Here is a 55,571-nt window from a genome sequence, read left to right as displayed (position 1 = left end):
CCAGCCCCGCCATCCGCGCCCACTCGGTATTTTTCGGATCGGTCGCCGCCAGCCCGGCCAGGCGCGCATGGCTCTGCCGCATCCGTGCCAGCACCGCTTCGCTGCTGTCGGTGCGCGCCAGGATGGCAAGCTCCTCCATCTCGATCCCCGCCGCTTCGGCCTGCCAGCCGAGGTTTTTCTCGTCGCTCCGGGCCAGATCGGCCATCAGCACCCGGGCGGCCCGGTAATCGCCCAGCGCCGCCTGGTCCTGCCCCTGCGCCAGCCGGTTGGCGGCGCGGTGCTGGAGCGCCCAGGCTTCGCTCCTTGCCCACAAGGGCTCGCCGGGCGCCGCCGCCCGCAGTTGCCGGACGATCGCCATTTCCTGCCCATACAGCGCATCGGCGGCGTCGCGGTCGCCCAGCCCTTCCCTGGACCTGCCAAGCCAGGAATAGCTGTCCGCCAGTTCCTCGAGCAGGGTCCGGGAACCGGGCTGGCGCTCGAGGGCGCGCCGTTTCAAGGCGATCGACTGCGCGAACTCGCGCGCCGCAGTGGCTGGGTCGCCGCGCGACGCCGCCAGCGAGCCGAGATTGTTATGCGCGTAGGACTGCTCGATCCACCATTCCACATTGTCCGGCTCGAGCCGGTGCAGGCCGTCGCTGAACCTGAGGTAGTCCTGCCAATGCGCGGCAGCCTTGTCGACGTCGCCCCGGTCCAGGGCCAGCTTGCCCAGCCAGTAAGCGTTCACGCCGAGGTTCTTGAGCACCTCGATGTTGTCTGGCGCTTTGGCCTGCTGCGCCGTCAGGATGCCCTGGGCCGCGTCCAACGCCTGCGCCGCCCCCGGCGAGTCGCCGCGCGCCCGCCGTACTTCGGCGATGACTTGCAGGGCCTGGGCGCGCTGCGCCAGCGCCGTCATGCCCAGGTCGTCGCGGTCGCGCGCGCCCAGGTAGCCGAGCGCCTTGCTGCTCACGCTGTCGAGCAGGTCGAGCCGTCCGAGGGGGCGCAGCTTGTCGGCGAAGTCGCCCAGCATATAGCCCATCAGCCCCTCGGCTTCGATGCGGCGCTGTTCGGCGAGCTTGCGCGAGACCGTGGCGCTGATGCCGAGCGCCAGCGCCAGCAGCGCCAGCGTCACGATCGTGCCCAGTGCCAGCAGGCGCAGGCGTTCGCCGCGGCGCGCGCGGCGCTGCGACAGGCGGATCAGCTCCGTCTGGTCTTCGGTGAGGGCGAGCTGGCCGGACTTCTGCAGCGCCAGCGCGCCATCCAGCTGCCGGCCGCGCGGCAGCAGCAGCTCGGCGCTGCGCCCTTCGCGCACCCAGCGCGCGGTCTGGTTGGCCAGGCGCGCATGCTCCAGCAGAGCGCCCTTGTGGGCCTCGATCCATTCGCGGATGCGCGGCCAGCGCCGCAGGATCGCTTCGTGGGCGATGCCGAAACCGGGCGCGTCGCCCAGCAGTTCGCTGACGAACAGGCGCGACTCGACCAGCGCCTCGACCACCTGGCGCTCGGGCTCCCCGCGCAGCGCCGACCACGGCGCGCGGCGGCCGGTGACCGTCTCCTCGTTGGCGGCGATCACGACCACCAGCGACATGACGCGCTCCAGCGCCGCCTTCTGCGCCGCGCTGAAACGCGCGACCACCTGCTCGGCGCGCTGGGCGATCGCGCCTTCGACCCCGCCGAGCTGGCGGAAGGCGTCGAAATGCAGTTCGCCGCTGTCGCCGCGCAGCGCATACAGCTCCTGCAGGCAGTACTGCAGCAGCGGCAAGGCGTCCGGGCTGGCGGCGGCGCTTTCGCACAGCACGTCGTCGAGCCGGGCGCCGGTCTGCGTATCGACGCCGAACGACAGCCCGGCCGCGGCCACCGGCAGCCGGATAATCTGGGCGATCTCGGCGCTGGTCGGCGGGGTCAGGTCGAAGTGCGCACCGTTCGGCTTGCCGTCCATCAGCAGCGGGTAGCGCGCAATCTGCGGATAAAAATCGTTGCGGCAGCCGATCACCACCAGCGCCGCTTCGCTGCGGGCCAGGTCGCCGATCAGCTGGAACAAGGCCTCGCGTTCCGCTTCGGGACAGCGCCCGGGCGCGAACAGTGCCTCGAAATGGTCGATGAAGATGCCAAAGCGGAGCGGACCGGCGCCTGCCTGCGCGCCGGCCTGGGCCGTCACCGCTGCGGCCCGCATCCGGCCCAGCACTTCTTCACGGTCCTGCGCCAGGCGCCCGGCCAGCGACACGGCGCTGTCGCCGGCGAACAGGTCGGCATCGCCGCTGTGCAGGTCGAGCATGGTGCTGGCGAGCGCGGCGAACAGGCTTTGTTCGCCCTGCTCCGCCAGGTCGAAGGTGGTGGTGGACAGCAAGGCGGGCCGCTCGCCGCGCAGCGCCGGCGCCATCGCCGGGAACAGGCCGGCCCGCACCAGCGAGGACTTGCCGGAGCCGCTTGGACCGAGCACCAGCTGCAGCGCCATCCGCGCGTCGACCTGGGCGTCGACCGCCGCCAGCAGGCGCCGGGTGGCCTCGTCGCGGCCGAAAAAAACCTGGGCGTGTTCTTCGTCGAAGGCGTGCAGGCCGCGGAAGGGCGTGCGGTCGGCCCACTTGCTTGCCTCGGCCGGCGCCGGTTCGGCGAAGCTGACCGGGGCCAGCGTGCGGTAGCCGCGCTTGCGCACCGTTTCGATATAGGAGGGGGCGGTGGCGGTATCGCCGAGCAGGCGCCGCAGCTGGGCGAGGATCTTGTGGACCGGGTTGTCGCCGTAGACGTCGGTGCGCCAGCATTGCGCCAGCAGCTCGTCGGCGCTGACGATCTTGCCGGCCGCCCGGCACAGCACCACCAGCACTTCCATGGCGCGCGGCTCCATCTGCTTGCGCTCGCCCGACTGATGGATGCTGTTGGTCGAGGGGTCGACCAACCACTCGCCAAACAGGAATTGTTGTGCGTCCATCGTCGCGTGCCAGTTGCTCTAGAGCTATTAGTGATCTACGGCATCATAACATTGGCAATGCGAAAAAGATAATCCTTCCGCCGGGCTTCAGGCGGATCGGCCGGAGATCAAGCTGAGCTGCCCATCCCTGCCCAGCTGGTAGCGGTCGAAATCGCGGGCCAGGAACAACTGGCCGCCGTACACCGCGCGCGCTTCGTTTTCGATGTCGCGCATCGACGGCGCCCCCTCCCCTTCCTGGTAGCGCGGGCTGAAGTGGGTCAGCACCAGGTTCGGCACGCCGGCCTCGCCGGCCGCCAGCGCCGTCATGCGCGCCGAGCTGTGCTGCGGGCCCGGTCCCACCTTCTGCAGCACATCCTCGGTGTAGGTCGCTTCGTGGATCAGCACCTCGGCGTCGCGCGCTTCGTCGACCAGCAACGCCGGGCTGTCGTTATCGCCGCCAACGATGATCTTGCGCGGCTTGCGGCCGGGCTGCAGCCAGTCTTCCGGCTGCAGCACCCGGCCATCGTCCAGCACCACGGGTCTTCCGCGCTGCAGTTCGCCCCAGGCTTCGCCGCGCGGCACCCCGCCCGCCGCCAGCCTGGCCGTGTCCAGCCTGCGCTCGACCGCTTTCTCGGTGAAGCTGTAGGCCCAGCAGGGTATGCGGTGCGACAGCTTTGTCGCCCGCACCGCCAGGTCGGGCAACACGTCGGCGTCCGCCAGGTTTTCCACGTCGACGAAGTCGAGCGCGAACGGCAGGCCCAGTTCCGTGGTCGCCATCACGCCTTCCAGGAAGGGCCGCAGCGGCGCCGGTCCCACCAAAGTCAGCGGCGCGGTGCGGTTCATCATGCCGGCGCTGGCCAGCAGGCCGGGCAAGCCGTAGCAGTGGTCCCCGTGCATGTGGGTGATGAAGACCGCGTGCAGGTCATGCAGCGACCAGGGTGCGCGCAGGATGCGGTGCTGGGTGCCCTCGCCGCAATCGATCAGCGACCAGTGGCGCGCCGCGCGCGCCGCGCCCAGCGAACGCAGCGCCAGCGCGGTGACGTTGCGGGACTTGCTCGGGGTGCCCGACGAGGTGCCGAGGAACTGGAATTCCATGCTGTCTCCGTGATATGAACCCGGGCTTATTATCGGCCATGCGGCCGGCTTCGCTCTTCCCGCAGCCGGTTTGGCGCCGCGAAAAGCCCGTTTCGTCGCTTGCGGCTTGCCTGCACCGCCCGCCATGGCGACAATCGTGGCCATACCAACAAGAAGGACATGCGATGACATCCCTCTCTCCCGCACTCGGCCAGGGCCACGCGCCGCGGCGCCGCCTGCTCGCCTTCGCGGCCGAACTGGGCCTGACCCTGATCGTCAGCGCCTGGGCGGCGGTCCTGATGACGCTGGCGGCCGGCCGTCCGGGCCAGCTGCTCAACGAACTGGTGGTCTCGATCTGCATCGGCCTGGTCGCGCTGCTGGTCGTCGACGTCGCGCGGCGGCTGTTCTGGCGCGACCACGGCCTGCAGCGTCGCTGGCGGATTCCGTTGGTGCTGCTGCTGGTGGCGGCGGCGCCGTTCGCGCATTACGTCGGCCTGCGCATGGGCAGTGCCATCCTCGGCCTCGACGCGCCCGACTTCGCGCATTACCTGACCATTCCGCGCCTGAGCATGATCCTGTTCACGATGCTCGCCATCTTCGGCCTGCTCGCGGTCTTCGTCAGCCGCGAGCGCATGGACCGCATCAAGCTCGAACACAGCGAAGCCCGGGCCCGCGCCGAAGCCGTCGAGCGCCAGGCCCTGCAGGCCCAACTGCGCCTGCTGCAGGCGCAGATCGAGCCGCACATGCTGTTCAATACCCTGGCCAACCTGCAGGGCCTGATCGCCATCGATCCGCAGCAGGCCGGCCGCATGCTGGACCAGCTGATCCAGTACCTGCGCGCCACCCTGAGCGTGTCGCGCATGGAAACCACCACGCTGGCCCAGGAATTCGCCGCGCTCGACGCCTACCTCGGCCTGATGGCGGTGCGCATGGGCGCGCGCCTGGCCTACGCCTGCCGCCTGCCGGACACGCTGCGCGCGGCGCGCCTGCCGACCATGCTGCTGCAACCCATCGTCGAAAACGCCATCGTGCACGGCCTGGAGCCGAAGGTCGACGGCGGCATGGTGACGATCGAAGCCGCCGTCCGTGGCGAGCAGCTGGAGATCGTCGTGCGCGACACGGGACTCGGCTTGCAGGATGCCAATCCGCGCCAGGGCGGCGGCGTCGGCCTGGCCACCACCCGCGAACGCCTGCAGGTGCTGTACGGCGAACGCGCCGGCCTCGAACTGCTGCCCTCCCCGCCGCAAGGCACCCTGGCCCGACTCACTTTACCGCTGGAGTTCGCATGAACGCATCCACCACCGTCCGCGCCCTCATCGCCGAGGACGAACCGATCCTGGCCGCGATCCTCGCCCAGTCCCTGCAGCGCCTGTGGCCGGGCCTGGAAATTCTTGCCACCGCACCGAACGGCCTGGCGGCGGTCGAGCAGGCCCTGGCGCTGCGTCCTGACCTCCTCTTCCTCGACATCAAGATGCCCGGCCAGACCGGGCTGGAAGCGGCCGAGGAACTGGCCGAGCGCTGGGACGGCGGCCAGCCCTTCCCCGAAATCGTGTTCGTGACCGCCTACGACGACTATGCGCTGAAGGCCTTCGAGCAGGCCGCCGCCGACTACGTGCTGAAACCGGTCGGCGACGAGCGTTTGCGCCGCACCGTGGAGCGCCTGCGCGCGCGCCTGGAGGCGCGCAAGGACAGCGGCGGCGGATTGGAACAGCTGGTCGCGCAGATGCGCGCGCTGCTGCCGCAAGCCTCCGCGCCGGAGCGCCTGACGACGATCCGCGCCGCGGTCGGCAACCTGGTGCGCATGATCCCGGTGCGGGACGTGGTCTACTTCCAGGCGCTGGACAAGTACGTCAACGTCGCCACCGCCGACAGCGAAGCCTGATCCGGCTGCCGCTGAAGGAGCTGATGGCGCAGCTGGACCCGGCGCAGTTCGCCCAGGTCAGCCGCAGCAGCATCGTCAATCTGCGGCACGTGGCCAGCGCCAGCCGCGACGAGACCGGCAAGCTGACGCTGGCGCTGCATGGGCGGGCGGACCGCCTGAAGGTCAGCCCGCTGTTCGCCCACCTGTTCAGGCAGATGTGAAGATGGACGCGGCGGCGCTGCCGATCACGATGAGTGCGCCGGCGCCGGCCATCAGCCTGCCGTCGCGGTGGTTGCGGCTGCGGAATTCCTGCCATGCCACGACCAGCAGGCAGACGCCGATGGCGGCGATGCCGTAAGCGATATTTTCCATGTCATGCTCTCCTTGCACTGGTAATCATCAACAGGTCGCTCGCAGTCTTGCCGATCAGGTCGCGGGCGCGCGCCTGCCAGCACCATTCGTCGACCAGCCAGCGCTGGCAGCCCGACAGGATCACGACATCGGCCCCGACCGCGTTCACGTAGTTGGTGACGGACAGCCCGGTCGGACGCGGCAGCAGGGCCAGCGACAGCCTGGCGCTGGCCGTCCCCAGTTCGTCGACGGTTCTGGCGTAGGCCCGCCTGATCTCGCTTTCCATCTGCTCGCGGCAGGCATCGATGGCGTCGTCCCTGACGCCGGCGGCGCGCATGTGGCCCTGGCCCGGCACGTTATAGGCATGCACGATGGTGATCCGCGCCCCGGGCAGCAGGCGCGTGGCCAGCTTCAGGGTCTGCAGCGATTCGTCCGAAAAGTCGCTGGCGAAGACGGCGTGCGCATACGGCCGCCGCGGCTCCTGGCGCACCAGCAGCATCGGCCGCATGGCGTAGCGCGACAGGTCGCGCAGCAGATTGAAGTTGTACAGCGTCGGCCACCACGGGTGGGCCTGCCAGCCCATCACGATGGCGGCCGGGTCGGCCTCGCTGGCGCGCCGCAGCGACAGCTCATACAGGCGCCCGAATTCGAAGGTGGCGGAACAGCGCATGCCGTAGCGGATCAGCGCCGTCGCCGATGCCGTCTTGACGTCGTTCATGCAGCGCGCCAGCGTGACATGCCGGCCGCGGCTGCCGTCGTGCGGCGCCGGCGCGGCCATGCCTTCGGGCTCGTCGCCCGGAATCACGGACAGGATTTCCATGGCCTGGCTGTTCAAGGCCGGCGCCAGCATCGCCGCCCGCTGCGCGGCATGCCCGACCGGGTTCGGGAACATGGAGGTGATCATGATCGGTTTCGACATCTCAGCTCTCCTCGGTCAGGCGTTCGAGGGCCCGGCGCCGGCCGGACAGGCGGACCTCGTCGCCGCTGCCGACCAGCAGGTCGCATGGCGGGCGGCTGATCATCCTGAGGGCCGGCCCACCCAGCGCCGGCCAGCCGCGCGTCTGGCGGAAGGGCCGGCCGATCACGGCCAGGTCCGCGCTCTCGTCGCGCACGACGTCCTCGACGACCCGATGCGGCAGGCCGTACTCGACCGCGTACGACATCGACGAGCCGCCGCGGCCGGCGAAGCTGTCGACCAGCGCCCGCATGTACTTGCAGGCGGTGGCGCGCGCCCGTTCGCGGTACAGCTTGATCAGGCGCGGCTGCAGCTCCAGTTCGCGCATCAGGCGCTCGTCGGGCAAGAGATAGGCGTGCAGGAAAACGAAGTGGGCGGAAGGCGCCAGCAGCAGCGCCAGGTTCGCCGCCGAGATCGACTCCGGCGAAAAATCGGTGGCCACCACCACTTTCCGGTATGGCCTCGGGGATGCCGGCTTCGCCAGCAGCACCGGCAGGCGGCTGCGCTGCATGACCTTGACGGCGCAGGAAGGCGCCAGCCATTCGAGCAGGAAGTGCCGCTGGTCGGCGGCGAACACCAGCAGGTCCGCCCTGTTCGCGGCGGCGCTGCGCAGCACGGCCTCGGCGTCGGTGCCGCGGTACGGCACGCGCGACGCTTCGACCGCGATCCGGTCGATGGCGCGCGGCACCAGGTCGAGCGCGAGCTGGCCGGCGCGCTGCACCAGGCGGCACGGCTGCTTCCCGCGGTCGGCGACCAGCAGGATTCTTTGTATGTGTGGAGCGTTCATGCGATTGCCCTCCCGGCCAGCGCGACGCTGGCCGATGTCAACGAAATGGGAAACACGGCGCGCCAGGGCGCACCGGAACGTCAAGCAATTCGTGTGAGGATGCTCGGAAGACGCTGGACGGCCATGCGTCCAGGTCTCCCGAGCTCAGGAGAGGCAGGCGATATCTCGCGTGGACATTTGCACGAGACGGGCGTGATGCACGCAACGTCCGCGGGACAAGTGGCACTGAGTGAATTTGGTGGAAACAGCGGTGACCATGCGCAACTCTTCCTTATTCAGCGGCATAGTGTTCCATGAACATGGTCGAGTATATATGAGCTGCGGGTTTCGTCAACCGGGTCAAGGCCGGCGCAGCGGCTCGATCGCCCGGGCCACCGTCGCTGCGGACATCTGCCCGAGGCGGCGCTCGACCAGCGCGCCTTTCGCGTCGAAGAACAGGGTGGTCGGCATGCCCGGCGAGTTGGTCGCCTTGGCCAGGCGGCCGGTGCGGTCGAGCAGGACGTTCTCCAGCTGCAGGCCCTGCGCTTGCAAGTAGGCGCGGATATCGCCGACCGTTTCGCCCTGGTTGACGAAGACGAAGCAGACGTCCCTGTGTGACCGCTGCGCCCGCGCGAGCTCGGGCATTTCGCGCCGGCATGGCGGACACCAGGTGGCCCACAGGTTCACGACCAGGGGCTGGCCCGCCAACGCCGCCATTGGCACGTCACGGCCGTCGAGGTCGGTCAGAACCAGTTGCGGCAGGCTTTGCCGGTCCGGCTTGACCAGTGCCAGCGCGACGGAACCTGCGCCCCATGCAAGCCAGGCGGTGAGCACGCCCACCAGCAGCGCCCTGCCCGCGCGGCGATCGCGCCAGGCCAGCCAGGCGCCCAGCGCCAGCGCCGCCGCGATGCCTGCCAGGGGCGTGAAACCGCCATCGCGCAGGTCCAGCATGCGCAGCGGCTCCTCCATGTAGAAGGCCCGGTAGCGGAAGACGAACACGGCCCGCGCGGCCAGCACGGCCGCTGCGGCGAGCAGCCACAAGCGGCGTTCGATCTGGACGCCGGTGCGTGCAGCGATGCGATTCGCGATCGCGAAGCCGAGCAGGATGGCGGCGAGCGCGGCCAGGGGCGCGGCCGGGAGAGTGAATGGGCCAAGGGTGAGATCGGTCATGGCGGTATTGTGCACGGAAAACACGAAGGCAGGCTGGTGCGTGGGCAGCTGGACGCGAACTGCATCCGTTTCGTGTGACGTGCCGGACAGGATCGGGCAACAAAAAACCCGCTGTCTCGAATGAGAACAGCGGGTTTTTTGATGTCCCTGAACACGCAGGGACAGTGTTCTGGCGGAGGCGGTGGGATTCGAACCCACGATACAGGTTTAAGCCCGTATGCTTCCTTAGCAGGGAAGTGCCTTCGGCCACTCGGCCACGCCTCCAGTCAGCTCTTAACAGTGTTGCTCGTTGTCGCTGAGTGCAAGCATCTTAATGGCCACGCCCCATTTCGTCAAGGAAGCGCAACCAAAAATATGCGATAAAGTTAAGATTTCTCCAGATCAAACGCTTTATGCAGGGCGCGTACGGCCAGCTCCATGTATTTTTCGTCGATCAGGACCGAAATCTTGATCTCGGAAGTCGAGATCATCATGATGTTGATGCCCTCTTCCGCCAGCGTGCGGAACATCTGCGAAGCGACGCCGACGTGGCTGCGCATGCCGACGCCGACCGCCGACACCTTCGACACCTTGGCGTCGCCGACCAGGCGGGTGAAGCCCAGCTCTTCCTTCTGCGATTCCAGAACAGCCAGCGCGCGCTGGTAATCGTTGCGCGACACGGTGAACGTGAAGTCGGTTTTACCGTCGACCGACACGTTCTGTATGATCATGTCGACTTCGATGTTGGCGTCCGATACCGGGCCCAGGATGTGGAAGGCCACGCCCGGCTTGTCCGGCACGCCCAGGACGGTGATTTTGGCTTCATCGCGGTGGAAGGCGATGCCCGAGATGACGGCTTGTTCCATATTGTTCTCTTCCTCAAACGAAATCAGGGTGCCCGAGTTGGCTTCTTCCTCGAGCGGCATCAGGGGGTCGGTCAGCGAGGACAGCACGCGCGTCGGGACGCGGTAGTTGCCCGCGAATTCGACCGAGCGGGTCTGCAGGACCTTGGAGCCCAGCGAGGCCAGTTCCAGCATCTCCTCGAAGGTGATTTTCGACAGGCGGCGCGCTTCGTCCACCACGCGCGGGTCGGTCGTGTAGACGCCGTCGACGTCGGTGTAGATCAGGCATTCGTCGGCCTTCATCGCGGCCGCGATCGCCACCGCCGAGGTGTCCGAGCCGCCGCGACCCAGGGTCGAGATATTGCCTTCTTCGTCCACGCCCTGGAAGCCGGTGATGATCACGATCTTGCCGGCGTCGAGGTCGGCGCGCACGCGCGAGTCGTCGATCGACTGGATGCGGGCCTTGGTGAAGGCCGAGTCGGTGCGGATGCCGACCTGCCAGCCGGTGTAGGACACGGCGTCCTTGCCGCGCGCCAGCAGCGCCATCGCCAGCAGGCCGACGGAAACCTGTTCACCGGTCGAGGCGATCATGTCCAGTTCGCGCGGGTCCGGCTGCGCCATGATCTCTTTTGCCAGGCCGATCAGACGGTTGGTTTCGCCCGACATCGCCGACGGGACAACGACGATCTGGTGGCCGGCATCATGCCATTTGGCGACGCGGGCCGCGACGTTCTTGATGCGTTCCGTCGATCCCATCGACGTCCCGCCGTATTTGTGGACTATTAAGGCCATGTGGTGAAGGTTTCCGCTTGTAAAAAATAGAAGGGGTCTTTAACTCTACATGCTGCGGTGCAGAATCACAAGATGTGGGGAGGTGAAAGCTATACCTAATAGGAATATGGTAATGCGAAAAGGGCATATTATGCGCTTTTCGCATCTCAGACCCGCATCTCAGGTCGATTCCCAGCGCAGGCGAATCCGCCCTGCCCCTTCCAATCCTTCAGATACAAAGCGGCAATCCATGCCCAGCCCGGCCGCGAACAGCAGGTCGAAGCCGCTGCTGACGATGGGCAGGCGCGAACGCTCCCATGCCGGCACGTCGTGCGCCTGGAACAGCTGCTTGAGGCCGCGGGTCGGCCGGTTCGGCGCCAGCTTGAGGCGCTCGCCGCCCTTGCGGAAGTCGATTTCCACCTTGGCCGACCGCAACCAGGCCGGGTCCAGCCCGAGCGGAGCGGGATCGAAATGCAGCACCCCGCCGTAGTCCGGGAAGGCGATGCTAAGCTCGCCAGCCCAGGTAAAGGCCTGGGCATGCTTGACGATGATGCCTTCGTCGTCGGGGTCGCGCAGGCCGGCCAGGTCCGGCAGCTTGGGCACCAGCAGCAGGCGCTCGCGGTAGCGGCGCACGTCGACGTCCGGGTGCGCGACCAGCGGCTGCGCATCTTCGCGCGCGCTGGTGAGCTGGGCCACCATCTGCTCCAGCCAGGCCGTGGACGGCATGCCGAAGCCGCGTTGCGCGAACCAGTAGCGCAGCAGGTTGTTGATGCGGTCCGCGCTCAGGGCGCGCAGGCACGGCAGCTTGATCGCCTCGCCGTCCAGGCAGGCGGCCAGGTCCTGCGCCGCCAGCTCGTCGAGCAGGCGCTGGCTCGACGCCGCGTGCGCGCTGCTGCGCGCGATGCGGCGCTGGAAGCCGGGAAAGGCCTGGGCCAGCGCCGGCATCACCGTGTGGCGCAGCGCGTTGCGGGTGTAGCGCGGATCGCTGTTCGATTCATCCTCGACCCAGGCGATCTGCTGCGCCGCCGCATAGGCTTCGAGTTCGGCACGCGCAACGGCCAGCAGCGGGCGCGCCATCACGATACGGTCGTCGCCGAGCAGGGTCGGCGCGCGGTTGGCGGCGTCCATGCCGGACAGGCCGGCCGGGCCGGAGCCGCGCAGCAGTTGCAGCAGCACGGTTTCGGCCTGGTCGTCGAGGTGGTGGGCGGTCAGCAGCAGCTCGACGCCGTGCGCGCGGCACATGTCGCCCAGCGCGGCGTAGCGCTGCTTGCGCGCCGCCGCTTCCACGCCGCTTTTGCCCTTCTCGACCGTGACTTCGCGGTGATCGAAGACGACACCGAGCTCGGCGCATGCCGCGGCACAATGCGCATGCCAGGCGTCGGCGTTCGGGCTCAGGCCGTGATGCACGTGGAAGGCGAACAGCGGCAGGCCGGCTACCTTGGCAGCCTCGTGCGCCAGGTGCAACAGCACCATGGAATCGAGTCCGCCGCTGAGGGCGACCGCTATGCTGGACGGGGAATATTCGGTGCGCAGGCCATGAAAAGCCTGCGTGAAAGGACCGGCGGCAGGGGCCGGTCCGGATGAACGACGACTCACTCTTCGCGCGGGGTGGTTTCCTTGAATTTGCCGTAGGCCATCAGCTTCGCGTGACGGGCTTCGAGCAGATCCTTGGTCTTCATGCCCTGGAACTGGCGCAGGGTGTCGGCCAGCGCGCGCTTCAGGCCCTGGGCCATGGCGGCCGGGTCGCGGTGGGCGCCGCCCAGCGGTTCGCTGACGATCTTGTCGATCAGGCCGATGGCCTTCAGGCGATGCGCGGTCAGGCCCAGTGCGTCGGCGGCTTCGGCCGCGCGCTCCGAGGTCTTCCACAGGATCGAAGCGCAGCCTTCCGGCGAGATCACCGAATAGGTCGCGTACTGCAGCATCAGCACGGCGTCGCCGACGGCGATCGCCAGCGCGCCGCCCGAACCGCCTTCGCCGATGATGGTGGCGATCAGCGGCACTTTCAGCTCGGCCATGACGTACAGGTTATGGCCGATCGCTTCGGACTGGCCGCGCTCTTCGGCGTCGATGCCCGGGAAGGCGCCCGGGGTGTCGACGAAGGTGAAGATCGGCAGGTTGAACTTCTCGGCCAGCTTCATCAGGCGCATCGCCTTGCGATAGCCTTCCGGCTTGGGCATGCCGAAGTTGCGCATCGCACGCTCTTTGGTGTCGCGGCCCTTCTGGTGGCCGATCACCATGCAGGACTGGCCGTTGAAACGGGCCAGGCCGCCGATGATGGACTGGTCGTCCGCGAAAGTGCGGTCGCCGTGCAGTTCGTGGAAGTCGGTGAAGATCGCGTTCACATAGTCCATCGTGTACGGACGCTGCGGGTGGCGCGCGATCTGGGAAACCTGCCAGGGGGTCAGCTTGGCGTAGATGTCTTTCGTCAGTTGCTGGCTCTTTTTGGCCAGGCGGTCGATCTCTTCCGAGATGTCGACAGCCGAATCGTCCTGCACGAAGCGAAGCTCTTCAATTTTGGAATCGAGCTCGGCGATCGGCTGCTCAAAACTGAGGAAAGTTGTTTTACTCATCGTAACTCCGATTATTCTTGTGGCCCCGCGCCAGCCAGGGCGCGGCAGCAAACGCGCATTTTAACCCGGATTCGGGTCCAAACTGCGCCATAAGTACCAAGTGGCAACTGTTCGCCAGGGCTCCCAGTTGGCGGCGACCTCGCGCGCATCGCTGCGCGACACGGGTTCGCCCGAGAAATAGTTCTGGCTGATGCCCTGGATCAGGCCGGCATCGTCGAGCGGCAGCACATTTGGCCTGAGCAGATTAAATATCAAAAACATCTCTGCTGTCCAGCGGGTGATGCCGCGGATCTGGACCAGTTCGGCGATCACCGCCTCGTCGTCCATCTCCGACCACTGGTCGGCGTGGACGCGCTTGGCCTTGAAATGGTCGGCCAGGTCGAGGATGTATTCGGTCTTGCGTTTCGACAGGCCGCAGGCGGACAGTTCGGCGGCGCCGGCCTTGATCACCTGCGAAGGCGTCATCTTCGGGCACAGTTCGCGCAATTTGCCCCAGGCGGCTTCGGCCGCCTTGACCGTGACCTGCTGGCCGACGATCGAGCGCGCGAGGGTCGTGAACGGGTCCGGATGGCCGCGCAGGTGCATGTCCCCGAACTGCGGGATCAGCTTGTTCATGATGCGGTCCCGCCGCATGAGCTCGGCCTTTGCCTCCGCCCAGTAGGGAGGAAGATCAGGCAATGCCGGTGCCGCGCCCATGAGGTCCTTGGAAAGTGCCATGCCGGATAGCTTCGCTCAGGCGCGGCGCCAGTTGGTCGTGCCGTCGGGCTTGTCTTCGAGCACGATGCCGGCTGCCGTGAGTTCGGCGCGGATCGCGTCGGCTTCGGCGAAGTTGCGCGCCTTCTTGGCGGCGGCGCGGCGGGCGATGGCGTCGTTGATGCCGGCCTCGTCCATGCCGCCCTCGCCCGGCGTACCTGCCTGCAGGAATTGCTGCGGCGAGCGCTCGAGCAGGCCCAGCACGGCGGCCAGGGCCTTCAGCTGGCGCGCGGTGTCCGGCGATTTGGTCCGGTTGACTTCGGTCGCCAGGTCGAACAGCTCGGCCACCGCCAGCGGGGTGTTGAAGTCGTCGTCCATCGTTTCGCGGAAACGGACCGCGTGCGCCTCGTCCCAGTCGACTGCCGGCGTGCCGCTGCCCAGGTCGACGTCGGCCAGGGCCGTGTACAGGCGGGTCAGCGCGCCCTTGGCATCGTCGATGTGGGCATCCGAGTAATTCAGCGGGCTGCGGTAATGGGCGCGCAGGATGAAGAAGCGCACCACTTCGGCATCGTACTGCTTTAGGACGTCGCGGATCGTGAAGAAATTGCCCAGCGATTTGGACATCTTCTCGTTATCGACGCGCACGAAACCGTTGTGGATCCAGTAGTTCGCCATCGGCGGGCCGAAGGCGCCTTCCGATTGCGCAATCTCGTTCTCGTGGTGCGGGAATTGCAGGTCGGCGCCGCCGCCGTGGATGTCGAAGTGCTCGCCCAGCAGCGCGCAGGACATGGCCGAGCATTCGATGTGCCAGCCCGGACGGCCGATGCCCCATTTCGAATCCCACTTCGCTTCCGCCGGCTCGTTTTCCTTGCCGGCTTTCCACAGCACGAAGTCGAGCGGATCGCGCTTGCCGGTATTCACGTCGACGCGCTCGCCGGCGCGCAGGTCGTCCAGCGACTTGCCGGACAGCTTGCCGTAGCCTTCGAAGCCGCGCACGGCGTAGTTCACGTCGCCGTCCTCGCCCTGGTAGGCCAGGCCCTTCTGTTCCAGCTTCTCGATGATAGCGAGCATGTGCGGCACGTGGTCGGTGGCGCGCGGCGCGAAGTCGGGCGGCAGGATGCCGAGGGCGGCCGTGTCCTCGTCCATCGCCTTGATGAAGCGGGTGGTCAGCTGGGACATGGTCTCGCCGTTCTCGACCGCGCGCTTGATGATCTTGTCGTCGATGTCGGTGATGTTGCGGACGTACTTGACCTCGTAACCCGAGGCCTTGAACCAGCGGTAGATGACGTCGAAAGCCATCATCATCCTTGCGTGACCGACGTGGCAGTAATCGTAGACCGTCATCCCGCACACATACATGTTGATCTTGCCGGGCTGGAGGGGAACGAATACCTGCTTGTCACGCGCGAGCGTGTTGTAGATCTTTAATTGGCTCATCGGATGGTGTTCTGGATGGTTGGAGCTTGACGCTCGGACGCAGCGCTGCGGGGCAGCGTGCCGGGAGTGTGACACCCGTCGCGACCGTCAGGACTGTGACACTGTGCTACTTTGATAAAATCAACAGTCCGTCGCAAAGTATAGCATTGATAAAATCCTGACTGGCCGCATATGCCACAGGTTTATTTTTCTGCAAAACTCTTGACACGACTTTGCGTTTGCCCACAGAGAGGAAGCCACGATGCACACCATGAAACCGTCCCGTCCCCGCCTGCTGACCCGCGCCTTCGCCACCGCCGCGGTCGCGACAGGTGCCCTGCTGCTCTCGGCGGCGGCCTGGGCGGCCGACCCGCAGGTCTCGCTGAAAACCACGATGGGCGAGATCGTGCTCGAACTGGACCAGGAAAAAGCGCCGGTCACGGTCGCGAATTTCCTGCAGTACGTGAAGTCGGGCTTCTACAAGGGCACCATCTTCCACCGCGTGATCGACGGCTTCATGATCCAGGGCGGCGGCATGGACGCACAATTGAAAGGCCGCAAAACCCGTCCGCCGATCAAGAACGAAGGCAATAACGGCCTGTCCAATGCCGCGTACACGGTCGCGATGGCGCGCGAGGACAATCCGGATTCCGCCACTTCGCAGTTCTTCATCAACGTGGCCGACAATTTCGGCCTGGACGCCATCAACCGCGTGGATGCCGGCTACACCGTATTCGGCAAGGTCGTGAAGGGCCAGGAAGTGGTCGACAAGATCAAGGGCGTACTGGTCGACGACGTCAAGGGCATGCAGAACGTGCCGGTCACGCCAGTCGTGATCCAGTCCGCGACGATCGTCAAAGCGAAGTAAAATACCGAACTCTTAACAATAAGGCACAGGACAAACCATGACCACCGTACTCATGACCACCAACAAGGGCAACATCAAGATCGAACTCGACGACGAAAAAGCGCCGAAGACGGTTGCCAACTTCGTTGAATACGTCAACAAGGGTCACTTCAGCAACACGATCTTCCACCGCGTGATCAAGGACTTCATGATCCAGGGCGGCGGTTTCGAGCCGAACATGTCGCAGAAGCCGACCGACAAGACCGTCGAGAACGAAGCCAAGAACGGCCTGAAGAACGACAAGTACACCATCGCGATGGCCCGTACCATGGCCCCGCACTCGGCCTCGGCCCAGTTCTTCATCAACACCAAGAACAACGACTTCCTGAACTACCCGGGCCAGGACGGCTGGGGCTATGCCGTGTTCGGCAAGGTCGTCGAAGGCCAGGACGTGGTCGACCAGATCAACACCGTCAAGACCGGCCGTTCGGGCATGCACTCGGACGTGCCGACCGAAGCCGTGATCATCGAAAAGGCAGAGATCGTCTAATTAACAAGGTGCGCGTGGGACCGTCCACCGAGAAAAACCGATGAACAGTCCCGCGCGCACGCTTGCGCTCTTCATTTCCGACCTGCACCTGCAGGAATCGCACCCGCGCACGGCCGAAGCCTTTTTCCGCTTCCTGGCCGAGCGCGCCCCCAAGGCCGACGCGCTCTACCTGCTCGGCGACATCTTCGAATACTGGGCCGGCGACGACGACCTCGACACGCCTTTCCACCAGCGCATCGCCGGCGCCCTGCGCGCCCTCGCCGATGGCGGCGTCGCCGTGTACTGGATGGCCGGCAACCGCGACTTCCTGGTCGGCCAGGATTTTGCCCGCGCCGCCGGCTTGCGCATCCTGCCCGACCCTAGTGTGGTCAGCATAGCCGGCCAGCAGATCGCCCTCGTGCACGGCGACGCCCAGTGCACCGACGACACCAAGTACATGGCCTTCCGCGCCCAGGTGCGCGAGCCGGCCTGGCAGCAGCAGTTCCTGGCCATGCCGCTGGCCCAGCGCAAGGCGATCATCGCCGGCCTGCGCGAAGGCAGCCGCCAGGCGCATGGCGAAAAGTCCTATGAAATCATGGACGTGACCTCAAGCGCGGTCGCCGCACTGCACGAGGCCACGCAAGCCGCCACCATCATCCACGGCCACACCCACCGCCCCGCGCTGCATCTGGACGAACAGAGCGGCCGCCGCCGCTACGTGCTGCCGGACTGGGAACTCGACGCCGAGCCGGTGCGCGGCGGCTGGATCGCCATCGCCGACGACGGCAGCATCACCCCCCATGGCCTCGACGGCCAGCCCGCCTGAAGCACACCTGCCAGAATTCCCAGCTTGCATGAAGGGCAACAGCGTCCTTACACTGGGCCTTTCAAAATAAGAACCGCCAAGCTCTGTGTTGACAGGCACCGAACCGGTGTTATACTTCACTACAACACCACTTCAATACAACGCTGAAGTAGTGCCCCATCAACGAGGAGGCAGGCATGGAAGGACAGCGCCGCACCGCACAGCAAAGGAGCCGGCAATGAGCATCGGCTGGAACGACAACGCGCCGATCTATCGGCAATTGAAGGAAAGAGTGATCGGCATGATGCTCGACGGCGCCTTGAAGGCCGGCGATGCCCTGCCCTCGGTGCGCCAGATCGCGGCCGAGTACCAGCTGAATCCGATCACGGTCTCGAAGGCTTACCAGGAACTGGTCGACGAAAACTTAGTAGAAAAAAGAAGGGGGATCGGCATGTACGTCACTGAAGGGGCCAGCGAAAAGCTGCTGGCAAGCGAACGCGAGCGCTTCCTGCGCGAGGAATGGCCGGCGATGCTGGAGCGCATCCGCCTGCTGGGTCTGAATGTGGATCAGCTGCTGGACAGCGAGCGCGGAGGCCAGGCATGAATACCGTCCTCTCCGCCAAGGGCTTGAGCAAGCGCTACGGCAAACGCGTGGCCGTCGACGGCATCGACTTCGAGGTCCCCGCCGGCCGCATCGTCGGCCTGATCGGCCCGAACGGCTCGGGCAAGACCACCACCCTCAAGGCCGCGCTCGGCCTGATCCCCTTCGACGGCCAGTTAAGCGTACTCGGCTTCGACCCGCGCACCCAGCGCGACGACCTGATGCAGGACGTCTGCTTCATCGCCGACGTCGCCATCCTGCCGCGCTGGATGCGGGTCAAGGATGCGATCGATTTCGTGCAGGGCGTGCATCCGCGCTTCAACCGCGAAAAGGCCGAGCGCTACATCGCCAACACCAAGCTCAAGCCGGGCATGAAGGTCAAGGAGATGTCCAAGGGCATGATCGTGCAGCTGCACCTGGCGCTGGTGATGGCGATCGACGCCAAGCTCCTGGTGCTGGACGAGCCGACGCTCGGCCTGGACATCATCTACCGCAAGCAGTTCTACCAGAACCTGCTGGAAGACTATTTTGACGAGCACAAGACCATCGTCATCACCACCCACCAGGTCGAGGAAGTCGAGCACATCCTCACCGACCTGATGTTCATCCGCGACGGCAAGATCGTGCTGGCCGCCTCGATGGAGGAAATCGGCGAACGCTACGTCGAAGTGATGGTCTCGCACGACAAGATCAGCGCCGCCAACGCCCTGCAGCCGATCGACCGCCGCACCGTGTTCGGCAAGGCCGTGATGCTGTTCGATTCGGCCGCGCCGGGCAGCGCCTCGCGCCAGCAGCTCGCCGCCCTCGGCGAAACCCGCAACCCCAGCGTCGCCGACCTGTTCGTCGCGACCATGAAAGGAACCTACGCATGAACGCCCTGACCATGAAGTGGCTGCTCCGCCGCGAGTACTGGGAGCACAAGGGGTCGATGTTCTGGGCCCCGGCGATCGTCGGCGCGCTGCTGGTGCTGTTCGTCGGCGGCACCGTCATCTACGGGCTGGCGATGCACGGCACGCCCGGCACCATCCAGATCAATGGCCGCATCGTGAGCCATGGCGCCTTCGCCGCGGCGATGCCGCCCGAGATGCAGATCAAGCTGTCGCGGCTCGCCAGCGGCTTGTACGTCGCCGCCGGCGCCCCGCTGTTCCTCGTGATGGCCGGCGTCATGTTCTTCTACTGCCTGGGCGCGCTGTACGACGAGCGCCGCGACCGCAGCATCCTGTTCTGGAAATCGCTGCCGGTGTCGGACGCCACCACGGTGCTGTCGAAGGCCATCACCGCGCTGTGCGTCGCACCGATCATCGCCGGCGTGCTGGCAGTCGTCGCTTCCCTGCTGCTGCTGACCATCGGCGCGATCGGCCTGTCCTTCAGCGGCGTGCACCTGATCGGCGCCCTGCTGACCCAGCCCGACCTCTACCTGCAGCCGCTGCGCCTGCTCGCCCTGCTGCCGGTCTACGTGGTCTGGGCGCTGCCGACCGTCGGCTGGCTGCTGCTGGTGTCGAGCTGGGCCAAGACCAAGCCCTTCCTGTGGGCCGTCGGCGTGCCGCTGGTCGCCCTGCTGCTGGTCAAGTGGATCAGCTACACGCTGGAGAACTTCTCGGGCACGCCGCTGAACATCATGCCGGTCGCGCAAGACATCGTCGCGCGCATGCTGAGCGGCAGCGTGCCGGGCATCTGGTTCAGCTTCACCGATGGCATTCCAGCCGCCGTGCGCGAATCCGGCCAGGGCCAGGGTCCCGACATGGGCCTGCTGTTCGAAGCCTCGTGGATGACGCTGGCCACGGTCCAGGCCTGGGTCGGCGCGCTGGCCGGCGCCGCGATGATCTTCGCTGCGATGCGCCTGCGCCGCTGGCGCGACGAGGGCTGAGCATGCGGCGCATGCGCGGCATCCCCGCCTCCCTGCTGCCGGGTCTGCTGCCGGGTCTGCTGATGGGCCTGGCCTTGTGCGGCGCCGCCACCGGCGCCGCTGCCCAGGACCGGGACGGCGGCACGGTCCAGGTCAAGGCCGCCCGCGACCCCGAGATGCACAGCTACCGTGCGATCAGCGCCGGCCTCGACACCTTCGACGCCAAGCACGCACTGGCGCCGGACGCGCCGCTGTTGTTCCAGGCGCGCACCCGCGCCGGCAAGCCGCTCGACGCCGCGCTGCTGGCGGGCCATGCCGGCAGCGACCCGCTGGGCGCCGTGCTGGCCGGCGACGACGGCTACGCGCTGCGCCTGGCGCTCGACGCCGAAGGCCGCTTCCAGGTGCCGCGCAGCCAGCCGGCCTGGGACGCGAACGCCGAACTGCGGCTGAGTAAAAAACGCAGCGCGGTCCGGGTCTGGCCCTCGGTGCGGTCGCCCGGCCTGCTCGACAACCAGCGCCGCCTGGGCGACATCCGCCTCGAGTGCCAGGTCTTCGTCGCCATCGCCAAGAAAGAAGCGCCGCTGCACATCGTCCTGCTCGGCAATGCCATCATGCTGGGCAGCGACTGGTGCGCCTTCATGAAGAACAGCGATAACGCCTGGGACGCGACGACGCCGGGCATGCTGCGCGGCGCCACGTTGCGCGACGGGCAGCGCAGCCTCGCCCTGCGCGCCAAGGACACGCGCGTCGAAGTGCCGATCGGCGACACCAGCTGGAGCAACGACGCCATCGTCGAACTGGCCTTCGCGCCGTCCGACGCCCCATCCCATCCATCCCCGAAAGATGCCGCACCATGAAGATCGCTGCCCTGCTGCTGCCTGCCCTGCTGGCTGGTGTCGCCGTCCCCGCCCTGGCCGTAGAGCCGGAAAAGGACAAGGAACTGGACGAGCGCGGCACCGTCCACATCAACGCCATGAAGAATCCCGAGCTGAAGTCCTACCGCGCCCTGGTCGCCGGGCTGGACAAGTTCGACGATCTGCATGCGCTGGCACCCGCCGTACCGCAGCTGCGCTTCGAGGTCCAGGCCGGACGCAAGGCCGACAAGGCGCCGGCCGCCGACCCGCTGGCGGTGCGCATCGCCGCCGACGAATTCTCGATTCCGCTGACGCTCGACCAGGATGCGCGCTTTTCCGTGCCGCGCAGCCAGGCCGCGTATGACGCCAAGGCCGAACTGATCCTGAACCGCAAAAAGTACGCAGCCCGCGTCGAAACCTATGTGCGCACGCCGGGCCTGGCCGACGACCGCTACCGGATGGGCGACGTGCGTCTCGACTGCCAGGTGAAGGTCGCGATCGGCAAGGAAGAGATTCCGTTCTGGGCCAACGCCCTGGTTAACAGCATCCTGCTCACCACCGACTGGTGCTCGTGGTTCAAGGGCGCCACGCCGAAGGGCGGCGACCGCAGCTGGTCGCACAAGGCCGGCGCCGCCCTGAGCGCGGCCACCCTGCGCGAGGGCGAGCGCAGCCTGGCGCTGAAGGTCGACGGCAAGAGCTTCCGCCTGCCGATCGGCGATACCAGCTGGGGCAACGACGCGATGATCGAGCTGGTGTTCGCGCCGGACCCCGCGACGCCGCCTGAAGCAGTACCGGGCGCCGCCGAGGCGATGGAGGCGATGCGCGCGAAGGATGCGGCGCCATGAAGGCCGCCCTGTTCCTGCTGGCGGCGCTGGCGGGCGGCCTGTCTGGCGCAGCCAGCGCCGCTTCCGATGAGCCGCCCAGCGTGAACGTCAACAGTCTCAAGAATCCGGAGATGCACGCGTATCGCAGTGTCTGGGCCGGGCTCGATGCTTTCGAAGCGCACCATGCGCTGGCCCCGTCGGCGCCGCTGAAATTCCGCATCCTGCGCCCCGACGGCAGCCCGGTGAGCACAGCCGACGGCCTTGCGCTGCGCCTTGCGGGCGACAATGACTCGGTGCCGGTGCCGATCGGCGCGGACGGCCTGCTGACGATCGCGCGCGACCAGGCGGCCTACGATGCCGACGCCACCCTGATCCTGAACCAGAAAGCCGGCCTGTTCCACGCGTGGCCCGAAATCCGCACGCCCGGCTTGCCGCCGAACGTGCGCCGCCTCGGCGACTTGCGCCTGGAATGCCGGGTGATGGTGGCGATCGCCAAGGAACGGATGTCCTTCGTCGCCAAGGCCGCGCTCAACACGCTGATGCTGGGTAGCGACTGGGGCGGCAGGAAAAACATGAACCTGGCCTTTCCGGTCCCGAACGGACTGGAAAACGCAAGGATCAGCCACGACGGCCGCACGCTGGAACTGACCGTGCACGACAACGACTACATGGCGCCGGTCGGCGACCGCGGCTGGCCGGACGATGCGTTGATCGCGCTGCGCTTCGCACAGCCGGGGCGCTGAGCAAGCGCCTGACGCGCTACTCGAATTGCTGGCGGAAGGCGGCAAACTGGGCTTTGAGCTCGTCGACTTCCGCCCGCAGCGCCGCCACTTCCTGCTCCAGCTGCGCCGTCCGCCCGCCGCCGGACGCTGCCGCCGCGCCACCGCCACCGGTTGCATCGGCGCGCGCCACGTCGATCTCGCCGCCCAGCAGCTGGCCGTAACGCGGCTCCTTGGTGCCCGGCGCGCGCTCCAGGCGCGCGACCAGCGGCGGATACTTATCGATCAGGAACTGCAGCGCGGCGTCAAGCTCGGCCACCGACTTGAACTCGTGCAGGCGCCCGCTGCGGGTGCGGATCTCGCCGGCGGTCTGCAGGCCGCGCAGCATCAGCACCGTCAGCACGGCCAGCTTGTCCTGCTCCAGCGACCACTTGATGCGCATGCGGTGCTCGTACTTGATCACGCGCGCGCCGGCCTGCGACATGCTGCCGACCAGCTTGCGCTGCATCAGGCGCTGCAGGGTGTCGTGGACCACGTCCTCGGACAGCTGCATCACCGGATCGCGGCTGGACAGCTGGTTGCAGCCGTTCATGACGGCATTCAGCGACATCGGGTAGTTGTCCGGCGTGAGCGCTTCTTTTTCGGCCAGCACGGCCAGTACGCGGATTTCGTTGGGGTCCAGATCGGATGCGGGGTCGAAGCTGCCCGGGATGTCGTCAGTCATCTGCTCATTTGATTATTTAAATTGCTCATTCGACCAGGCGATTCAACTGCGCCTCGTCGAGCCTGTCGTTCTCGGCCAGGTTGGCGCAGGAGATGCCGGCTGCCTTGATGGTCGAGCACAGGCGTTCGATCTGTTCGTCCTGCTGGGCCACGTGGCTGATCAGGTTGCGCAGGGCCTTGGACAGCGGATCGTCGCCGTTCGGCGTCACGCCGTAGGCCGCGAACATCTGGGCACTGCGCACCTGGTCTTCCTTGCGCACGATGTGGGCCGGGTTGCCGACCGCGGTGGCGCCGTTCGGGACCGGCTTGACCACCACCGCGTTCGAACCGATCTTGGCGTACTCGCCGACCGTGAACGCCCCCAGCACCTGGGCGCCGGCACCGACGATCACGCCGCGCTCGAGCGTCGGGTGGCGCTTGGTGCCGGCCACCAGGGTGGTACCGCCCAGGGTCACGCCCTGGTAGATGGTGCAGTCGTCGCCGACCACCGCGGTCTCGCCGATCACGACGCCAAAGCCGTGGTCGATGAAGACCCGCCGGCCAATGGTCGCGCCGGGGTGGATCTCGATACCCGTGATGATGCGGGCGATGTAGGAAATGAAGCGGCCAGGCCACTTCAGGCCGGCCCGCCAGCAGGCATGCGCCCAGCCGTGCATGACGACCGCATGCAGGCCGGGGTAGCAGGTGAGCACCTCCCAGCCGTTGCGGGCGGCCGGGTCGCGTTCGATGATGCTCTGGATATCTTCGCGCAGCTTGGAGAAAAACATAGGCCGAATGGTAACGTATCCGCTCCGTCCGCGCTTGACCTGCCCTTGCTTACTGCTTCGGCTCCAGCGCCAGGCGCTGGCGGCGCGCCTCGTACAGGCAGACGCCCGAGGCGACCGAGACGTTCAGGCTCTCGACCGAGCCGAACATCGGGATGCTGACCAGCACGTCGCAGGTCTCGCGCGTCAGGCGGCGCATGCCCTCGCCTTCCGAACCCATGACCAGCGCGGTCGGGCCGGTGAAGTCGCCTTCGTACAGGCCCTTGTCGGCGTCGTCCGAGGTGCCGATCAGCCAGACGCCGCGTTCCTTCAGATCGCGCATGGTGCGCGCCAGGTTGGTCACGGTGATGTAGGGAACGGTCTCGGCGGCGCCGCTGGCGACCTTGGCGGCGGTGGCGTTCAGGCCGACCGAGCGGTCCTTCGGGGCGATGACCGCGTGCGCGCCGACGCCATCGGCCACGCGCAGGCAGGCACCCAGGTTGTGCGGATCGGTGATGCCGTCCAGGATCAGCAGCAGCGGCGGGCCATCCACCGCGTCCAGCAGCTCATCCAGATTGCGCGCCAGCGACAGCTGGCTGGCAAACGCGATCACGCCCTGGTGGCGGCGGGTGCCGACGATCTTGTCGAGACGCTCGGCATCGACCGGCATCACGCGCACGCCATGCTGCTTCGCGTGGGCGATCAGGTCGGTCATGCGGCGGTCGTTGCGGCCGGCGTCGACGAAGATCTCTTCCACCGATTGGGCCTCGTGGCGCAGCCGCGAGGTCACCGCATGGAAGCCGAAAATCATTTTATTTTTCATTCAATTACTTCTTTTTACTGGTTTTGGAAGCGGCCCTGGGGGCCTTTGCGGCGCTCTTGCTGGGAGCGCTCTGTTTTGCTGCAGCCGTTTTTACGGCGGTTTTTTTCGCGGCGGCTTTCTTGGCCGGCGCTTTTTTGGCGGCCGGCTTGGCGCTGCCATTGCCAGCCTTGCCGTTATCGGCCTTGCTGTTATCAGCCTTGCCGCGGCTGCGACGGGTTGGCGGCACGAAGACGATGTCGTCCTCGCTTTCGTCGCTGGCGCTGAAATCCGGCGGTACCGGCGGATCGCCCTTCATGCCATGCACCTGCTGCGGCGAGGCCGGCACGGCGGCCACCGGCAGGTCGGAAGCCCGCATGCCAGCCTCCGCTTTCGCCTTCCTGCGGCGCGGCGGCTTCGAGCCGTTCATCGCCTCGACGGCGGCAGCACGGGCGCGTTCCAGCGGCGCCGGGATCGGCTCTTCGGCCGGGGCCAGTACCAGGTCGATCTTGCGTGCTTCGAGGTCGACCTTCGCCACCTGCACGGTCACCTTGCCGGTCAGGCCGTAGACCTGGCCGCCGTTCTTGCCGCGCAGCTCGTGGCGCGCCTCGTCGTATTCGAAATAATCCTGCCCCAGCGCGGTCACGTGCACCAGGCCCTCGACGAACAGCTCGTCCAGCTGCACGAAGATGCCGAACGGGGTCACGCCCGAGATCACGCCGGTGAAGGATTCGCCCAGGCGGTCCTTCATGTAGTAGCACTTGAGCCAGTTTTCGACGTCGCGCGAGGCTTCGTCGGCGCGGCGCTCGTTGGCCGAGCAGTGCACGCCCAGCGCATCCCAGATCGTCAGGTCCTTCGGATCCTTCTGCTTGCCCTCGGCCTTGTCCTTGGCCTGCTGCTTGCGGGTCGCGTTCGACACCGTCGTGTTCAGCTTGGACAGGTCGATGCCGGTCGGCTCGTACTTCTTGCCCAGCAGGACCGCCTTGATCGCGCGGTGGGTCAGCAGGTCCGGATAGCGGCGGATCGGGCTGGTGAAGTGGGCGTAATGCTCGTAGGCCAGGCCGAAGTGGCCGACGTTGTCCGGGCTGTACACCGCCTGCTGCATCGAGCGCAGCAGCATGGTCTGCAGCAGGGTGGCATCCGGGCGCTCCTTGATCTGCTGCATCAGCTCGGCGTAGTCGCGCGCTTCCGGCTTCATGCCGCCGCCCAGGTTCAGGCCAACCTGCTTCAGGAAGGTGCGCAGCTGGTTCAGCTTCTCTTCGGTCGGCACCGCGTGGATGCGGAAGGTGCTCGGCTGGTCGTGGCGGATCAGGAAATCGGCCGCGCAGACGTTCGCCGCCAGCATGCATTCCTCGATCAGGCGGTGCGCATCGTTGCGGGTGCGCGGGATGATCTTCTCGATCTTGCCCATCGCATTGCAGACGATATAGGTTTCGGTGGTCTCGAAATCGATCGCACCGCGCGCCTGGCGTTGCTGCAGCAGCGCGCGGAACACCTCGTTCAGGTTCAGCAGGTGCGGCACGATGCCGGGACGGCGACCCGCTTCCGGCCCCTTGGTGTTGCCGAGGATGGCGGCGACTTCGTTGTAGGTCAGGCGCGCCGCCGAGTGCATCACGGCCGGGTAGAACTGGTAGGCGGTGACTTCGCCGGCGGCGGTGACGACCATGTCGCACACCAGGCACAGGCGGTCGACGGCCGGGTTCAGCGAGCACAGGCCGTTCGACAGCTTCTCCGGCAGCATCGGAATCACGCGGCGCGGGAAGTAGACCGAAGTCGAGCGCTCGATCGCGTCGTTGTCCAGGCCATCGCCGGGCTTGACGTAGTGGCTGACGTCGGCGATCGCCACCAGCAGGCGGTAGCCTTTGGTGCGGCCGATCTTGACCGGCTCGCAGTAGACCGCATCGTCGAAGTCGCGCGCGTCTTCGCCGTCGATGGTTACCAGCGGCACGTCGCGCAAATCGACGCGGTTGGCCAGGTCGGCGTCCACCACTTCGTTCGGCAGCCGGTTGGCCTGCTTGATCGCGCCCTGCGAGAACACGTGCGGCACGCCGAACTTGCGCACCGCGATCTCGATCTCCATGCCGGGGTCGTCCAGCTCGCCCAGCACCTCGACGATGCGGCCGATCGGCTGGCGGAAGCGCGACGGCTGCTCGATCAGCTCGACGCTGACCACCTGCCCCGATTTCGCCTTGCCCGGCGAGCCGTCGACCAGGATGTCCTGGGCGATGCGCTTGTCTTCCGGCGCGACGATCCAGACGCCGTTTTCCTGCAGCAGGCGGCCGATGATATGGGTATTCGCGCGCTCGGTGACTTCAACGATCGTGCCTTCGGGACGGCCGCGGCGGTCGGTGCCGACAATACGCGCCAGCACCTTGTCGCCGTGCAGGACCTTCTGCATCTCTTTATCGGGCAGGAACAGGTCGTCGCCCGGCTCGTCCGGAATCACGAAGCCGTAGCCGTCGCGGTGCGCGCTGACGCGGCCGGAGATAAAACTGGAATGGTCGGTCAGTGCATACTGGCCGGCCGGATTCGCGCGAAGCTGGCCGTCACGCTCCATCGCATTCAGGCGACGGGTGAGAACGCCCTGCGATTCCGGGTCCACCTGCAGGGCGCGTGCCAGCGTGCCGCTGTCGAGCGGCCCCTTGGCATCGCGGAAAACGCCGAGAATCTCCTCGCGGCTTGGAATGGTATGAGTTGGGTGCTTCAAATCGTTTTCTATTCTTGTTGAGCCAGTGACGCGCCGAAGTCTGTGCCGTGTCCGCACTTTCCGGCAGCGCAATGTTGGTTGGATTGACACCTAGACAGGCGTAGTGTAACGGAGGACCGGGGTATTCGCCTAACGTGCGCCGTCCAAGCGTGTCGAGGCTGCCCTTTCATTGGGCCTTTGACATTTTCCATTCATCCGCTATACTTTCGGTCTCTTCGCAAACGGCACAGTCGAATGCGAGGTTGCTGCGGTGGATTGCAGCCGGCAAAATGCAGATCGAAAGTTGGTCTAGCGCAAAACGGCAAAGCCTGATATCGTAGCGGAATTCGACGGCAACGTCGAGCGATGATTGCAAGGCCAGGCCCACGTGGCGGAATTGGTAGACGCGCATGGTTCAGGTCCATGTGCCGCGAGGTGTGGGGGTTCGAGTCCCTCCGTGGGCACCAAAAGCTACCTAGTTGTTGCAGTCAGTTGTACCGGTTGTTTGTATGCCCACGTGGCGGAATTGGTAGACGCGCATGGTTCAGGTCCATGTGCCGCGAGGTGTGGGGGTTCGAGTCCCTCCGTGGGCACCAAATGCTACCCGGCTTTAGAAATAAAGCTTCCAGAATACTGGCGCAAAACGCCGCAATCTTTGCAAAAGGATTGCGGCGTTTTGCGTTTTTGTTTTGTGGTTCAGCGCAGGTGCCGGGCCAGGAAAGTGCCGATGCGGCGCTCGTACTCGGCCGGCGCATACGCATGCAGGTCCACATGTTCGGCACCGTCGACGATCCACAGCGATTTCGGCTCGGGCGCGGCGGCGAACAGGCGCTGCGTTTCCGCCAGCGTCGTATGGCGGTCGGCGCTGCCGGCCGCGATCAGCAGCGGCGCTTTCACCTCCGGCAGGCGCGCGATCGGATGCAGCTGGGCCGGCTGGATAGCGAGCCGCAGCGGCAACTGCCACAGCAGCAGCTTCGCCAGCGGCTTGCCCAGCACGCCGAGACGCATGCGCAGCCTGTCCTCGACCGCTTCCTCGATGGTCGGATACATCGATTCGAGCACCACCGCATCGACCGGCGGACAATCGCGGCACAGCACCAGCGATGCGGCGCCCAGCGAAGTGCCGATCACGCCGATGCGCTGCCCCGGCGCCTGGCTGCGCAGCCATGCCAGCGCCACCCGCACCCCATCCGCTTCGCGCAGCCCGAAAGTCACCGCCGGCGCCAGGCTCTCGCCCTGTCCCGGCAGATCGGCCAGCAGCACGCCATAGCCCTGCGCGTGCAGGAAGCGCGCGCGCCCGATCATCGCACGGCGGTCGCTGCGGATTCCGTGCAGCAGCAGGACCGCGCCGCGGCCGCTGCCCGCCAGGTACCAGCCTTCGACCCGCATCTGCGGGCCGGCGGCCAGCGAGACTGCCTGCGCCTGCGGCCACGGCGCCGGGCCGACATGCTGGCGCCGCACCGCGATCAGCGAGGAGCCGGCGAGCCAGGTGGCGGCCGCGCCGAGCAGAATCAGCACGCACAGGGACAGCAGCAGGGTCTGGATGCGCATGCCGGCCCGTCAGTGCGTGGCCAGGTCGTCGAGGATCGGGCAGTCCGAGCGCTGGTCGCCGTGGCAGGAGCGGGCCAGCGCCTCCAGCGTGCGCTTCATCGCCTGCAGTTCCTCGATCTTGCGGTTCAGCTCCGCGATATGCTGTTCGGCCAGTTGGCGCACCTCGGCGCTGGCCCGGCCGGGGTCCTGCCACAAGGCCAGCAACTCGGCGATCCGTTCCAGCGGGAAGCCGAGCGCGCGACCGCGGTGGATGAACTGCAGCACGCGGACTTCCTGCTCGCCGTAGACGCGATACCCGGCAGCCGTGCGCCGCGCCGCCGGCAGCAGCCCGATCGATTCGTAATGGCGGATCATCTTGGCGGACACGCCCGAGGCCTGCGCCGCTTCGCCGATATTCAGCATCGTCTTCTCCCATGTCCTGTACAGGATACACCTTCCCATCGTGGGAAGCTCAAATGGGTCGGTCCGCTTGACTTGGCGGCCGGCTGCCCTCAAGCTCGGCCACATGAAGAGAATCTGCGTTTCCCTGCTGGCCCTGGCGCTCGCCGCCCCAGCGCTCCTGCATGCCGGGCCTGCCCCCTGGTACCAGTGGCGCAGCAAGACCACCGGTAACCTGGTCTGCTCGCAGACGCCGCTCGGCGAGGGCTGGACGAAGTTCGCCGGACCCTATCGCGATGCGCGTTGCGAACTCCGCATGACTGCGAAATAATGTAAAAAGACAAACATTGAGTACGGCCCCCGAGAACCCAACCGAGGAGACACCGATGTTCACCAACCCCGAGCAATTCGCCAACGCCACCAAGACCCTGTTCGAACTGCAGATGGAAACCTTCAATGCCCTGGCCAGCAAGGCCGTGCAGGGTGTCGAGCAGGTGGTGGCGCTGAACATGCAGACCGCAAAGAATTCGATGGAAGGCGCAATGGCCGCCAGCCGCCAGATGAGCCAGGCGAGCGACCCGAAAGCGGCGATGGACACGCTGCAGTCGCAGATGCAGCCGGGCGTGCAGAATGCGCAGGCCTACGGCGAGGAACTGCGCCGCATCATCGCCGACATCCAGACCGACTTCCAGCAGGCCGCCGACACCCACCTGGTGGAAGCGAAGAACACGCTGTCGGCGCTGATCTACGACGTCACCCAGAACGTCAAGCCGGGCCAGGAGAATGCGGTCGAGATCATCAAGGCCGCGATCGACAATGCCTTCAAGGGCTACGAGCAGGTCACCCAGTCGACCCGCGATGCCATGCGCCGCGTTGAGGAACAGGTGGCGCGCGCCACGTCGCAGCTGGGGGCCGCTGCGGGCCAGGCACCGAAGTCCTGACCCGCCCTGCCTGCGCCGCCTCAGCTTCCCGCAGGCGGCGCGACGCCCAGCATCTCTTCGATGTGGGCGAACGAGGCATCGTCCTTCACCACCGAGCGCAGCCACACGTGCAGCGGTTGCTCGCCCCAGTGCGCAGCCTTGTCGGCCAGGTAGGCGACCGGGCTGTGCGGCTCGGTGCGGCGGAAGAATGCGGCGACTTCGCGCAGCTGGGCGATGGCATGCTCGCGCGATTGCAGCGGGCCGGCCGGGACGGCGCCTGCGGCTTCGGCCGCCGCCGCCATCTGCGGCGCGGGCTGCGCTGAAGCCGCCGACGCCGCCTCGCCGGGCTTGCCCGACTTGTCCGCCGCCTTGCCGCCCTCCTTCACCATCGGCTTCACGAACAGCATCACGCTCTGCAGGCCGGACTTGGCCGCGCTGAAGCTCGGGCCGTCCACGCCCAGGCGCGCGTCGACGCTGTGCTCGATGCGTTCGAGCGCGCCGGCGCAGTGCTCGCAGTCGCGCAGCAAGGCTTCGTAGAAAGCGGAAGCGCTGCGCGCCTTGGCCGCTTCCAGCTTGGCCAGATCATCGCCGCCGCGCATGCGGGCGACGTCGAAATCGCGCAGCGCGTGGCCGCCCTGCCCGCTTTGGCCCTCCGTCAGCGGGATCTCGCGCAGCAGCGGCGCGATGCGCGAAGCCATCCACGACAGGTTGCCGATGCGCCGCTCGACGCCATCCTCGTCCGGCAGCGGGTACAGGCCGTCCCAGTAGCGGTCGCACAGGGCCGCGATCAGGACCAGGCTGTCGGCCAGACCTTTCAAGCCATCGGTGCGGGCCGCGGCCTCGGCCAGCCACACCGCCAGCTGCAAGTCCTTGCTGCGCTTTTCGATCAGTTGGGCGCACTGCCTGGCCACGAACTTCCAGTCCGCCTCCTTCAGCTCCGTGACCCAGGCGCCCTGCTCGATCGAGGGATCGTCGGCCTGGCGTGCCCGCACGATCTCGTCGATCTCGCGCGAGAAGGCCAGGTCCTCGCCGCAGGGCCGTTCGGGCGAGACCGGCGCCAGCAGCTTTTCCATGTTCAGCATGCTGCCCTCCTCACGCCGGCTCGACGGCGTACTTGATCTTGCCGGCCTTGGTCGCGCTGACCTTGATCTGGCGGATGGCCCCGCCCGCGGCCATCGCCGCCAGCACGTTGTCGGCGATCTCGGGCAGCAGCGTGCCGTTCAGGATGGTGTCGACGTTGCGTGCGCCGGAATCGACTTCGGTGCAACGCGCCAGCACGGCGTTGATCAAGGCTTCGTCGTACAGGAAGGCGGCATTGTGGTTCGTGGCCACCCGCGCCTTGATGCGTTCCAGCTTGAGCCGGATGATGTTGGCCAGCACCTCGTCGTCGATCGGGTAGAACGGCACCACCGTCAGGCGCCCGAGGAAGGCCGGCTTGAAGTGCTTCATCAGGCCGGGCCGGATCAGCTCTGCCAACTGCGCCGGGGTCGGGCGCTCGCTGGCGGGTTTGTTCAGGCAGGCCTGCATGATCTGCGCCGATGCCGCGTTCGAGGTCAGGATGATGATGGTGTTACGGAAGTCGATCTGGCGCCCCTCGGCATCGTCGAGCACGCCCTTGTCGAAGACCTGGAAGAACAGTTCCAGCACGTCGCTGTGCGCTTTCTCCACCTCGTCGAGCAGCACCACGCTGTACGGGTTGCGGCGCACGGCTTCGGTCAGCACGCCGCCCTCGCCGTAGCCGACATAGCCCGGCGGCGAACCCTTCAGGCCGGACACGCTGTGCGCTTCCTGGTACTCGCTCATGTTGATGGTGACCAGCTTCTTCTCGCCGCCGTACAGCAGGTCGGCCAGCGCCAGCGCGGTCTCGGTCTTGCCGACGCCGGAAGTGCCGACGAACAGGAACACGCCCTTCGGCTTGTTCGGGTCTTCGAGGTTGGCGCGCGCGGTGCGCACACGCTGGGCGACGATGGCGCTGGCATGCTGCTGGCCGAGGATGCGCTCGTCCAGCATCCCCTGCAGGTTCATCACGGTGCGGATCTCGTCCTTCACCATGCGGCCGAGCGGAATGCCGGTCCAGCTGGCGACGATGCCGGCCACCGTGTGGCCGTCGACCTGCAGCGGCACCAGCGGGGTCTCGCCCTGCAGCTCGCGCAGCTCGGCGATCAGCGTTTGCAAGGCTGCGCTGTTACCATCGCCGGCTTCGAGACGCGTGCGCGTGGCGTGGATTTCGCTTGATATCGCCTGTTCGCGGTCCCATTGCGCACGCAGGCGTTCCTGTTCCTGCAGGCCGGCCTCGCGCTCGGCGCGTAATGCCGTCAACATCGAAGCATGGTCGGCGCCGCCGCTCTCCTCGCGCACCAGCACGGCGATGCGCGCATCGAGCCGTTCCAGGCCGCGGGTCGCTTCCTCCAGCGCGGCCGGCGTCGCCTTCTGGCCCAGGGCGACCTTGGCGCAGGCGGTGTCCAGCACGCTGATCGCCTTGTCCGGCAGCTGGCGTCCGCTGATGTAGCGGTGCGACAGCCGCACCGCTTCACGGATCGCCTCGTCGAAGATGCGCACGCCGAAGTGCTTCTCCATCAGCGGGGCCATCGCGCGCAGCATGGCGCAGGCGGTGTCCTCGCTCGGCTCCTCGACCTTCACCACCTGGAAGCGGCGCGCCAGTGCGGCATCCTTCTCGAAATACTTTTTGTACTCGCCCCAGGTGGTGGCGGCGATGGTGCGCAGTTCGCCGCGCGCCAGGGCCGGCTTGAGCAGGTTGGCGGCGTCGTTCTGGCCGGCTGCGCCGCCGGCGCCGATCATGGTATGGGCCTCGTCGATGAACAGGATGATCGGGTGCAGGCTTTTGCCGACCTCCTCGATCACGTTTTTCAGACGGTTCTCGAACTCGCCCTTGACGCTGGCGCCGGCCTGCAGCAGGCCCATGTCGAGGGTGTGGATCTCGACCCCGCGCAGCACGTCCGGCACGTCGCCCTGGGCGATGCGCAGCGCCAGTCCTTCGACCACCGCGGTCTTGCCGACGCCGGCCTCGCCGGTCAGGATCGGGTTGTTCTGGCGGCGGCGCATCAGGATGTCGATCGCCTGGCGGATCTCGGCATGGCGGCCGATCACCGGATCGACCTTGCCCTCGCGCGCACGCGCCGTGAGGCAGGTCGTGTACTGGTCGAGCGCGGGCGTCCTGCCGGGCGCGCTCGACTGCAGCTCGCCAACCGGGTCGCCGCCCGCCTTGCCCCGCGCCTGCGCATTGTCCGTCAGCGCCGGCGCTTCGCAGGAGCCGCGCGTGAGCTTGTCGAAGTCGTGCTTCAGGCGGTCGAGCGGGAAGTCCATGAAACAGCGCGAGGCGCGCTGGGCCAATTGCGCCAGGCCGGGTTCGGCCAGCAGCGCCAGCAGCAGGTGGCCGCTGCGGATGCGCTGCTCCTGGCCCGGTGCCGGCTGACCCAGCGAAGCGATCAGCCACGCATGTTCGAACAGTACCGGCAGGTGGCGCGAGAACACCGGCGTGCGGCCGCTGCCGCCCGGCATGCGCTCGACTTCCTTGCGCAAGTCGGTTTCCAGCGCCGTCAGGCTGATCCCGGCGGCGCGCGCGGCCAGCACGAAGTCGCTGGCCGGCTGTTCCAGCAAGGCCAGGAACAGGTGCTCGATGTCGACCTCGTACTGGCCGAAGCCGACGCAGATCCCGGCCGCGCGCGTGGCCGCCGCGCGGGTGGTGTCGTTCAGCTTGCCGATCAGGGTCTTCAGGTTGATGTCCATCGTCTATTCCTTTCTTTCGCGATCGCGTAATGCAGATTCGAGGGCTGGAGGACAGCATTGAAGTCGACCGGCTCGCTGCCATCGGCCAGGTGCAGGGTGGCGTGGATGACGAAGTGGAGCCGGTTTACGCTGCCGGCTTCGCGTTCCAGCGAAGCGCTGACGTTCTTCAGGCGCGGCTCATGGCGCTCGATCGCGTCCTTCAGGCTGGCGCAGATGGCAGCCCGGTCTTCGCTGCTGGACAGGCAAAAGCCCGCGAAGTCGGCCAGGCCGTAATTCAGGATCGAGGAGCGCACCTCGGGGGTGGTATCGAAGCGCCCGGACGGAAAGCCGAGGCGCGTATTGAGCAGGGTTTCGAGCTCGCGCGCCAGGCTGTCCTTGAGCTGCTCGACGGCGCCGCGGGTGCTGCCGCTGCCGGTTTCTCCCATCAGGCGGTCCAGCAGGCCGGGGACATAGGCTGTCATCGCTGCTCCAAAAAAGACCGCGGCACGAGGCCGCGGCAAGCGCGCTGGCAACGAAGCGCAGGAAGAACGCAATTACTTGTGGACTCAGGCCACCTTATTGGCGGACAGGTCCCAGCCGCCCGATGTATTGCCGCCGGAGCCGCCGCCGATCTTCTGCTGGGTGTACTTCCACTTCACCTTCGAGAACTTCAGGCCGACGTGCTCGGACATGAAGTCGCCTTCCTCCACGCCCGGCTTGATCGAGCCGATCAGCACGTTTTCGAGTTCGATCTCGAAGTACTTGACCCGTTCGCCCTGGCCGTCGGCGCGCATGAACTCGAGCTTGGCCTTGGGGATGGTCTTGCCGGACGAGCAGGTCTGCAGCAGCACCGGCGAGGACAGGTCGGCCAGCTTGGTGATCGCGATTTCCTCGTGTTCGCAGCGCTCGGCGGTGTGGCCGCCGCCGGTCGAGGAGGTCGCCGACTTCGGCTGGATCACGCCCCAGTTCACCGATTTGCACTCGATCCAGTCCTTGTGCTTGTCGTCGGCCGACTCGCCCTTGATGCCGTCGATTTGCAGGTACACGTCTATCGCCATTTCTTACTCCAGTCTTGGTGGGTGAATGAATCAGGATTTGGTCGACTGCGGCAACTCCGCGACCAGTCGGAGCGAAACGGACAGCTCGTCGAGCTGGAAGTGCGGACGCAGGAAGGACACCGCGCGGTAGACGCCGGGGCGGCCCGGCACTTCCGCCACCTGCACGCTGGCTTCGCGCAGCGGGAACTGGGCCTTCTGTTCCTGGCTGGCGTTATCGTCCAGCAGCACATATTGGGTCAGCCAGCGATTCAGATAATCCTCGACATTCGAGGCGGCGGCGAAGCTGCCGATCTTGTCGCGCATCATGGCCTTCATGTAGTGGGCGATGCGCGAGACCGCGAAGATGTACTGCAGCTGCGAAGACAGCAGCGCGTTGGCGTTGGCGGCGTCGTTGGCGTACTTGCGTGCCTTCTGCGCCGACTGCGCGCCGAAGAAGGCGGCGTAGGAGGTGTTCTTGCAGTGCACCAGCGAGATGAAGCCGAGGTCCGACAGCTCCTTCTCGCGGCGGTCGGTGATCGCCAGCTCGGTCGGGCACTTCAGCGCGACCTCGCCTTCGTCGGTCTTGAAGGTGTGGGTCGGCAGGTTCTCGACCAGGCCGCCGCCTTCGACGCCGCGGATCGCCGCGCACCAGCCATAGTCTTCGAAAGCCTTGGTCAGCTTGGAGGCGAAGGCATAGGCCGCGTTACACCACAGGTACTTCTGGTGGTCGCTGCCGTCGACGTCCTCGACGAAGTTGAAGCCTTCGGTGGCCATGCCGTCCATCGGGTTGTACGGCAGGCGGCCCAGGAAGCGCGGCAGAGTCAGGCCGACGTAGCGCGAGTCTTCCGATTCGCGGAACGCCTTCCACTTCGCGTATTCGACGGTGTCGAAGACCTTGGCCAGGTCGCGCGGCTTGCCGAGGTCGCCGAAGCTCTCGACGCCGAACAGTTCCGGCGCGGCGGAGGTGATGAAGGGCGCGTGGCTGGCCGCGGCCACGTGCGACATCTGTTCGAGGAAGTAGACATCTTCGGGCTGGCGGCTGATCTCGAAATCGCCGATCAGGGCGCCGTAGGGTGCGCCGCCGAAGGTGCCGAATTCCTCTTCGTAGATTTTCTTGAACAGGCTGCTCTGGTCGAATTCCAGCGCCGACTGGAAGTCCTTCACCAGCTCGCGCTTGGTGGCGTTGAGCATGCGGATCTGCAGATTGGTCGAGGTCGAGGTGTTCCGCACCAGGTAATTCAGGCCGGTCCAGCTGCGTTCCAGCTTCTGGAATTCGGGCGCGTGCATGATGGCCGAGAGCTGGCTTGAAATCATGCGGTCCAGCTCCGCCAGGCGCGCATCGATGGTCGCCGACAGGTTGCTGGAGATGACCATGGTGCCTTCCATCACCTGGGTCACCAGCTCGGAGATGATGTCGCGCGCGCGTTCGTGCTCGCTGCTCGACTTCGCCACCCTGCTCTGCTCGACGATCTGGTCGAGCAGGCCGGTGTCCAGCTCGAGCGCCTGCGCCGCTTCCGGGCTTGTCACGCTGTCCAGGATCGCCGCCATTATTGTTCCTCCTTGGTCTTGCGCAGGCTGTCCAGCTTTTCGGTGTTGGTCAGCACGTCGTTCAGGATGTCTTCCAGCTTGTCGTTCCCTGCCAGCTTGTTGCGCAGGTCGGCCAGCTTGCTGCGCGCATCCAGCAGGCCCTTGAGCGGCGCCACCTGTTGCACCACCGACTCCGGCCGGAAGTCGGCCATCTCGCGGAACTGCAGGCTGACCGCGAATTCGCCGCCCTCTTCCGACAGGTGGTTCTCGACGCGGAAGTTGGCCACCGGCGCGACCGCGTTCAGCACCTCGTCGAAGTTGTCGGCATCGACGCTGACGAAATTGCGGTCCTTCAGGCGCTTCTTGGCGGCGTCCGGATCGCTGCCGAAGTCGCCCAGCACGCCGACCACGAAGGGCAGCTCCTTGTTCTCGATGGCGTCGCCGATCTCGACGTCATAGGTCATCTGCACGCGCGGGGCGCGTACTTTCTGCAGGCGTTTCTGCACGCTTTCATTCTTGGGCATGTCGGCTCCAGGCTGGGTAGAAGGTTTTACTTGAGCGCGCCGAAGGGGTCGTTGCTGGCCGGGCGCGCGCCGGACGAGGAGCTGATCGCCTTCTTGCCGGTCGTGTCTTTCGGACGCACTGCGGCCGGGCGCGCGCCGTTCGACACCAGCACCTCTTCGTTCAGGCTGGTGCGCAGCAGCTTGGCCAGCTCCTGGGCCTCGGTGCGCACATTGCCGCTCAGGTTGTTCTTCTGGCTCAGGTCGGCCAGCGCCTTGCTGGTCACGCGCAGGCCGCTGACGGCGACGATGCTGTTGGCCAGCGTGTCGTCGGGATCCCGCTCCAGCGCTTCCAGAGCGCTGACGATGGCTTCGCCGTAATCGGTGCTGTCGAAGCGCATCTGGGCCATCCTCACCCACGGCGTCTTGTCGACCGGGAAGGTGCTGCCGGCGCTCTTCAGCAGCGCATAGGCTTTGTCGGTCTGACCGGCCAGCACGGCGGCGTCGACCTCGGCCATCGCGGCGGCCATGGTGGGTACCGGCTTGGCGCTGCCGGCCCCCTGGCCACCGCTGGCACAGGCCGACAGGATCGCGATACAGACTAGACTCGGCATCAGGCGTTGGAACTTCATCTGGCTCTCCCTAGGTGAAATCAAGCGCCATTATTGGCGCGCGGTTTCTCGAAAGAATTGCGTGGCATCAACGGAAGTTTCCCCGGTCCTTGCGTACCGTCGAAGCGCTCGTTGCGCCGGGTCAGCGCGTGCGGATGCCGATCCCCGTTAAATGTCGCTGACGATCCATTTACCAAGGGCAACATTACGCCATGGCTCCTGTCCGTCTTTCCGTGCTTCTTCTTAGCGTCCTGCTGGCAGCCTGCGCCGGCGGCGCCGGTTCCTCGTCCGGCGGGCTGCTCGAAGCCGCCGGCCTGCGCAAACCGCCGCCGCTGCCGGAAGCCCAGCAGCCGCCGCGCAAGGTCGTCGTGCGCCTGCATGCGGCCAAGCGCCTGAACCTCGATGCGCGCGGCCAATCGCTGGCGCTGCTGGTACGGGTCTACAAGCTGCGCCAGCGCACCGCCTTCGAGCAGGCGCCGTATGCCGCCTTCCTGACGCCGCAGAGCGAGCGCGAAGCGCTGGGCGCCGACCTGCTCGAGGTGCGCGAACTGACCCTGGTGCCCGGCCAGCAACTGGAACTCAACGAAACCCTGCCGCGCGAGGTGGGTTGGCTCGGCGTGGTCGCCCTCTTCCATTCGCCGCCGGCCCAGGGCTGACGCCTGGCCTTCGCCGCGCCCGAGGCGGAAAAGGCCGGCGTGACAATCGGTCTGCACGCCTGCGCGATGCGCAGCAACGGTGTGGGCAGCAGCCCCGCTGCGGGCAGCGGCCTTGTCCGGTGTCAATGAAGTCCGCGTGGTTTCCTCCAAGCTAGAGATTTGTGACACTTCGCAGGAGGCATCCGTGAAACCACCATCGAAGGTGCTGTGGGGCGAGGGCCTGTTCCTGCGGCCCCAGCATTTCCAGCAGCAAGACCGCTACCACGAGGCGCGCCTGAACGACACCGCCAGCGCCCTTCACCCGTATTGCTGGGGCGTGCGCAAGCTCGAGATCGACCTCGACGCGTTGAAAGCCGATACCTTGCGCATCACGGGCCTGTCGCTGATCTTCCCCGACGGCGAGATGCTGCACGCCCCCGAGCGCGACGCCCTGCCGCCCCAGGTCCGGCTCGGCGAACTGCCGCCGTCGGTGCAAACGCTCACCTTCCACGCTGCCCTGCCGTCGCTCAAGGACCATGGCGAGAACTGCGCCGCGCGCGGCGAATCGCGCCTGGACACCCGCTTCGGCCAGCATGAACACGATACCTTCGACCTGTTCACCGACGCCGCCAGCGCGCCGGTTGCCTACCTGACGCGCAGCCTGCGCCTGGTGTCGGAACTGGAACCGCTCGAACCCTACGAGACCATCCCGTTGGTGCGCCTGCGTCGCCTGCCGCTGGGCGGCTTCGAAGTCGACCACGGCTTCGTGCCGCCCAGCCTGTCGATCGATGGCGCGCCCGGGCTGCACGGCATGCTGACGCGGCTGATGGAAAAGCTGCTGGCCAAGGTGCATGCGCTGTACGGCCACTACCGCGAGCCGAGCAAGAACGTGGTCGAACTGCGCGGCGGCGATGTCGCCTCGTTCTGGTTGCTGCACACGGTCAGCAGCGGCTACGCCGGGCTGACCCACTTCCTGGCGCACCGCGAACTGCATCCCGAGCGCCTGTTCCATGAGCTGCTCGGCCTCGCTGGCGGCCTGATGACCTTCTCGCGCAGCAGCAAGCTCGAAGACCTGCCGGCCTACGCGCACCAGGACCCGGGCCCCGCCTTCGCGCGCCTGGACACCATCCTGCGCGACCTGCTCGACACCGTGATCTCGTCGAAGTACTTCTCGATCGCGCTGACGAACGAACGCCCCTCCTACCACCTGGGTGCGCTCGACTCGGGCAAGATCAACGGCCAGACCACGCTCTACCTGGGCGTGGCGGCCGACATGCCGGCCCTGCAGCTGGTCGAGATCGTGCCGCTGCGCTTCAAGATCGGCGCTCCCGAGGACGTCGACAAGCTGGTGCTGTCGGCCATGCCGGGCGTGCGCCTGGTGCACGCGCCGCAGGTGCCGAGCGCGGTGCCGGTACGCCCCGACACCTATTACTTTGTGCTGGAAAACCGCGGCGTGCTGTACGAAAGCATGCTCAAAGCCCAGGCGATCTCGATCTATGTGCCGAACGGGATTCGCGACCTCAAACTCGAACTCATCGGAATCGCAGCATGAGCCATCACGTCGAAAGGCGCGCCGCGCCGCCGCAGCCCGGCAGCCGCAACGCCGCCGGCAGCGCCCCCACCTCCCTGGTCGACATCATGTACGAGGGCTTCTATGCGCTGTTCCTGCTCAAGAACGGCAACGGCCCGCAGGACAAGACTGCCTTCGCCGACCACATGACGCGCTTTCTCGGCGATGTCGACCGCAATGCCAAGGCGCTGGGCGTGCCGGCCGACGACGTCACCGCGGCCAAGTACGCGTTCTGCGCGGCGGTCGACGAGATCATCCTGCGCTCCGACTACGAGATCCGCGAAGCCTGGGAGACCCGTCCGCTGCAGCTGCGCCTGTTCGGCGACCAGCTCGCCGGCGAGCACTTCTTCCAGCGTCTGGAGGACCTGCGCGCGAAGGGCGCCGTGCACCTGCAGGCGCTGGAAGTCTTCCACGTCTGCCTGCTGCTCGGCTTCGAGGGACGCTTCGCGCTGGACGGCCGGGACAAGCTGAACTACCTGACCGCGCGCCTGGGCGACGAGATCGCCCGCATGCGCGGCAAGAACCGCGGCTTCGCTCCGCACGCCGAGCGCCCCGACCAGATCGTGCACAAGCTGGGCAGCGACCTGTCGCTGTGGGCGCTGACGATGGTATTCGCGGTGACGGCCCTGGGCGGCTACCTGGGCTTCCGCACCGCGCTGGCGCACGAGACGGACCGGGCACTGGCTGGCTACAACGACCTGGTGAAACTGCCGCCGCAGTCGGCGAACGTGACGATCACGCTGCCTTGAGCCGTTTGGCAAAACGCAAACCGGGGTCAGACTGCGCGATGCACCAGTGTCTGACCCCGGTTCAGGTTTTATCAAGCTTTATTGCACGACCTTGAACTCGATCCGCCGGTTGCGCGCCCGGCCTTCCGGCGTGCGGTTGTCCGCCACCGGCCGGTCCGGTCCTTCGCCCGACACCGACACCATGTCGGCCTTCACGCCACGCCCGACCACGTAGGCCTTCACCGCTTCGGCGCGGGCCTGGCTCAGCGACAGGTTGCCTGCACGCGAGCCGGCGTTGTCGGTGTGGCCGATCACCTCGACCTTCTTGTCCTTCAGGCGCAGCAGGACGGCGCTCATCTGGTCGAGAATGAGCTTGCCGGAGTCCGCCAGCTCCGCCTTGCCCGACTCGAATTCGATGATGCGGTTGGCCAGCGCCGCGTCCAGCATGCCCTGCTCGGACACCGCCACACGCAGGCCGTTGTTGACCGTGTAGCTGGGGTCCAGGTTCATTGCCAGGTCGCCGGCGATCTGCTGTTTCTGCGCTTCGCTGGCGACGTCGCCGCGCAGGCTGACGCTGGTGCCGTCGACTTGCAGCTGGCCGCGCGTGACGAGCTTCAGGTTCGGTCCGATCAGGCGCGCGACATGCTCGTTCCAGTTCGGCGGCGCCGACACCCGGCCCACCGCCAGTTGGTCGACCACGCGCTCGGGACCGTAGACGGCGCGCAGGCGCCCCAGCAGCGCCGCCTTGCTGGCATCGTCCACGACCGTGCCGGAGACCACGATCGGCGCGGTGGCGGCAGCCGAAGCGGCGTTATCGGCGAAGGCAGGCGCCGCGGCCAGGCCGGCGGCAAGGATAAAGATGGTTGGCTTCACGAGGCGGCTCCGATGAAGGTCTTCAGGAACAGTTCGCGCGCCAGGCGCAGTGGCAGCATGGGCTGCTCGAGGTAGCTGGCCAGCGCGCGCACGTCGATGTCGATGCCCAGCTGTTCGTCGATCCAGCCGTTGTCGGTCAGCTGCACCTGCTGCTCGCGCCCGGCCAGCGGATCGACGATGCCGTGCAGGGTCTCGGCGGCGGCGCCGAAGCCGATCACCAGCGCCGGCCGCTCGGCGACCAGGGTCACGAACAGCACCAGGTCGAAGGCGGTGCGGCGGATGAAGGGCGTGACCAGCTCCAGCCAGAACGCCGCGACCTGGCAGCGCGCCGCGGCGCCGGCATCGCGCGGCAGCGGCAGCACCAGGCTTTTTTGCAGCGAAGCCGGGCGGCTGTGCATGACTGGCTGCAGCAGCAGGCCGAGGCCGAGGATCAGGCGGTTCGCCTCCAGTTCGAGGCTGCCGGACAGCGAGCTGACCGTCGACATCGCCAGGAACTCGTCGAAGGGCGCCTCGTGCTCGCCCAGCGCCACCGCGGCATCCGCGATCGCATGCAGGTGCGGGCCGGGCTCCATGGTCTCGAGCACGCGCGGCGCCATCGATTCGAGGTAATCCCACAGCGGCCCGAAGGCCAGCGGGCAGCGCGCCACGAAGGCGGCCGGGTCGGGCACCTCGACGGTGCGCATCATCAGGAAAGGGAAGCGGCGTCCGGAGCGGTCGCGGCTCGCCACCAGGTGGCCGGCGATCGCGTGGCGGCGGCTCGGGCCGACGAAGGCGAAGCTGACCGGCGGCGAGGCATCGTAGTAGATCTTCCAGCGGGCGTCGTTCGGCAAGCGGGTCATGACCTGGGCCAGCCAGTCGTCGAGCATGCCGAGCGCCGGCTGGTCGTCGCCGACCTTGACGAAGTCGCTGCGCGCCGGGATCTTGCCGAAGTAGCCGATCCGGGGCGAGGCGGCGCTGCGCGTCATTGCGCGGCTCCCGCCAGTTGCGGATTGCTGGCGCCGACAGCGGCGCGGCCGACCACGCTGTCGGGCAGGCGCAGGCCGTTGAAACCGCGGCTGGCCTGGCCGTCGCCGGTGCTGGCGGCACTGCTGACCAGCTTCAGCGTGACGGCGACCGTCACGTTGCTCGCGCTCCAGCGCAGCTCGTGCACACCTTGGCTGATTTTATTCTTCTGGGCGGCGCCAATGAGCTTTTCCAGGCCGAGCTCCCCCGGCACGTTGAACAGTTCGACCGTGCGGCCGTCGAAGGTAACTGCACTGACCTTGGCCCCGCTCGTGCCCTGCGGCCCCGGATGCACCATGTTCACCCAGGCCGGCTGCGTATTCCGGTAGCGCAGCTGCTGCCCGTCGATCTCGACCGTGTATTCGGTGATGCCGGGCGCAGTCATCGGCAGCAGCTGGAACACGGTCTGCGGACCACCACCGGTGGCCACGCCGTTGGCAGACAGTGGCGCAATCCAGCCCGGGAAGCCGCTCACCACCTGCGGCGCGAGGGTGACGCCGATGTCGGCCCAGGTGCGGCTGGTCAGCACGTCGCCGCGCCGCACCACCAGCGGCCCCATGGTCGTGGACACGAACTTGGCCACCGCGCCATCCGGACCGAACACCTGGCCGATCTCGGCAGCCCCCGCCTGCAGCTGCGCCCCCGGCGAGAACGGTGCTTTGCCGGCCAGGTTCTTCTGGAACGGCTCGACCACCTGCGCCTGCCAGGTCTTGTTGATCTCGGACTCGGACGGCAGCACGATCATGGCGAAAGTCTGCACCAGCGGCCGCACCAGCAACGGGCGCAGCATCTGCTTCTGGGCGTCGGTCATCCCGGTCAGCATCTGCTCGTCGACGTATTTCAGGGCCTCGGCCAGTTCGGAGCCGTTGCCTTCCAGGGTCTGCTGCATCAGCTGCTTGGCGCCGGGGCCGGGGTCGCCCTGGTTCTTCAACTGGTTCAGGCGCGAACGCAGCTTCGACAGCGCGTCCAGGTAGCCGGTCATCAGCGAGGCGTCCTTCTCCTTCACGCCGACCAGGCGGGCGACGCCGGCAAATTCGCGGCCCACGGGACCGGCAGCCGCAGAACCGGCCACGCCGGCGGGCATGGGCGCCGCCGCGTCGGCAATCTGGCGCGCCTCGCTGGGCGCCTGGCGCAGCACCACTTCGCGGAACCAGCCCATCAGTCCGCGCTTCAGCTTGGCCTGGTTGACGCGCGCCTGGCCGGGGTCGTCCCAGGAAGTCTCGTCGTAGACCGTTTTGAGCACCTTGGCCAGCGGCGAGGTCTGCGGGTCGCCGAGCCGGTTCATGGCCTGCACGCTGGCCTCGAAGCCGTTCAGGTCGGCGATTGTGACGCCTTGCACGAACTTGCTCCACTCCTTCGCATAGTCGGCTTTATACAAGTCGATCAGGGTCTTCTGGATTTGCTCGGGGCTGCCTTCCAGTGTGAGGTCGTCCTTGGCCACGGTCTTCAGTACCCAGTCGGTGCTTTGCAGCTCGCGGTTCGACGCCTCGCGGATCGCGCCGAGCACGAACTTTTCCCAGGCGTCGCGGGTGAAGGCGCCCGACACCGCATGGCTGCCGACCACCAGCGCCTGGTCCTGCTCGCCGACGATGCGTGCCACCGTCACCGCCGGGAAGCGCGTCGCGGCGCGGGTGCGGATATCGGCGTACACGCGCTCGCGCGCCGGCGTGCCGCGCACCACGCGGCGCAGGTTTTCGCGCGCGGTATCCAATAGACTCAGCTTGGGCGTGATCTGCGGCCAGGCCGGGTCCTGGATATGCGACAGGTGGAAGGTCATCAGGCGCTCGGCGCTGCGGATCATCTGTTCCTTCGCCATGCCGCCGCGATTCGCCTGCAGCCACACGCGCCAGTAGCGGGTCAGCTGGTCGTTCAGGTGGCCGGGCTCGGCGTGGCTCTTATCGGCCAGCATCAGGTAGGTCTTCAGCGCGTTGTAGGCATCGCCGACGTTGGTCGCCGAGACGTCCTGGTAGGGCTGGCCCGGCTTGGCGCTGGGCGCGGCTTGCGCGTTGGGATCGAGCTGGGAGGCGTTGGCGTTCATCTCGGCCAGCAGCGCTTCGAGCGCGCCGGCCACCGGCTGCACCATCACTTCACGCACCCCGGCAAAGTATTCGTCGCGCAGCTTGCGTTCCAGCGCCTCGCCCTGGTACAGGCCGAAGGACAGCGCCCACGGCTGGTCGGCGCGGTATTTTTCCAGCTGTTCGATGCGGTCCTGCAGAATGTCCAGCGCTTCCAGGCGCGATTGCAGGCCGCCGGTCCTGGCCTGCATCTTCATGACCTTGTCGAGGTCGGCCTGGACGTTGGCCACCAGCTGGCGGTTGCCCATGGTGGACCAGCTCCAGCCGCCCAGCGCGCAGCCCAGCAGCACGGTGGCGGCGAAGAAGGCGGCGTATTTCACCCGCGTCGCGGCGGGGCTGGTGTAGCGCTTGACCAGGTCTTTATCGGCGAAGATCACCTTGCGGAACAGGTCGAGCAGGAAGAATCCCGACTGCTCTTCAAGCTGCTCGCCTTTCTGCTCGCCGCCTTTGAGCTGCAGGTCGAAGCGGCTGGCCACGCGGTGCGACGACAGGTTCTCGACGAAGCCTTCCTGCAGCGCGCTGGTGAAGTAAAAGCCGCGCATGACCGGCTTGAACTGCCAGGTGTTCTCTTCGAACAGGGTGGCGAGGAAGGCGCGCAGCTGCGGCTTGAGCGAGGCAAATTCGAGCGGGAAGGTGAACACGCCCGGACGCATGTTGGTGCTGCGGTTACCGGCCATGGTGGCCAGGCTCATTTCCTTGAGGCCGTCGTACAGCTCGTCGAAGTGGACGTCGAAGAAAGCCAGCACGTCCTGCGGCGTGCTGCGCCGGTTGTAGCGCTGGGTCGCGCCCCACACGCGCTCGCGCTCGGCGCGGTCGCTGTCGTGGAAGAAGTCGGAAAAGCCGGCGATCAGGTCGGCCTTGGTGAACACCACGTACACCGGCGCGTGCACGCCCAGCCGCTCGGTCAGTTCCTGGACCCGGGTGCGCAGGCTCTTGGCCAGCTCGATCGAGGCTTCCGGCGACCCGCTCCCCAGTTCGGCGACGCTGACGGCGATGATGATGCCATTGATCGGCGCGCGCCGGCGATGGCGGCGCAGCAGGTCGAGGAAGCTGAACCACTCGGCGCGGTCGGCTTCGAACACCGAATAGCGGCCGGCGGTGTCGAGGAGGATGCCGTCGGTGGTGAAGAACCAGTCGCAGTTGCGGGTGCCGCCCACGCCCTGCACCGCCTTGCTGCCGGGGATCGGGAAGGTCAGCCCCGAATGCTTGATCGCGCTGCTTTTTCCCGCCGCCGGGTTCCCGATGATCATGTACCAGGGCAGTTCGTACAGGGCCTGGGCGCCGCGCGTCAGCCCCAGCTTGGAGGTCTTGATCGTGTTGATCGCCTCCAGCATGCTCTTGCGCAGCATCGGCGCATCGTCGCGCCTGGCATTGTCGGCCTGGGCGACGATCGCCTCGCTCAGGCGGTTTGCTTCGCGCTTGCGCCACCAGCTGCGCGCCAGCCACCAGATACCCCAGGCGGCCAGCAGGAGCAGGCCGGCGAGCACGGCCCAGATGGCCGCCACTTCGAGCGATTCCGCGCCGAGGAAGAGGAAAGCCGCGAGGGCGGCAATCCCGATCACGGCCATTACGCGGCGGTTGGTGAGAAACTGCCAGAGTCGGGCCATAGTGGGTTCGGTTCAGAGAGTTGAATGGAATGCCACAGGCAATGTTGGCACTATTTCCCGACTGAATCTTGCGTTCGAACAATGGCGCGGGACCATGTCTCGTCAGCGCCGCATCACCCCGCGCAGGCGCAGTTCGGTATGGCCGAGGTCCATCATGGCCCAGCGTCCGCCCCAGGTCAGCCCCAGCGATTCCGCGACCTCGCCGTACAACTGGTAGCCGTGCATCGCCCACGGGTCCTTTTCGGAGATCACCAGTTTGCCGTCGCGCAGGAAGGCGCAGTCGGCCGCCAGCCCATATTGGTGCCAGCTCTGGAAGGCGCGCGCATTCGTCACCGCCGAACCCATCTTCGCCAGCATGTCCTGCCGCGCCGGGCTGCGGTAGCCCTCCAGCAGCGCCATCTCGTAGCCGTATTTCTCCTTCATGATGCGAAAGACCAGCAGCAGGCGCTGGTTGAAGTCGGGATGCATGAGGCCCCAGTTGCGGCTGGCGTCCACCAGCATCGGCCGCACCAGCTCGACTTCGCGAGTATTGAAGGCGACCGGCGGCAGCGCGGCCGGCGGCACCAGTTGCTCGCCCTTGAGCAGGGCGGCGACCTGGGCGTCGACCACCGTATCGCTGGCTTCGTAACCGGGCAGCATATCGGGCCGGCGCAGCAGCAGCGCCACCAGCGGCGGGATCAGGATCAGCGGCACGCCGATGGCGAGAAAGGCGCGGCGCTTCCCGATCCATGCCCTCGCATCCCGCCAGCGCCAGCGCAACGCCGGACCGGCTTCCCGCAGCACCGATCCGCTCGAGGTCCGCCAATCGCCGGCGCGCATCTGCAGGCGCCGCTGCAGCCCGCCCAGGAATTGCAGAACGCTGCTGCGGCCGGACGGAAAACAGGCCAGCCAGATGAGGCTGCAGGCAAGACAAAAGTACAAAAGAGCGAGGAAGATCAGCATCCGCTTCTCCGGTTTGTTTCTAATTGGCATCAATGTCCAATCTTAGGAGGTACACGGTGCGCCCTACAGATGAAGATCAATCCGGCTCGCGGCGTCCGAACCTGATGTCGCCGACGCGCCGCACGGCGAGCGAGACCAACATCCTCGCCATGCTCGACCGCCACCAGGCCGGCGGGCCGGGACGGCGCCTGCTGCGCGGCCTGCAGGGGGTACCGGCCATGGCCTGGTATGGGGCGGCGGGCGTGCTGGTGATCGGACTGGTGGGATCGCTGGCCTGGCTGGCGCGCGACAGCGGCGCACCCTCGCCCGCCGACGGCGCAGTGGCCGGCGCGGCGGCATCGAACGCTTCGCCTGTGGCGGCCGCGCCACCTTTGGATGCGCCGGCCGCGAGCGCCAGCGCCGAGGCAGTGCCAGCCGCCGATGCCGGCCCGGCCGAGCCGCCACCAGCGGCTGGCGCCACCATCGTCGACCTGGCGCCTGCCGACCCGCCCGCGCCCACGCCCGCATCGGCCGTGTCGACGCCGCGTGCGCTGCCGCCGCAGGAGCACGCCGGCCGCATCCTGCCGCGCGATGAGCGCTCCGCATTCAGGCACGAGCACGAGTACAAGGGGCAGCGCCTGGCCGCGGCGGTAAAACCGCCACGGACGGCAGGCGCCAAACCGGCCGCGGTCGCTCAGGCACCGGCACAGGCCCGTGTCGAAGCACGCGGCCGCCGCAATGCGGCAGCCACGAAGCAAGCCCCGGCCGCGGTCGACACCGACGTCGCCCTGATCTCGGCCATCATCCAGCACGCCAGCAAGCGCCAGGACGCCGAAGACGAGGCGCGCAAGCCGTAGCAAAACGTCACGCTGTCGTAAAAAAGCCCCGCAATGGCTGGGTAAAGCGGTTTCGCGCCGTTATACTGTACAAAGCTACAGTATGGTGCGACATGATCAGGGTTCTGGAAAACGAGTTTTATTATCTGGATAACTTCCAGCGCGTCCTCGACTGGATCGCCCAGCGCTACGCCGACCTCCTCGACGAAGAGGAGCACGGTTTCATCGCCGCCTTCGGCCGTCTGCCCCGCCCCTCCCAGGCCCTGTTCGTGCGCATGGTGATGCGCAAGGGCAGCCTGTTTCGCGCCTCCAAGATGCAGTACCCGGAAATCGGCTGCCCGGTCGCCGCGGTCCAGGATCTGCTGCCGACCGGCTGGATCGCGCTCGATCCGGTGCTCGGACTCGAGGAACTGTTCGAGCTGCTGGTCAAACCCGAGATCGCCGACGCTTTCGCCCTGAAAGCACCTTTGCGGAGCGCGCGCAAGGACGAGCAGCTGCAGGCGCTGCGCGAACAGCATGCCGAAGCGCGTCCCTTCTCGCAGTGGTATCCCGGCAGCGCCGACACGGTATTCGCGATCGACATGAAGCCGCTGTGCGACCGCCTTCGCCTGGTCTTCTTCGGCAACCTGCACCAGGACTGGACCGAATTCGTGCTGTCCGACCTGGGCCTGTTCCGCTACGAGCAGGTCGAATTCTCGGAAGCGTCGCGCGGCTTCCGTTCGCGCCAGGACATCGAGCACTACCTGCAGCTGCATGCCTGCCGCGAACGCTTCCACGAGCTGGAACCGGGCTGCGAGCAGATGCGCGAGGTGCTGCATGAGGTGCTGCGCGACCTGCCGCGCCACAGCTTCGGCAACGACTGGCTGGAGAGCCGCCGCGAAAAGCTGCTGTTCCGCATCGGCCAGCAGTTCGAGAAGGACAAGGACTGGGCATCCGCGCACGCCGTGTATGCGGGCTGCCGTTTCCCGGGCGCCCGCTCGCGCGCGATGCGCGTGCTGGAGAAGGACGAGAAGTTCGACCAGGCCTACGAACTGTTCTGTGCGGCCGAACAGGCGCCGGAAAGCGAGGCCGAACGCCAGCACCTGCTGCGCATCGGCCCGCGCCTGGCGCGCAAGCTGGGCCACGCCAAGGTCAAGGCGCGCAAGGCTGCGCCGCCGGCGCGTCTGGATCTGAACCTGCCGATCCCGAACGGAGAATGGCGCGTCGAAGGCGTGGTGCTGGCCCACCTGCACCGTGACGAAGCGCCGGTGTTCTACGTCGAGAACACGCTCGCCAACACCCTGTTCGGCCTGCTGTGCTGGCCGGCCGTGTTCGCGGCTATTCCGGGTGCGTTCTTCCACCCCTTCCACCGCGGCCCGACGGACCTGTACAGCCCCGACTTCCACCAGCGCCGCAGGCGCGAATTCGATGCCTGCCTGGCGCGCCTGGACGACGGCAGCCACGTCGAGGCCATCCTCGCCACCTGGGACGAAAAAGCCGGTATCCAGTCGCCCTTCGTGGCCTGGGACTGGCTCGATCGCGACATCCTCGAACTGGCCCTGCGCTGCATCCCGGCGCCGCACCTGAAGCTGTGGTGCCAGCGCATCCTGCAGGACGTGAAGGACAACCGCACCGGCTTCCCCGACCTGATCCAGTTCTTCCCGGACGAAGGCCGCTACGAGATGATCGAGGTGAAGGGCCCCGGCGACCGCCTGCAGGACAACCAGCTGCGCTGGATCGAGTACTGCCGCGAGCACGGCATGCCGGTCACGGTCTGCTACCTGCAGTGGCAGGAGGCGGCTTGACCGGCGAGGCAAAAGGCTACACCGTGGCGGTGCGGGCGCTGTGCGAATTCACCGCCAAGCAGGGCGACCTCGACCTGCGTTTCACGCCCTCGCCCACCGCGCTGGAAGGCATCGCCGGCCACGCCGTGGTGGCCTCGCGCCGCGGCGAGCATTACCGTTCCGAGGTCACCCTGGAGGGCGACTACGGCCTGCTGCACGTGCGCGGGCGCGCCGACGGCTACGACCCCGACCAGAACCTGATCGAGGAAGTCAAAACCTTCCGCGGCCAGTTCGCCAGCATCCCCGACAACCACCGCCACCTGCACTGGGCCCAGCTGCGCATCTACGGCCACCTGATGTGCGAGCAGCTCGCGATGGAACAGGTCAACCTGGCGCTGGTCTACTTCGATATCGGCAGCCAGCAGGAAACGCTGCTGCGCGAGACCCGCAGCGCCGCCGAACTGAAGGCGATCTTCGAAGACCACTGCAGCCGCTTCATCGCCTGGGCCGAGCAGGAGATGCGCCACCGCGAAGCGCGCAACGTCGCGCTGGCGGACATGCGCTTCCCGCACGCGGACTTCCGCCCGGGCCAGCGCCAGCTCGCCGAGAGTGTGTTCCGCGCCAACGCCGGCAAGCGCTGCCTGCTGGCCCAGGCCCCGACCGGCATCGGCAAGACCCTCGGCACCATGTTCCCGGCGCTGAAGGCGGCGCCCAAGGAGAGCATCGACAAGCTGGTGTTCCTGGCCGCGAAGACGCCGGGCCGCAAGCTCGCACTGGATGCCGCCAGCACCCTCAAGGCCGGCGGCACGATCCCGATCCGCGTGCTGGAACTGACCGCACGCGACAAGGCCTGCGAGCACCCGGATAAAGCCTGCCACGGCGATGCCTGCCCGCTGGCGCGCGGCTTCTACGACCGCCTGCCCGCCGCGCGCGCCGCGAGCCTGGACGCCCCACTGCTGGATCGCGACACCCTGCGCACGATCGGGCTCGAACACGATGTCTGCCCCTATTACCTCGGGAGCGAGATGGCGCGCTGGAGCGACCTGATCGTCGGCGACTACAACTACTGGTTCGATGGCGGCGCCATGCTGTATGCGCTGGCGATGGAGCGCGGCTGGCGTGTCAGCGTCCTGGCCGACGAGGCGCACAACCTGGTCGCGCGCGCCCGCGGCATGTACAGCGCTTCGCTGGCCCGCGGCAGCCTGCGCGCAGCGCGCAGCGTGGCGCCGCCGCAGGTACAGAAGCCGCTGGAAAAGCTGGGCCGCGCCTGGACCGAAGCGGGCAAGGCCGCGCCCCTGCCCTATCAGGTGCTGGACACCATCCCGCAAAAGCTGCTGGACAGCCTGCAGAACGCCACCAGCGCAATCACCGAATACATGGCCGCTTTCCCCGAGGGCCTGGACCCGGCGCTGCAGGAGTTCTATTTCGACGCCCTGCAATTCCAGCGTCTTGCAGAATCCTTCGGCGAGCATTCGCTGTTCGACCTCACGCGTACCGACGAACGCGACACGGAACTGGCGATCCGCAACCTGGTGCCGGCGCCGTTCCTGAAACCGCGCTTCGCGTTCGCGCATTCGACCACGCTGTTCTCGGCCACGCTCAGCCCCTGGCATTATTTCGCCGACCTGCTCGGCATGCCCGAGGACACGGTCTGGATCGACGTCGATTCGCCCTTCGTGGCCAGCCAGCTGAAGGTCGAGGTGGCGCGCGGGATCTCGACGCGCTACCAGCACAGGAAGAGCTCATTGGTGCCGATCGCCGACCTGATGGCGCGCCAGTACGCCGAACAGCCGGGCAACTACCTGGCCTTCTTCAGCAGCTTCGACTATATGGAACAGGCGGCCGACATGCTGGCCCAGCGCCATCCGGCGATCCCGCAATGGCGCCAGTCGCGCCGCATGAGCGAGCTGGAGCGCACTGCGTTTCTGGAGCGTTTTACCCTTGAGGGCACAGGCATCGGTTTCGCCGTGCTGGGCGGCGCTTTCGGCGAAGGCATCGACCTGCCGGGCGCGCGCCTGATCGGCGCTTTCGTCGCCACCCTCGGCCTGCCGCAGGTGAACCCGGTCAACGAGCAGCTGCGCGAACGCCTGCAGGCGCTGTTCGGCGCCGGCTACGACTACGCCTATCTGTATCCGGGCCTGCAGAAGGTGGTGCAGGCCGCCGGCCGCGTGATCCGCACCGAGCAGGACCAGGGCACGGTCTGGCTGATCGACGACCGCTTCGCGCGGCCCGAGGTGCTGGCGCTGCTGCCGGCCTGGTGGCATGTGCAGGGACGCGCTACCGCATCAGCTCCCTGAGTCTGGCGTAACCGCTGCGGCTGACGGGAACCCGCGCACCGCCGCGCAGCACCGCGCAATGGCCGTCCTTGCCCGATGGTTCGATGCGTTCGATGGCGGCCAGGCTGAGGATGTAGGAGCGGTGCACGCGCAGGAAGGCGCGCGGATCCAGCTGTTCCTCCAGTTCCGACAGGCGCTGGCTCTTCAGCCATGCGCGCCCGAGGGCCACCACCTGCACGTAGTCGTCCTGCGCCTCGATGTAGTCGATCTGCGTCGCCGGGATCACCTGCACGCGCGAACCGTCGCGGATCAGGATGCGCTCCAGCGGCGTGCGCCGCTGCGCCGCCTCGCTGGCCACGGCGACCGCCTCCGCACCCGCTGCCGCCGCCTGCGGACTGCCGAGCCGTGCGCGCGCATGCGCCAGCGCCTGGTCGAGGCGCTCGCGCGAAAACGGCTTGAGCAGGTAATCCAGCGCATGCACCTCGAAGGCGCGCAGCGCGAACTGGTCGTAGGCGGTGACGAACACGTATTGCGTCTTCGGACCCGCCAGTTCGACCACTTCGAAGCCGTCCAGCTTCGGCATCTGGATGTCGAGGAAGACCAGGTCCGGCGCCAGTTCGGCGATCGCCTTGACCGCCTCGAAGCCGTTGGCGCATTCGCCCGCGATCTCGACGTCCGCGTGGGCGCCCAGGTATTCGCGCAGCACCGCGCGCGCCAGCAGTTCGTCGTCGACGATGATCACACGCATACGCTCACGCCTCCTCCACGGTGTCGACAGCTTCGGCCGGGAGCGCCAGCTCGACCCTGAAGCGGCTCGCCTCGACGCCCCAGTGCACGCTGGCCTCGATGCCGTAGGCCGCCGCCAGGCGCCGGCGCACATTCTCCAGGCCCAGCCCGGTGCCGCGCACGCAGGGCGTATCCGGGTCGACGTCGTTGTCGACCACGATGCGCAGCAGCGAACCGGCGCGCGTCGCCGACACCCGCACGCAGCCAGGGGCGATCATCTGCCCGATGCCGTGCTTGACCGCGTTCTCCACCAGCGGCTGCAGCAGCATCGGCGGCACCAGACAGGCCAGCGCGTCCGGCGCCGCCTCGACGTCGAAACGCAGGCGCTCGCCGAAGCGCACCTGCTCGATCGCGATGAAGTCCCGCACCAGTTCCAGCTCGCGGCTGAACGGCACCTGGCGCTGCGCGTGCAGGCCCAGGCTGAGCCGGAAGAAGCCGGCCAGGCGCAGGGTCATGGCGCGCGCCGCGCCCGGATCGATCGAGGTCAGTGCGCTGATCGAATTCAGGCTGTTGAACAGGAAGTGCGGATCGACCTGGGTGCGCAGCATCCGCAGTTCGGCGTCCTGCGCGGTCAGGCGCGTCTCCAGTTCGCGGGTCTCCAGCCGGCGCACGCGCTCGGCCTCGATCAGCAGGTAGTTCACGGCCGCCGCCAGGCCATACAGGATCACGCCCAGCGCGAACATGGTCGCCAGCTTCGGCCCATCCAGCTCGAACACCGCGCCCGCCGGCGCAAAGGCGCGCAACAGCGCCGCCCAGGCCGAACCGATCGCGCACCACAGCCCTGCCGCACAGGCCGCGGTGGCCCCTACGCCGCCGACGATGGCGGCCGGGTGCTTGTGCCCGATCGGATAGGCGCGGCACACGTAATAGGCGGAGAAGGCGGTGGCATTCGCGTAGACGATCGCCAGCGGCACCGCGAACACCAGGCTCGCGCCCCAGCCGGCGCCGCCGGCGACCAGCAGCGCGGCGGTCGCCAGGCCCAGCATCAGCCAGGCCAGCATGTACAGCAGCGCCGCATACCACCTGGAGACCACGCCGTGCATCGTCCGCTTCCCGCCGATGCGCTCAGTTGCGCACTTCGACGCCGCCCATGATGGCGTAGCCGGTGACCAGCAGGCGCTTGCGGTTGTCCGGCGGGCGCGCGGTCTTTTCCGTGAAGCCGCCCATCACCGGGGTGCCCTGCAGGACCACGGTCCAGTCGGGCGGCACCTTGATCGTGATCCCGCCCCAGATTGCGAAGACATTGATGACGGCCTCGGGACCGAGCCCGCAGTCGCGCAGGTCGAGGCCGCAGCCGCCCATGATCGCGGTGATCTCGCCGCCGCGGAAGTCGGGCGTGCTGACGCGGCGCTCGAAGCCGCCGAGGATGGCGGTGATGTCGATCACGTTGTCGGCCTTGGCGTCGTCCTTGGTATAAGGGCCGGTGTGCACATGCACCACGCGGCCGCCGCCGAGCGTGCGGTACAGGATCAGTCCACCGAGGGCTATCATCACCAGCGGCCAGAAGGTACGCCAGCTGATGAACTCGTAGCCGAGGCGGTTCAGCACCAGCGCCAGGCCGATCGCGATCAGGACGATGCCGGTGACGCGGCCGCTGCGCGGGCCATCGCTGCACAGGGCCACCAGGCCCGAAGCGATGAAGGCCAGCGGCCAGAAGAAGATCACATGGCGCAGGTAGATGATGTTCAGGTTATCGAGCAGGAACAGCACGCCGAAGGCCACCACCAGCAGCCCGATCACGATCTGGCCGTTGGCGCTCGCCTTGGTGCGGGACGCTTCATTTTCCATGGCGGTCTCCGCGCTTGTCGAAGCAGCCGTGGCGGCCACGGTCCGGGTTGTTGCCGAAGCGGCGTTCGGCGATCGGCTTGACCGCCATGCCGATGCCGCCGACGATGATGAACAGCGGCCAGCTGTTCCACCAGTTCAGCCCGAACAGGCCTTCGAACATCGCGAACAGCCACAGGCCGATGAAGACGGTCCACAAGCCATTGACGAATTCGCGCGCGCTCGGATAACCGATGGTCTGGTTGATGCCGGCCACGACCAGCAGCAGCGGCGCATAATGCCACAGGCGGTCGATCTCGTAGATGTCGAGCTGGTCCAGCAGGAAGGCCACGCCCAGGCCGATCAGCAGCAGTCCCCACAGGACCTGGCGCCGCAAGTGATAGGATGCTTCGCTGTTCATTGCATTCTCCTCGTTGGAATGGGGACAAGATATACGAGGATGGGCGCGCGGCGGAAGCGCTTTTCGGCGAATGGCGGTGGCGGATCGGTGAATGGCGCCAGCGAACGGCGGCGGACGATCAAAGAAAAGCCCGCCGCGTTGCCGGGGCGGGCTTGCTGCAGCAATGAAGAGGCCGTGATCAGGCGGCCGGCTGCGCCATCACCATGGTCGGCTGGCCCTTCTGCTGGTTGCGGTACTTGGCGCGGGCGATGGCCTGCTTGACCGCTTCGCGGGCGACGTTGGTCTTGTAGATCTCGGCGCGTTCCTTCTTGCCGCGATGCTGGGCGACGTGCTTGCTGCCGATTTTCTTGGTCATGGCGTTCTCCTGTGATGCCTTGGGGTGAATGCCCTTCGAGAGCGGGGTCAGGAACGGGACGAGCCCATCTTGTCGCCGTCGGCCGAGTGCATCAGCAAGCCCCATCCGAGCTGGCGCCGGATTTCTTCCGGCGTCGGCGGCGGCGCGCTTTCCTTCGTGCGGCGCTCGAGGTACTCGCGCACGAGGTGCTTCGGTGGATGACTCGTCGTTGGCAAAGACATGAACAACCTCCGCTTCCCAAAGGGCGTGGAATCTGGTGCCGATCCTCGAGGCGACCGGCTGACCTGTTGAGGTATTTGGAGTCCTGCGGAAGATCGCGGGCGTCCTCACTCAACGCCTTCATCTTATCGAAACGGACGCGCGCGCACCGTTAGGTGACGCACACTGTGCGCCGCACGCCTGCTCCC

53 protein-coding genes, 3 tRNA genes and 1 pseudogene (1 of these 57 running past the window's edge) are annotated in these 55,571 nt (G+C 67.0%); 21 read left to right on the top strand and 36 right to left on the bottom strand.

Going from position 1 to position 55,571, the window contains the following annotated elements; translation table 11 throughout:
• Positions 1-2,899, bottom strand: the 5' portion of a protein-coding gene (locus NX782_RS13850; protein WP_258846055.1) for an nSTAND1 domain-containing NTPase. The gene continues 398 nt to the left of window position 1, outside the view; 2,899 of the gene's 3,297 nt are visible here — the first part of the coding sequence; the start codon lies at positions 2,897-2,899; its stop codon lies beyond the left edge, outside the window.
• A gap of 87 nt (positions 2,900-2,986) precedes the next feature.
• The gene (locus NX782_RS13845) at positions 2,987-3,973 is read right to left on the bottom strand and encodes a ribonuclease Z (protein WP_258846054.1); all 987 of its coding nucleotides are present in this window, start codon (positions 3,971-3,973) and stop codon (positions 2,987-2,989) included.
• A gap of 164 nt (positions 3,974-4,137) precedes the next feature.
• On the opposite strand from NX782_RS13845, the gene NX782_RS13840 reads away from it, so the two are divergent.
• On the top strand, positions 4,138-5,241 hold the full coding sequence (locus NX782_RS13840; protein WP_258846052.1) for a sensor histidine kinase: 1,104 nt from the start codon (positions 4,138-4,140) through the stop codon (positions 5,239-5,241).
• Positions 5,238-6,034, top strand: a pseudogene (locus tag NX782_RS13835) (LytR/AlgR family response regulator transcription factor). The gene NX782_RS13840 and the pseudogene NX782_RS13835 overlap by 4 nt, the downstream one beginning before the upstream one ends.
• On the opposite strand, the gene NX782_RS13830 reads toward NX782_RS13835, so the two are convergent.
• From NX782_RS13830 to cysS, 10 genes are all read right to left on the bottom strand, one after another.
• Positions 6,021-6,185, bottom strand: coding sequence for a hypothetical protein (locus tag NX782_RS13830; RefSeq protein WP_258846051.1), 165 nt, complete (start codon positions 6,183-6,185; stop codon positions 6,021-6,023). The pseudogene NX782_RS13835 and the gene NX782_RS13830 overlap by 14 nt on opposite strands.
• Position 6,186: 1 nt before the next feature.
• Entirely contained in the window at positions 6,187-7,083 is an 897-nt protein-coding gene (locus NX782_RS13825; protein WP_258846050.1) for a putative universal stress family protein, read from the bottom strand.
• A 1-nt stretch (position 7,084) separates the two neighbouring features.
• Positions 7,085-7,906 (bottom strand): universal stress protein, encoded by an 822-nt coding sequence (locus NX782_RS13820; RefSeq protein WP_258846049.1) that lies wholly within the window; start codon positions 7,904-7,906, stop codon positions 7,085-7,087.
• Positions 7,907-8,245: 339 nt separating this feature from the next.
• Positions 8,246-9,055: a TlpA family protein disulfide reductase gene (locus tag NX782_RS13815; RefSeq protein WP_258846048.1), complete on the bottom strand. Its 810-nt coding sequence runs from the start codon at positions 9,053-9,055 to the stop codon at positions 8,246-8,248.
• A gap of 170 nt (positions 9,056-9,225) precedes the next feature.
• Positions 9,226-9,319, bottom strand: a tRNA-Ser gene (locus NX782_RS13810).
• A 101-nt stretch (positions 9,320-9,420) separates the two neighbouring features.
• Complete coding sequence (locus NX782_RS13805; protein ID WP_258846046.1) at positions 9,421-10,668, bottom strand: aspartate kinase; 1,248 nt, start codon at positions 10,666-10,668, stop codon at positions 9,421-9,423.
• Positions 10,669-10,827: 159 nt separating this feature from the next.
• Complete coding sequence (gene tilS / locus NX782_RS13800; protein ID WP_370661792.1) at positions 10,828-12,243, bottom strand: tRNA lysidine(34) synthetase TilS; 1,416 nt, start codon at positions 12,241-12,243, stop codon at positions 10,828-10,830.
• Positions 12,240-13,217, bottom strand: a complete 978-nt coding sequence (locus NX782_RS13795) for an acetyl-CoA carboxylase carboxyltransferase subunit alpha (protein WP_258846044.1) — start codon at positions 13,215-13,217, stop codon at positions 12,240-12,242. Before NX782_RS13795 ends, tilS begins: the two co-directional genes overlap by 4 nt.
• A 60-nt stretch (positions 13,218-13,277) precedes the next feature.
• On the bottom strand, positions 13,278-13,934 hold the full coding sequence (locus tag NX782_RS13790) for a DNA-3-methyladenine glycosylase family protein (RefSeq protein ID WP_258846042.1): 657 nt from the start codon (positions 13,932-13,934) through the stop codon (positions 13,278-13,280).
• 15 nt (positions 13,935-13,949) lie between these two features.
• Complete coding sequence (gene cysS / locus NX782_RS13785; RefSeq protein ID WP_258846041.1) at positions 13,950-15,347, bottom strand: cysteine--tRNA ligase; 1,398 nt, start codon at positions 15,345-15,347, stop codon at positions 13,950-13,952.
• Between the two features lie 250 nt (positions 15,348-15,597).
• Here cysS and NX782_RS13780 point away from each other — a divergent pair, with 250 nt between their 5' ends.
• From NX782_RS13780 to NX782_RS13740, 9 genes are all read left to right on the top strand, one after another.
• On the top strand, positions 15,598-16,194 hold the full coding sequence (locus tag NX782_RS13780) for a peptidylprolyl isomerase (protein ID WP_370661794.1): 597 nt from the start codon (positions 15,598-15,600) through the stop codon (positions 16,192-16,194).
• A gap of 37 nt (positions 16,195-16,231) precedes the next feature.
• Positions 16,232-16,723 (top strand): peptidylprolyl isomerase, encoded by a 492-nt coding sequence (locus NX782_RS13775; protein ID WP_258846039.1) that lies wholly within the window; start codon positions 16,232-16,234, stop codon positions 16,721-16,723.
• Between the two features lie 40 nt (positions 16,724-16,763).
• Complete coding sequence (locus NX782_RS13770) at positions 16,764-17,528, top strand: UDP-2,3-diacylglucosamine diphosphatase (protein WP_258846038.1); 765 nt, start codon at positions 16,764-16,766, stop codon at positions 17,526-17,528.
• Positions 17,529-17,745: 217 nt separating this feature from the next.
• Entirely contained in the window at positions 17,746-18,111 is a 366-nt protein-coding gene (locus tag NX782_RS13765) for a GntR family transcriptional regulator (RefSeq protein WP_258846037.1), read from the top strand.
• On the top strand, positions 18,108-18,980 hold the full coding sequence (locus NX782_RS13760; RefSeq protein WP_258846036.1) for an ABC transporter ATP-binding protein: 873 nt from the start codon (positions 18,108-18,110) through the stop codon (positions 18,978-18,980). The genes NX782_RS13765 and NX782_RS13760 overlap by 4 nt, the downstream gene beginning before the upstream one ends.
• On the top strand, positions 18,977-19,975 hold the full coding sequence (locus NX782_RS13755; RefSeq protein WP_258846035.1) for a hypothetical protein: 999 nt from the start codon (positions 18,977-18,979) through the stop codon (positions 19,973-19,975). Before NX782_RS13760 ends, NX782_RS13755 begins: the two co-directional genes overlap by 4 nt.
• Before the next feature lie 2 nt (positions 19,976-19,977).
• Positions 19,978-20,811, top strand: coding sequence for a hypothetical protein (locus NX782_RS13750; protein ID WP_258846034.1), 834 nt, complete (start codon positions 19,978-19,980; stop codon positions 20,809-20,811).
• Positions 20,808-21,653, top strand: coding sequence for a hypothetical protein (locus NX782_RS13745; protein ID WP_258846033.1), 846 nt, complete (start codon positions 20,808-20,810; stop codon positions 21,651-21,653). Before NX782_RS13750 ends, NX782_RS13745 begins: the two co-directional genes overlap by 4 nt.
• Positions 21,650-22,375: a hypothetical protein gene (locus NX782_RS13740; protein WP_258846031.1), complete on the top strand. Its 726-nt coding sequence runs from the start codon at positions 21,650-21,652 to the stop codon at positions 22,373-22,375. The genes NX782_RS13745 and NX782_RS13740 overlap by 4 nt, the downstream gene beginning before the upstream one ends.
• Before the next feature lie 16 nt (positions 22,376-22,391).
• Here the strand turns inward: NX782_RS13740 and NX782_RS13735 are convergent, their stop codons facing one another.
• The 5 genes from NX782_RS13735 to NX782_RS13715 form a co-directional block, all read right to left on the bottom strand.
• On the bottom strand, positions 22,392-23,075 hold the full coding sequence (locus NX782_RS13735; RefSeq protein WP_258846030.1) for a YceH family protein: 684 nt from the start codon (positions 23,073-23,075) through the stop codon (positions 22,392-22,394).
• Positions 23,076-23,100: 25 nt separating this feature from the next.
• On the bottom strand, positions 23,101-23,841 hold the full coding sequence (gene cysE / locus NX782_RS13730; RefSeq protein WP_258846029.1) for a serine O-acetyltransferase: 741 nt from the start codon (positions 23,839-23,841) through the stop codon (positions 23,101-23,103).
• 49 nt (positions 23,842-23,890) lie between these two features.
• Positions 23,891-24,640: a 23S rRNA (guanosine(2251)-2'-O)-methyltransferase RlmB gene (gene rlmB, locus NX782_RS13725; protein ID WP_258846028.1), complete on the bottom strand. Its 750-nt coding sequence runs from the start codon at positions 24,638-24,640 to the stop codon at positions 23,891-23,893.
• A gap of 4 nt (positions 24,641-24,644) precedes the next feature.
• The gene (gene rnr / locus NX782_RS13720) at positions 24,645-27,323 is read right to left on the bottom strand and encodes a ribonuclease R (protein WP_258846027.1); all 2,679 of its coding nucleotides are present in this window, start codon (positions 27,321-27,323) and stop codon (positions 24,645-24,647) included.
• Between the two features lie 166 nt (positions 27,324-27,489).
• Positions 27,490-27,714, bottom strand: coding sequence for a hypothetical protein (locus tag NX782_RS13715; RefSeq protein ID WP_258846026.1), 225 nt, complete (start codon positions 27,712-27,714; stop codon positions 27,490-27,492).
• Here NX782_RS13715 and NX782_RS13710 point away from each other — a divergent pair.
• Both NX782_RS13710 and NX782_RS13705 read left to right on the top strand, forming a co-directional pair.
• Positions 27,685-27,769: transfer RNA gene (locus NX782_RS13710), tRNA-Leu, on the top strand. The two genes, NX782_RS13715 and NX782_RS13710, sit on opposite strands and share 30 nt — an antisense overlap.
• Positions 27,770-27,813: 44 nt before the next feature.
• Positions 27,814-27,898, top strand: a tRNA-Leu gene (locus tag NX782_RS13705).
• Positions 27,899-27,998: 100 nt separating this feature from the next.
• On the opposite strand, the gene NX782_RS13700 is transcribed toward NX782_RS13705, so the two are convergent.
• Together NX782_RS13700 and cueR are read right to left on the bottom strand one after the other, a co-directional pair.
• Positions 27,999-28,853 carry an alpha/beta hydrolase gene (locus NX782_RS13700; RefSeq protein ID WP_258846025.1) on the bottom strand — a complete coding sequence of 285 codons (855 nt, stop codon included), beginning with the start codon at positions 28,851-28,853 and terminating at the stop codon, positions 27,999-28,001.
• Positions 28,854-28,862: 9 nt separating this feature from the next.
• The gene (cueR, locus tag NX782_RS13695) at positions 28,863-29,252 is read right to left on the bottom strand and encodes a Cu(I)-responsive transcriptional regulator (protein ID WP_308632952.1); all 390 of its coding nucleotides are present in this window, start codon (positions 29,250-29,252) and stop codon (positions 28,863-28,865) included.
• 106 nt (positions 29,253-29,358) lie between these two features.
• Here cueR and NX782_RS13690 point away from each other — a divergent pair, with 106 nt between their 5' ends.
• Together NX782_RS13690 and NX782_RS13685 are read left to right on the top strand one after the other, a co-directional pair.
• The gene (locus NX782_RS13690; RefSeq protein ID WP_258846021.1) at positions 29,359-29,562 is read left to right on the top strand and encodes a hypothetical protein; all 204 of its coding nucleotides are present in this window, start codon (positions 29,359-29,361) and stop codon (positions 29,560-29,562) included.
• Between the two features lie 55 nt (positions 29,563-29,617).
• Positions 29,618-30,172: a phasin family protein gene (locus tag NX782_RS13685; RefSeq protein ID WP_258846020.1), complete on the top strand. Its 555-nt coding sequence runs from the start codon at positions 29,618-29,620 to the stop codon at positions 30,170-30,172.
• A gap of 20 nt (positions 30,173-30,192) precedes the next feature.
• On the opposite strand, the gene tssA is transcribed toward NX782_RS13685, so the two are convergent.
• The 7 genes from tssA to NX782_RS13650 form a co-directional block, all read right to left on the bottom strand.
• Complete coding sequence (gene tssA / locus NX782_RS13680) at positions 30,193-31,233, bottom strand: type VI secretion system protein TssA (RefSeq protein WP_258846018.1); 1,041 nt, start codon at positions 31,231-31,233, stop codon at positions 30,193-30,195.
• 10 nt (positions 31,234-31,243) lie between these two features.
• Entirely contained in the window at positions 31,244-33,898 is a 2,655-nt protein-coding gene (tssH, locus tag NX782_RS13675; RefSeq protein ID WP_258846017.1) for a type VI secretion system ATPase TssH, read from the bottom strand.
• Complete coding sequence (tssE, locus tag NX782_RS13670) at positions 33,883-34,359, bottom strand: type VI secretion system baseplate subunit TssE (protein WP_258846015.1); 477 nt, start codon at positions 34,357-34,359, stop codon at positions 33,883-33,885. The genes tssH and tssE overlap by 16 nt, the downstream gene beginning before the upstream one ends.
• Positions 34,360-34,443: 84 nt before the next feature.
• Positions 34,444-34,935, bottom strand: coding sequence for an Hcp family type VI secretion system effector (locus NX782_RS13665; protein WP_258846014.1), 492 nt, complete (start codon positions 34,933-34,935; stop codon positions 34,444-34,446).
• A gap of 30 nt (positions 34,936-34,965) precedes the next feature.
• Positions 34,966-36,462, bottom strand: coding sequence for a type VI secretion system contractile sheath large subunit (gene tssC, locus NX782_RS13660; RefSeq protein WP_258846013.1), 1,497 nt, complete (start codon positions 36,460-36,462; stop codon positions 34,966-34,968).
• Entirely contained in the window at positions 36,462-36,965 is a 504-nt protein-coding gene (tssB, locus tag NX782_RS13655) for a type VI secretion system contractile sheath small subunit (RefSeq protein WP_258846012.1), read from the bottom strand. Before tssB ends, tssC begins: the two co-directional genes overlap by 1 nt.
• Before the next feature lie 26 nt (positions 36,966-36,991).
• Entirely contained in the window at positions 36,992-37,573 is a 582-nt protein-coding gene (locus NX782_RS13650) for a tetratricopeptide repeat protein (RefSeq protein ID WP_258846011.1), read from the bottom strand.
• 212 nt (positions 37,574-37,785) lie between these two features.
• Here NX782_RS13650 and tssJ point away from each other — a divergent pair, with 212 nt between their 5' ends.
• From tssJ to icmH, 3 genes are all read left to right on the top strand, one after another.
• On the top strand, positions 37,786-38,208 hold the full coding sequence (gene tssJ, locus NX782_RS13645; RefSeq protein WP_258846010.1) for a type VI secretion system lipoprotein TssJ: 423 nt from the start codon (positions 37,786-37,788) through the stop codon (positions 38,206-38,208).
• Positions 38,209-38,392: 184 nt separating this feature from the next.
• A complete protein-coding gene (tssK, locus tag NX782_RS13640; protein WP_258846009.1) occupies positions 38,393-39,739 on the top strand; it encodes a type VI secretion system baseplate subunit TssK in 1,347 nt (448 codons plus the stop codon).
• Positions 39,736-40,506: a type IVB secretion system protein IcmH/DotU gene (gene icmH / locus NX782_RS13635; RefSeq protein ID WP_258846008.1), complete on the top strand. Its 771-nt coding sequence runs from the start codon at positions 39,736-39,738 to the stop codon at positions 40,504-40,506. The genes tssK and icmH overlap by 4 nt, the downstream gene beginning before the upstream one ends.
• A 78-nt stretch (positions 40,507-40,584) precedes the next feature.
• Here icmH and NX782_RS13630 read toward each other — a convergent pair whose 3' ends face one another.
• From NX782_RS13630 to NX782_RS13615, 4 genes are all read right to left on the bottom strand, one after another.
• The gene (locus NX782_RS13630) at positions 40,585-41,358 is read right to left on the bottom strand and encodes an OmpA family protein (RefSeq protein ID WP_258846007.1); all 774 of its coding nucleotides are present in this window, start codon (positions 41,356-41,358) and stop codon (positions 40,585-40,587) included.
• Entirely contained in the window at positions 41,355-42,323 is a 969-nt protein-coding gene (tagF, locus tag NX782_RS13625) for a type VI secretion system-associated protein TagF (RefSeq protein WP_258846006.1), read from the bottom strand. The genes NX782_RS13630 and tagF overlap by 4 nt, the downstream gene beginning before the upstream one ends.
• The gene (gene tssM, locus NX782_RS13620) at positions 42,320-46,042 is read right to left on the bottom strand and encodes a type VI secretion system membrane subunit TssM (RefSeq protein WP_258846005.1); all 3,723 of its coding nucleotides are present in this window, start codon (positions 46,040-46,042) and stop codon (positions 42,320-42,322) included. The genes tagF and tssM overlap by 4 nt, the downstream gene beginning before the upstream one ends.
• Before the next feature lie 102 nt (positions 46,043-46,144).
• Complete coding sequence (locus NX782_RS13615) at positions 46,145-46,981, bottom strand: M15 family metallopeptidase (protein ID WP_370661793.1); 837 nt, start codon at positions 46,979-46,981, stop codon at positions 46,145-46,147.
• A gap of 59 nt (positions 46,982-47,040) precedes the next feature.
• Between NX782_RS13615 and NX782_RS13610 the strand changes: the two genes are divergently transcribed.
• From NX782_RS13610 to NX782_RS13600, 3 genes are all read left to right on the top strand, one after another.
• Entirely contained in the window at positions 47,041-47,820 is a 780-nt protein-coding gene (locus NX782_RS13610; protein ID WP_258846003.1) for a hypothetical protein, read from the top strand.
• 92 nt (positions 47,821-47,912) lie between these two features.
• Positions 47,913-49,583, top strand: coding sequence for a VRR-NUC domain-containing protein (locus NX782_RS13605; protein ID WP_258846002.1), 1,671 nt, complete (start codon positions 47,913-47,915; stop codon positions 49,581-49,583).
• A complete protein-coding gene (locus tag NX782_RS13600; RefSeq protein ID WP_258846001.1) occupies positions 49,580-51,859 on the top strand; it encodes an ATP-dependent DNA helicase in 2,280 nt (759 codons plus the stop codon). The genes NX782_RS13605 and NX782_RS13600 overlap by 4 nt, the downstream gene beginning before the upstream one ends.
• Here NX782_RS13600 and NX782_RS13595 read toward each other — a convergent pair.
• From NX782_RS13595 to NX782_RS13570, 6 genes are all read right to left on the bottom strand, one after another.
• Complete coding sequence (locus NX782_RS13595; protein ID WP_258846000.1) at positions 51,840-52,586, bottom strand: LytR/AlgR family response regulator transcription factor; 747 nt, start codon at positions 52,584-52,586, stop codon at positions 51,840-51,842. The two genes, NX782_RS13600 and NX782_RS13595, sit on opposite strands and share 20 nt — an antisense overlap.
• Positions 52,587-52,590: 4 nt before the next feature.
• Positions 52,591-53,667, bottom strand: a complete 1,077-nt coding sequence (locus tag NX782_RS13590; RefSeq protein ID WP_258845999.1) for a sensor histidine kinase — start codon at positions 53,665-53,667, stop codon at positions 52,591-52,593.
• A gap of 22 nt (positions 53,668-53,689) precedes the next feature.
• Positions 53,690-54,412 carry a LiaI-LiaF-like domain-containing protein gene (locus tag NX782_RS13585; RefSeq protein ID WP_258845998.1) on the bottom strand — a complete coding sequence of 241 codons (723 nt, stop codon included), beginning with the start codon at positions 54,410-54,412 and terminating at the stop codon, positions 53,690-53,692.
• Positions 54,402-54,809, bottom strand: a complete 408-nt coding sequence (locus NX782_RS13580; protein ID WP_258845997.1) for a LiaF transmembrane domain-containing protein — start codon at positions 54,807-54,809, stop codon at positions 54,402-54,404. Before NX782_RS13580 ends, NX782_RS13585 begins: the two co-directional genes overlap by 11 nt.
• A 178-nt stretch (positions 54,810-54,987) precedes the next feature.
• A complete protein-coding gene (locus tag NX782_RS13575; RefSeq protein ID WP_258845996.1) occupies positions 54,988-55,164 on the bottom strand; it encodes a hypothetical protein in 177 nt (58 codons plus the stop codon).
• Positions 55,165-55,211: 47 nt separating this feature from the next.
• Positions 55,212-55,385, bottom strand: a complete 174-nt coding sequence (locus NX782_RS13570; RefSeq protein WP_258845995.1) for a hypothetical protein — start codon at positions 55,383-55,385, stop codon at positions 55,212-55,214.
• Positions 55,386-55,571 lie beyond the last annotated feature (186 nt).

This window comes from Massilia norwichensis, from assembly GCF_024753245.1.
Classification (GTDB): Bacteria; Pseudomonadota; Gammaproteobacteria; order Burkholderiales; family Burkholderiaceae_D; genus Telluria; species Telluria norwichensis.
This window is presented reverse-complemented; position numbering and strand designations above follow the sequence as displayed.

Bases quoted from the DNA above. Each gene is read 5' to 3' on its own strand.
- NX782_RS13820 (WP_258846049.1), bottom strand. From the start codon at position 7,906: ATGAACGCTCCACACATACAAAGAATCCTGCTGGTCGCCGACCGCGGG.
- tssA (WP_258846018.1), bottom strand. From the start codon at position 31,233: ATGCTGAACATGGAAAAGCTGCTGGCGCCGGTCTCGCCCGAACGGCCC.
- NX782_RS13570 (WP_258845995.1), bottom strand. From the start codon at position 55,385: ATGTCTTTGCCAACGACGAGTCATCCACCGAAGCACCTCGTGCGCGAG.
- NX782_RS13830 (WP_258846051.1), bottom strand. From the start codon at position 6,185: ATGGAAAATATCGCTTACGGCATCGCCGCCATCGGCGTCTGCCTGCTG.
- NX782_RS13775 (WP_258846039.1), top strand. From the start codon at position 16,232: ATGACCACCGTACTCATGACCACCAACAAGGGCAACATCAAGATCGAA.
- icmH (WP_258846008.1), top strand. From the start codon at position 39,736: ATGAGCCATCACGTCGAAAGGCGCGCCGCGCCGCCGCAGCCCGGCAGC.
- NX782_RS13755 (WP_258846035.1), top strand. From the start codon at position 18,977: ATGAACGCCCTGACCATGAAGTGGCTGCTCCGCCGCGAGTACTGGGAG.
- tssB (WP_258846012.1), bottom strand. From the start codon at position 36,965: ATGCCCAAGAATGAAAGCGTGCAGAAACGCCTGCAGAAAGTACGCGCC.
- NX782_RS13790 (WP_258846042.1), bottom strand. From the start codon at position 13,934: ATGGCACTTTCCAAGGACCTCATGGGCGCGGCACCGGCATTGCCTGAT.
- NX782_RS13770 (WP_258846038.1), top strand. From the start codon at position 16,764: ATGAACAGTCCCGCGCGCACGCTTGCGCTCTTCATTTCCGACCTGCAC.
- NX782_RS13805 (WP_258846046.1), bottom strand. From the start codon at position 10,668: ATGGCCTTAATAGTCCACAAATACGGCGGGACGTCGATGGGATCGACG.
- NX782_RS13715 (WP_258846026.1), bottom strand. From the start codon at position 27,714: ATGCGCGTCTACCAATTCCGCCACGTGGGCCTGGCCTTGCAATCATCG.
- tagF (WP_258846006.1), bottom strand. From the start codon at position 42,323: ATGACGCGCAGCGCCGCCTCGCCCCGGATCGGCTACTTCGGCAAGATC.
- NX782_RS13740 (WP_258846031.1), top strand. From the start codon at position 21,650: ATGAAGGCCGCCCTGTTCCTGCTGGCGGCGCTGGCGGGCGGCCTGTCT.
- NX782_RS13845 (WP_258846054.1), bottom strand. From the start codon at position 3,973: ATGGAATTCCAGTTCCTCGGCACCTCGTCGGGCACCCCGAGCAAGTCC.
- NX782_RS13760 (WP_258846036.1), top strand. From the start codon at position 18,108: ATGAATACCGTCCTCTCCGCCAAGGGCTTGAGCAAGCGCTACGGCAAA.
- NX782_RS13825 (WP_258846050.1), bottom strand. From the start codon at position 7,083: ATGTCGAAACCGATCATGATCACCTCCATGTTCCCGAACCCGGTCGGG.
- NX782_RS13595 (WP_258846000.1), bottom strand. From the start codon at position 52,586: ATGCGTGTGATCATCGTCGACGACGAACTGCTGGCGCGCGCGGTGCTG.
- NX782_RS13590 (WP_258845999.1), bottom strand. From the start codon at position 53,667: ATGCACGGCGTGGTCTCCAGGTGGTATGCGGCGCTGCTGTACATGCTG.
- cysS (WP_258846041.1), bottom strand. From the start codon at position 15,347: ATGAGCCAATTAAAGATCTACAACACGCTCGCGCGTGACAAGCAGGTA.
- NX782_RS13765 (WP_258846037.1), top strand. From the start codon at position 17,746: ATGAGCATCGGCTGGAACGACAACGCGCCGATCTATCGGCAATTGAAG.
- cysE (WP_258846029.1), bottom strand. From the start codon at position 23,841: ATGTTTTTCTCCAAGCTGCGCGAAGATATCCAGAGCATCATCGAACGC.
- NX782_RS13685 (WP_258846020.1), top strand. From the start codon at position 29,618: ATGTTCACCAACCCCGAGCAATTCGCCAACGCCACCAAGACCCTGTTC.
- tssC (WP_258846013.1), bottom strand. From the start codon at position 36,462: ATGGCGGCGATCCTGGACAGCGTGACAAGCCCGGAAGCGGCGCAGGCG.
- tssH (WP_258846017.1), bottom strand. From the start codon at position 33,898: ATGGACATCAACCTGAAGACCCTGATCGGCAAGCTGAACGACACCACC.
- NX782_RS13690 (WP_258846021.1), top strand. From the start codon at position 29,359: ATGAAGAGAATCTGCGTTTCCCTGCTGGCCCTGGCGCTCGCCGCCCCA.
- NX782_RS13840 (WP_258846052.1), top strand. From the start codon at position 4,138: ATGACATCCCTCTCTCCCGCACTCGGCCAGGGCCACGCGCCGCGGCGC.
- NX782_RS13665 (WP_258846014.1), bottom strand. From the start codon at position 34,935: ATGGCGATAGACGTGTACCTGCAAATCGACGGCATCAAGGGCGAGTCG.
- NX782_RS13585 (WP_258845998.1), bottom strand. From the start codon at position 54,412: ATGGAAAATGAAGCGTCCCGCACCAAGGCGAGCGCCAACGGCCAGATC.
- NX782_RS13650 (WP_258846011.1), bottom strand. From the start codon at position 37,573: ATGAAGTTCCAACGCCTGATGCCGAGTCTAGTCTGTATCGCGATCCTG.
- tssE (WP_258846015.1), bottom strand. From the start codon at position 34,359: ATGACAGCCTATGTCCCCGGCCTGCTGGACCGCCTGATGGGAGAAACC.
- NX782_RS13700 (WP_258846025.1), bottom strand. From the start codon at position 28,853: ATGCGCATCCAGACCCTGCTGCTGTCCCTGTGCGTGCTGATTCTGCTC.
- NX782_RS13605 (WP_258846002.1), top strand. From the start codon at position 47,913: ATGATCAGGGTTCTGGAAAACGAGTTTTATTATCTGGATAACTTCCAG.
- NX782_RS13575 (WP_258845996.1), bottom strand. From the start codon at position 55,164: ATGACCAAGAAAATCGGCAGCAAGCACGTCGCCCAGCATCGCGGCAAG.
- NX782_RS13580 (WP_258845997.1), bottom strand. From the start codon at position 54,809: ATGAACAGCGAAGCATCCTATCACTTGCGGCGCCAGGTCCTGTGGGGA.
- tssM (WP_258846005.1), bottom strand. From the start codon at position 46,042: ATGGCCCGACTCTGGCAGTTTCTCACCAACCGCCGCGTAATGGCCGTG.
- NX782_RS13795 (WP_258846044.1), bottom strand. From the start codon at position 13,217: ATGAGTAAAACAACTTTCCTCAGTTTTGAGCAGCCGATCGCCGAGCTC.
- NX782_RS13735 (WP_258846030.1), bottom strand. From the start codon at position 23,075: ATGACTGACGACATCCCGGGCAGCTTCGACCCCGCATCCGATCTGGAC.
- NX782_RS13745 (WP_258846033.1), top strand. From the start codon at position 20,808: ATGAAGATCGCTGCCCTGCTGCTGCCTGCCCTGCTGGCTGGTGTCGCC.
- NX782_RS13780 (WP_370661794.1), top strand. From the start codon at position 15,598: ATGAAACCGTCCCGTCCCCGCCTGCTGACCCGCGCCTTCGCCACCGCC.
- NX782_RS13750 (WP_258846034.1), top strand. From the start codon at position 19,978: ATGCGGCGCATGCGCGGCATCCCCGCCTCCCTGCTGCCGGGTCTGCTG.
- rlmB (WP_258846028.1), bottom strand. From the start codon at position 24,640: ATGAAAAATAAAATGATTTTCGGCTTCCATGCGGTGACCTCGCGGCTG.
- NX782_RS13815 (WP_258846048.1), bottom strand. From the start codon at position 9,055: ATGACCGATCTCACCCTTGGCCCATTCACTCTCCCGGCCGCGCCCCTG.